General features: G+C 51.0%; 41 protein-coding genes, 1 tRNA gene and 1 riboswitch (1 of these 43 running past the window's edge). Of the genes, 12 read left to right on the forward strand and 30 right to left on the reverse strand.

Translation table 11 applies throughout. The annotated features are described in order from the left end of the window. Positions 1-420 precede the first annotated feature (420 nt). Positions 421-1,014: a lysozyme family protein gene (locus Q6A92_RS10065; RefSeq protein ID WP_332238032.1), complete on the forward strand. Its 594-nt coding sequence runs from the start codon at positions 421-423 to the stop codon at positions 1,012-1,014. A gap of 150 nt (positions 1,015-1,164) precedes the next feature. On the opposite strand, the gene Q6A92_RS10070 is transcribed toward Q6A92_RS10065, so the two are convergent. Together Q6A92_RS10070 and Q6A92_RS10075 are read right to left on the reverse strand one after the other, a co-directional pair. Beyond that, on the reverse strand, positions 1,165-2,586 hold the full coding sequence (locus Q6A92_RS10070) for an NAD-dependent succinate-semialdehyde dehydrogenase (protein ID WP_274397882.1): 1,422 nt from the start codon (positions 2,584-2,586) through the stop codon (positions 1,165-1,167). 230 nt (positions 2,587-2,816) lie between these two features. Further along, on the reverse strand, positions 2,817-3,662 hold the full coding sequence (locus tag Q6A92_RS10075; protein WP_274397659.1) for a YitT family protein: 846 nt from the start codon (positions 3,660-3,662) through the stop codon (positions 2,817-2,819). 278 nt (positions 3,663-3,940) lie between these two features. Between Q6A92_RS10075 and Q6A92_RS10080 the strand changes: the two genes are divergently transcribed. Further along, complete coding sequence (locus Q6A92_RS10080) at positions 3,941-4,501, forward strand: hypothetical protein (RefSeq protein ID WP_332238034.1); 561 nt, start codon at positions 3,941-3,943, stop codon at positions 4,499-4,501. Positions 4,502-4,620: 119 nt separating this feature from the next. Here the strand turns inward: Q6A92_RS10080 and Q6A92_RS10085 are convergent, their stop codons facing one another. The 4 genes from Q6A92_RS10085 to Q6A92_RS10100 all read right to left on the reverse strand — a co-directional run bounded on the left by Q6A92_RS10085 (position 4,621) and on the right by Q6A92_RS10100 (position 9,998). Continuing rightward, the gene (locus Q6A92_RS10085; protein ID WP_274397661.1) at positions 4,621-7,878 is read right to left on the reverse strand and encodes an efflux RND transporter permease subunit; all 3,258 of its coding nucleotides are present in this window, start codon (positions 7,876-7,878) and stop codon (positions 4,621-4,623) included. Between the two features lie 427 nt (positions 7,879-8,305). Beyond that, positions 8,306-9,043 (reverse strand): ABC transporter permease, encoded by a 738-nt coding sequence (locus Q6A92_RS10090; protein ID WP_332238035.1) that lies wholly within the window; start codon positions 9,041-9,043, stop codon positions 8,306-8,308. After that, positions 9,043-9,774, reverse strand: a complete 732-nt coding sequence (locus Q6A92_RS10095; RefSeq protein ID WP_443029717.1) for an ABC transporter ATP-binding protein — start codon at positions 9,772-9,774, stop codon at positions 9,043-9,045. Before Q6A92_RS10095 ends, Q6A92_RS10090 begins: the two co-directional genes overlap by 1 nt. Further along, positions 9,771-9,998, reverse strand: a complete 228-nt coding sequence (locus tag Q6A92_RS10100) for an AbrB/MazE/SpoVT family DNA-binding domain-containing protein (RefSeq protein WP_274397664.1) — start codon at positions 9,996-9,998, stop codon at positions 9,771-9,773. Before Q6A92_RS10100 ends, Q6A92_RS10095 begins: the two co-directional genes overlap by 4 nt. 401 nt (positions 9,999-10,399) lie before the next feature. Here Q6A92_RS10100 and Q6A92_RS10105 point away from each other — a divergent pair, with 401 nt between their 5' ends. Next, positions 10,400-11,284: a hypothetical protein gene (locus Q6A92_RS10105; RefSeq protein WP_332238037.1), complete on the forward strand. Its 885-nt coding sequence runs from the start codon at positions 10,400-10,402 to the stop codon at positions 11,282-11,284. 224 nt (positions 11,285-11,508) lie between these two features. Here Q6A92_RS10105 and Q6A92_RS10110 read toward each other — a convergent pair whose 3' ends face one another. The 9 genes from Q6A92_RS10110 to menB form a co-directional block, all read right to left on the reverse strand. After that, positions 11,509-14,910, reverse strand: a complete 3,402-nt coding sequence (locus tag Q6A92_RS10110) for an SMC family ATPase (RefSeq protein ID WP_332238038.1) — start codon at positions 14,908-14,910, stop codon at positions 11,509-11,511. Then, positions 14,897-16,102, reverse strand: a complete 1,206-nt coding sequence (locus Q6A92_RS10115) for an exonuclease SbcCD subunit D (protein ID WP_332238039.1) — start codon at positions 16,100-16,102, stop codon at positions 14,897-14,899. The genes Q6A92_RS10110 and Q6A92_RS10115 overlap by 14 nt, the downstream gene beginning before the upstream one ends. Continuing rightward, the gene (gene addA, locus Q6A92_RS10120; RefSeq protein WP_332238041.1) at positions 16,099-19,845 is read right to left on the reverse strand and encodes a helicase-exonuclease AddAB subunit AddA; all 3,747 of its coding nucleotides are present in this window, start codon (positions 19,843-19,845) and stop codon (positions 16,099-16,101) included. The genes Q6A92_RS10115 and addA overlap by 4 nt, the downstream gene beginning before the upstream one ends. Next, positions 19,829-23,335, reverse strand: a complete 3,507-nt coding sequence (addB, locus tag Q6A92_RS10125; RefSeq protein WP_332238042.1) for a helicase-exonuclease AddAB subunit AddB — start codon at positions 23,333-23,335, stop codon at positions 19,829-19,831. Before addB ends, addA begins: the two co-directional genes overlap by 17 nt. A 1,599-nt stretch (positions 23,336-24,934) precedes the next feature. After that, complete coding sequence (locus tag Q6A92_RS10130) at positions 24,935-25,225, reverse strand: thiamine-binding protein (RefSeq protein ID WP_274397672.1); 291 nt, start codon at positions 25,223-25,225, stop codon at positions 24,935-24,937. A 377-nt stretch (positions 25,226-25,602) separates the two neighbouring features. Continuing rightward, positions 25,603-26,253: a phosphatase PAP2 family protein gene (locus Q6A92_RS10135; protein ID WP_332238043.1), complete on the reverse strand. Its 651-nt coding sequence runs from the start codon at positions 26,251-26,253 to the stop codon at positions 25,603-25,605. A gap of 132 nt (positions 26,254-26,385) precedes the next feature. Next, positions 26,386-26,703: a hypothetical protein gene (locus Q6A92_RS10140; RefSeq protein ID WP_274397674.1), complete on the reverse strand. Its 318-nt coding sequence runs from the start codon at positions 26,701-26,703 to the stop codon at positions 26,386-26,388. Between the two features lie 70 nt (positions 26,704-26,773). Next, positions 26,774-28,276, reverse strand: a complete 1,503-nt coding sequence (locus Q6A92_RS10145; protein ID WP_332238044.1) for an o-succinylbenzoate--CoA ligase — start codon at positions 28,274-28,276, stop codon at positions 26,774-26,776. A gap of 273 nt (positions 28,277-28,549) precedes the next feature. Next, entirely contained in the window at positions 28,550-29,371 is an 822-nt protein-coding gene (gene menB, locus Q6A92_RS10150) for a 1,4-dihydroxy-2-naphthoyl-CoA synthase (RefSeq protein ID WP_274397676.1), read from the reverse strand. 574 nt (positions 29,372-29,945) lie between these two features. Here menB and fabL point away from each other — a divergent pair. Next, the gene (fabL, locus tag Q6A92_RS10155; RefSeq protein ID WP_274397677.1) at positions 29,946-30,701 is read left to right on the forward strand and encodes an enoyl-[acyl-carrier-protein] reductase FabL; all 756 of its coding nucleotides are present in this window, start codon (positions 29,946-29,948) and stop codon (positions 30,699-30,701) included. A 369-nt stretch (positions 30,702-31,070) separates the two neighbouring features. On the opposite strand, the gene Q6A92_RS10160 is transcribed toward fabL, so the two are convergent. Next, positions 31,071-31,625 carry a superoxide dismutase family protein gene (locus Q6A92_RS10160; RefSeq protein WP_274397678.1) on the reverse strand — a complete coding sequence of 185 codons (555 nt, stop codon included), beginning with the start codon at positions 31,623-31,625 and terminating at the stop codon, positions 31,071-31,073. Positions 31,626-32,251: 626 nt separating this feature from the next. On the opposite strand from Q6A92_RS10160, the gene Q6A92_RS10165 reads away from it, so the two are divergent. Beyond that, positions 32,252-32,500, forward strand: a complete 249-nt coding sequence (locus Q6A92_RS10165; RefSeq protein ID WP_332238045.1) for a hypothetical protein — start codon at positions 32,252-32,254, stop codon at positions 32,498-32,500. Positions 32,501-32,639: 139 nt separating this feature from the next. On the opposite strand, the gene Q6A92_RS10170 is transcribed toward Q6A92_RS10165, so the two are convergent. After that, the gene (locus Q6A92_RS10170) at positions 32,640-33,149 is read right to left on the reverse strand and encodes an NUDIX hydrolase (protein ID WP_332238046.1); all 510 of its coding nucleotides are present in this window, start codon (positions 33,147-33,149) and stop codon (positions 32,640-32,642) included. A 193-nt stretch (positions 33,150-33,342) separates the two neighbouring features. Here Q6A92_RS10170 and Q6A92_RS10175 point away from each other — a divergent pair, with 193 nt between their 5' ends. The 3 genes from Q6A92_RS10175 to Q6A92_RS10185 all read left to right on the forward strand — a co-directional run bounded on the left by Q6A92_RS10175 (position 33,343) and on the right by Q6A92_RS10185 (position 35,994). After that, positions 33,343-33,624, forward strand: coding sequence for a YdbC family protein (locus Q6A92_RS10175; protein ID WP_332238047.1), 282 nt, complete (start codon positions 33,343-33,345; stop codon positions 33,622-33,624). A 313-nt stretch (positions 33,625-33,937) separates the two neighbouring features. Further along, a complete protein-coding gene (locus Q6A92_RS10180) occupies positions 33,938-34,852 on the forward strand; it encodes a 1,4-dihydroxy-2-naphthoate polyprenyltransferase (protein WP_274397682.1) in 915 nt (304 codons plus the stop codon). A 138-nt stretch (positions 34,853-34,990) separates the two neighbouring features. After that, a riboswitch (FMN riboswitch) is annotated at positions 34,991-35,119 on the forward strand. A gap of 269 nt (positions 35,120-35,388) precedes the next feature. Beyond that, positions 35,389-35,994, forward strand: coding sequence for an ECF transporter S component (locus tag Q6A92_RS10185; RefSeq protein ID WP_443029718.1), 606 nt, complete (start codon positions 35,389-35,391; stop codon positions 35,992-35,994). A 285-nt stretch (positions 35,995-36,279) separates the two neighbouring features. Here the strand turns inward: Q6A92_RS10185 and Q6A92_RS10190 are convergent, their stop codons facing one another. Continuing rightward, on the reverse strand, positions 36,280-36,795 hold the full coding sequence (locus Q6A92_RS10190; protein WP_332238049.1) for an acyl-CoA thioesterase: 516 nt from the start codon (positions 36,793-36,795) through the stop codon (positions 36,280-36,282). A 371-nt stretch (positions 36,796-37,166) separates the two neighbouring features. Between Q6A92_RS10190 and Q6A92_RS10195 the strand changes: the two genes are divergently transcribed. Then, positions 37,167-38,081 carry a 3D domain-containing protein gene (locus Q6A92_RS10195; RefSeq protein WP_332238052.1) on the forward strand — a complete coding sequence of 305 codons (915 nt, stop codon included), beginning with the start codon at positions 37,167-37,169 and terminating at the stop codon, positions 38,079-38,081. 275 nt (positions 38,082-38,356) lie between these two features. Here the strand turns inward: Q6A92_RS10195 and Q6A92_RS10200 are convergent, their stop codons facing one another. From Q6A92_RS10200 to Q6A92_RS10210, 3 genes are all read right to left on the reverse strand, one after another. Further along, entirely contained in the window at positions 38,357-39,460 is a 1,104-nt protein-coding gene (locus Q6A92_RS10200) for a D-alanine--D-alanine ligase (RefSeq protein ID WP_274397686.1), read from the reverse strand. A 193-nt stretch (positions 39,461-39,653) separates the two neighbouring features. Beyond that, the gene (locus Q6A92_RS10205) at positions 39,654-40,916 is read right to left on the reverse strand and encodes a M48 family metallopeptidase (protein ID WP_332238055.1); all 1,263 of its coding nucleotides are present in this window, start codon (positions 40,914-40,916) and stop codon (positions 39,654-39,656) included. 198 nt (positions 40,917-41,114) lie between these two features. After that, the gene (locus Q6A92_RS10210; protein ID WP_274397688.1) at positions 41,115-42,104 is read right to left on the reverse strand and encodes a lipoate--protein ligase; all 990 of its coding nucleotides are present in this window, start codon (positions 42,102-42,104) and stop codon (positions 41,115-41,117) included. A gap of 276 nt (positions 42,105-42,380) precedes the next feature. On the opposite strand from Q6A92_RS10210, the gene Q6A92_RS10215 reads away from it, so the two are divergent. Continuing rightward, the gene (locus Q6A92_RS10215) at positions 42,381-43,031 is read left to right on the forward strand and encodes a histidine phosphatase family protein (protein ID WP_274397689.1); all 651 of its coding nucleotides are present in this window, start codon (positions 42,381-42,383) and stop codon (positions 43,029-43,031) included. Positions 43,032-43,131: 100 nt separating this feature from the next. Here the strand turns inward: Q6A92_RS10215 and Q6A92_RS10220 are convergent, their stop codons facing one another. From Q6A92_RS10220 to Q6A92_RS10245, 6 genes are all read right to left on the reverse strand, one after another. Further along, positions 43,132-46,182: a YhgE/Pip domain-containing protein gene (locus Q6A92_RS10220; protein ID WP_332238056.1), complete on the reverse strand. Its 3,051-nt coding sequence runs from the start codon at positions 46,180-46,182 to the stop codon at positions 43,132-43,134. A gap of 129 nt (positions 46,183-46,311) precedes the next feature. Continuing rightward, positions 46,312-46,884, reverse strand: coding sequence for a TetR/AcrR family transcriptional regulator (locus Q6A92_RS10225; protein ID WP_274397691.1), 573 nt, complete (start codon positions 46,882-46,884; stop codon positions 46,312-46,314). Positions 46,885-47,192: 308 nt separating this feature from the next. Continuing rightward, on the reverse strand, positions 47,193-48,125 hold the full coding sequence (hemH, locus tag Q6A92_RS10230; protein ID WP_332238058.1) for a ferrochelatase: 933 nt from the start codon (positions 48,123-48,125) through the stop codon (positions 47,193-47,195). After that, positions 48,115-49,176: a uroporphyrinogen decarboxylase gene (hemE, locus tag Q6A92_RS10235; protein WP_274397693.1), complete on the reverse strand. Its 1,062-nt coding sequence runs from the start codon at positions 49,174-49,176 to the stop codon at positions 48,115-48,117. Before hemE ends, hemH begins: the two co-directional genes overlap by 11 nt. 271 nt (positions 49,177-49,447) lie before the next feature. Next, complete coding sequence (locus tag Q6A92_RS10240; protein WP_274397694.1) at positions 49,448-51,634, reverse strand: transglycosylase domain-containing protein; 2,187 nt, start codon at positions 51,632-51,634, stop codon at positions 49,448-49,450. A 348-nt stretch (positions 51,635-51,982) separates the two neighbouring features. Then, positions 51,983-53,404 carry an amino acid permease gene (locus Q6A92_RS10245; RefSeq protein ID WP_274397695.1) on the reverse strand — a complete coding sequence of 474 codons (1,422 nt, stop codon included), beginning with the start codon at positions 53,402-53,404 and terminating at the stop codon, positions 51,983-51,985. Between the two features lie 381 nt (positions 53,405-53,785). On the opposite strand from Q6A92_RS10245, the gene Q6A92_RS10250 reads away from it, so the two are divergent. Beyond that, positions 53,786-53,858: transfer RNA gene (locus Q6A92_RS10250), tRNA-Ala, on the forward strand. 1,180 nt (positions 53,859-55,038) lie between these two features. Here the strand turns inward: Q6A92_RS10250 and Q6A92_RS10255 are convergent. Then, positions 55,039-55,332: a YggT family protein gene (locus Q6A92_RS10255; protein WP_274397696.1), complete on the reverse strand. Its 294-nt coding sequence runs from the start codon at positions 55,330-55,332 to the stop codon at positions 55,039-55,041. A gap of 201 nt (positions 55,333-55,533) precedes the next feature. Further along, a complete protein-coding gene (locus tag Q6A92_RS10260; RefSeq protein WP_332238061.1) occupies positions 55,534-56,889 on the reverse strand; it encodes a glucose-6-phosphate isomerase in 1,356 nt (451 codons plus the stop codon). Between the two features lie 249 nt (positions 56,890-57,138). On the opposite strand from Q6A92_RS10260, the gene Q6A92_RS10265 reads away from it, so the two are divergent. Then, positions 57,139-57,369 (forward strand): DUF378 domain-containing protein, encoded by a 231-nt coding sequence (locus tag Q6A92_RS10265; protein ID WP_274397698.1) that lies wholly within the window; start codon positions 57,139-57,141, stop codon positions 57,367-57,369. Positions 57,370-57,478: 109 nt separating this feature from the next. Here the strand turns inward: Q6A92_RS10265 and asnB are convergent, their stop codons facing one another. After that, positions 57,479-57,671: the final stretch of an asparagine synthase (glutamine-hydrolyzing) gene (asnB, locus tag Q6A92_RS10270; protein ID WP_332238062.1), read on the reverse strand. It continues 1,694 nt past the right edge of the window; the window shows 193 of its 1,887 coding nt (coding positions 1,695-1,887); its start codon lies off the right edge, out of view — the gene reads right to left on this strand; its stop codon occupies positions 57,479-57,481.

Here is a 57,671-nt window from a genome sequence, read left to right on the forward strand (position 1 = left end):
TATCCTTCCTTTTTTATGGTCTCAAAGAATCAGCTTATAAGCTGATTCTCCATTTACACAAACTATCATACACTCTCCATTTATCGGTCGTGGCTGAAGTTTATCATCATGGAAACGAAATGCTATCCGTTTTTCAAGAGACAGACAGCCTCGGGAAGCGGCGAATCATTCATTGGCGGCACAGTATGACAATGAGCCGAAGAGATGTTCTTTATTTTGTTAAACGAGCGGGGACTCTGCTGATGATGCCCGGAAAATCGGAAAAATCGGCCGATGGCAGAACGGCAGTCCGCCCGGGACCGGTCAGGAACTTTTTGTCAACAAAGTTTAATAGTCATAACGGACTGAAAAAGCGACCGGCCGATGAATGCTATAATGTAATAAGCAAGAATCTTCACTTTTGCGCAGAGGGATGTTGGCATGAAAAAATTTATAATCCTGCTGTTCTCCCTGCTTTCCGTGATCGGCGTTTCTTATTTGCTGCTTTTTATTATTTCCAGTATATACAGTCCCCAGGCCGATCACGTTCCTTTCTTGAATGATAACCGGGTTATCAGCCCCACGATTGAAAGCTACCGGCCGCTTTTTCAGAAATATGCTGAAGCAAACGGAATCGGACAGTACACAGACTTGTTGATGGCTTTGGCGATGCAGGAATCAAAAGGAAAATCGCCCGACATCATGCAGGCCTCGGAAAGCCTGGGCCTTCCGAGAAACACGATTAACAGTCCGGAGGCAAGCATCAAAGCGGGAACAAGCTATTTTAAAAAAGTGATGGAACGATCCGGAGGCAATGTCCGCCTGGCCCTGCAGAGTTACAACTTCGGGATCGGATTTACCGACTATGTCAGGCAGCACGGCGGCAGATTCACTGGTGCGCTTGCCGTGAAATTTTCCGAGCGGAAAGCAAAGGAGCTGGGCTGGGGAAGCTACGGGGACCCCTACTACGTCGACCATGTCATGCGCTATTACAACAATGAAAAATTAAAACAGGCGCTGACAAAGAAAAATTAACGGTGCGCCGAGATCAAAAACGGGAAACCGGCTGTGAAACTGCCGATTTCCCGTCTATTTGATCCGAATTTTTCAGCGAAAAGATTGTTTGCCGGGCGATCCCTCTCCGGTTTCCGGGCGGCTCTTCTGTCAATCCGGAACGGTTCCGCCTCAAATTCTCAGCGAAATATATTTATGCTCCAGATACTCTTCAATACCCTCGGATCCGCCCTCGCGGCCAAGCCCGCTTTGTTTGACGCCGCCGAACGGCGCCTCGGCTGTCGACGGCAGGCCGTCGTTCCAGCCGACGATGCCGTATTCCAGTTCCTCGGAAAGCCGGGTGCCCCGTCCAACATCTTTCGTAAAGAAATAGGCGGCAAGTCCGTAAGGCGTGTCATTGGCCAGTCTGATCGCCTCGTCGATCGTTTCGAACTTCTGGATCGGGGCAACCGGACCGAATGTTTCTGTATGCATGATCTCCATGTCCTGATTCGCATTTTTCAGAACGGTCGGCTGATAGAAATAGGCGCCGTGCTCCGCAGTTCCCCTGCCGCCGGTCAGCAGTTCGGCACCTTTTTCCAGTGCATCCTTTACCTGTCCCGTTACTTTTTCATAGGCCTTGCCGTCAATCAGCGGACCAAAATTGACGTCTTCATTCAAACCGTTGCCGACTTTCAGCGTCGACCGGACGGCAGCGACATATTTCTCTGCAAAGGCGTCATAAACTGCCGACTGGACAAAAATCCTGTTGGCACATACACATGTCTGGCCGCTGTTGCGAAACTTGCTCGCGATCGCCTGTGCAACGGCGACATCCAGATCGGCATCGTCACAGACAATCAGCGGTGCGTGCCCGCCCAGTTCCATGGAGACTTTCTTAATCTGCTCGGCCGATGCCTTCAACAGACGGCGCCCGACCTCCGTTGAACCGGTAAAGGTGATTTTGCGCACTTCATGGCGGGCCATGAACGCCTCGGTGATCGGGCCGGGCGCGCCGCAGATGACATTGAATACGCCCTTCGGGATGCCTGCCTGCTCGCAGTATTCCGCTATTTTCAGGGCTGTCAGCGGTGTCTGGCGCGGCGGCCTGACAATAAAAGTACAGCCCGCTGCCAGCGCAGGAGCCATCTTGCGCGTGATCATAGCCGCCGGAAAGTTCCAGGGAGTAATCGCCGCAACGACGCCGACCGGCTGCTTGATCACTTTAATCCGCTGATTCGCAGCCGCACCGGGAACAGTCCGGCCATAGACACGCCTTCCTTCTTCCGCGAACCACTTCAGAAATGATGCGGCATAGACAGCCTCTCCTCTTGATTCTCTGAGCGGCTTTCCGTTTTCAATCGTCATCAGCCGCGCCAGCTCTTCTTTGTGCTCAATGATGAGATTGTACACCTTCATCAGCAGATCGCCTCGGCTGCTTGCCGTCAGGTGCGACCATCCGGGAAAAGCCGCGCTTGCCGCATCGATGGCCCGCTCTGCTTCTTCCCTGCCGGCAGAAGGAACCGTGCCGATCACTTCGCCGGTCGCCGGATTCGTTACCTCAATTTTCGACAGATCCCTGCCGGCCCATTCACCGTCAATGTAGTTCAACATGTTAAAATCATTGTCTGACAATTTATAGTCCTCCCCTGAAAATAGCTTATAAAATCATGAATCCCCTTTCATTATCCGGCACACTGCATTCCGGAGCAATTAAATTGACTTCTTTTTCTGTTAAAGACAGTCATGTTTTCAATTCTTCCGGTGCGGTGAATCATAGCAATCCATCCCGGCGGTCTCCTAAGCGGCCCGCGCCTTCGCAGATTTTCTAAAAGCAGCCCCGTCTATTTATCTTTCCTGAACAGGCCGAATACCGCCGTCGTTTCAACGACATTGGTAAAAGCAAGCGGATCGGCAAAGCGGACGACACGCTTCAAATCATAAAGCTCATAACGCGTGATCACAATCATCAGGACTTCTTTATCCTGATTAGTGAAGCCCCCTTTCGCCGGAATGCGTGTGATGCCGCGCTCAAGCGCGGAATAAATCGCCTTCTGTACTTCTTTGCCTTTATTTGTCACAATCCATGCGGTCAGCTTGACATATCTCGTATGGATCGCGTCGACCACCCGGCTGCTCACATATAACTGGAGGAGGGTATAGAGTGCTCTGCGCCAGCCGAAAAAGAATCCCGCCGACAGAATAATCAACGCGTTGAGCGCAAACATATACACTCCGATCGGACGGTCCTTCGCACGCGACAGAATCATCGCGATGATATCCATTCCGCCGGTTGAAGCGCCGAATTTGAGTGTCAGGCCGACACCGGTTGCCTGAACCACGCCCCCGAAGACCGCATTCAGCAAAATATCGCCGGTCAGCGGATACAGCGGAATCAGAGCCATGAAAAAAGTCGTCAGCGCAACGCTGACTATACTGTACAGTGTAAAGCGATGCCCAACCTTAATCCACCCGACCCAGGCAACTGGAATATTCAGCAGCAGAAGCAAAAGCCCGGTACTGATATGGACCGCTGTCGGCTGAAGCAGCGCGGAAATCAACTGGGCAATACCCGTTACGCCTCCCGAGAGGACTTTAGCCGGAATCAAAAACAGGTTCAGCGAAGCGGCGTTGAGAAACGCACCGATCGTAACAATAGCGAGCACCTTGATTTCATGATAGACAGCCATGCCAACCTCCCTTCTCGATTACCTTTTCGAATTATTTTTGACGAAAATCAGATTGATCAGTCATCGTCCGTTTTCCACAATCGGTATTTAAAAACAATTAAATTTCCATTTTTATCACTTACAAAATTACCACATTGCCGGAAAATGCTCAAACGAAATTCCGGGCTGCTTCAATAAGGAATACTTCCCTTAAAGGGATATTTTATCGCGTTTCCGTCAAAGCTGTAAATAGAGTGATGCTGTTTCACAAATTCAGAATGCAAGCAGGAGGTCTTTGAATGAAACGTCTCTCTTTATTTTTCATTGCACCGTGCCTGGCCGCCTCCATTTTGATCCCTTCGGCAGCCCACGCGGCCGAATATCCGCCGCCGGTGCCGCACGGCAACGCTGCCCACCTTAAATCGGATCGGCAAAAATGGCTGAATCAGGTCATTGACGAGTACGCTTCCCCCGATCTGAAGACGAGGCTGAAGAAAGATCTGGCCGTCCACGAACAGCTATTAAATGAATGGAAAAAAACGCCCGCCTATCAGAAACAAAAAAATGAATGCCAAAAGAAGAGAAAAAGCTTCGATCAGGCAGATAAGCAGAAGATCGAGAGCATTCAGAAACGGTTTGAAGAAGGAAAAATTTCCAAAAAGCAGGCTCAAAAAGAACTGGCCGCGCTCCACGGAAAACAGGCCGGAAGGCACGGCGTTTTCAGAGAGCTGAAATCCGCCGTACAGAATAAGGACCGGACCGCCGTTCAGGCTGCCCTTGAAAAGCTGGATCAGAAGCTGAAAGGATCTAATCAGCGGCTGCAGCGCAAAATTTCCGATCAAAGCGGAGCGTCATCATAAAAACGGCAAGGAGCGTCTCAGAGTCGAAAGATCGACCGATGAGACGCTCCTTTTTAATTTTATAAAAATGGATCTTTCGGCAGACCGGGGCCTTTCAAACGGCTTCGGTTTATCCTCGACTATTCGGCGCTTTCCTCTCTTCTGCTTTTCCTCCCGCCGCGCAATTTCATCAAGGTTTCATAGACAATCGGGACGATGACCAGCGTCAGAATCGTCGAACTGGTTATCCCGCCGATGACCGTGACAGCCAGGTCTTTCGAAATCAGGCCGCCGCTGCCTTCCATGCCGAATGCCAGCGGGAGAAGTGCGCAGATCGTCGCGATCGCCGTCATCAGAATCGGCCGGATTCTCGTTCCGGCAGCCTCGAGAAGGGCCTCCCTCGTTCCAAGCCCTTCTTTTTCTTTATGGATGACCCGATGGATCAGCACGACCGCATTTGTGATGACGATGCCGATCAGCATCAGCGCGCCGATCATCGCCGACACATTGATCGTGTCACCGCTGATCAGCAGGGCAACCAGGCTGCCGATAATGGCAAACGGAAGTGAAAACAGGATGGCAAGCGGCGCCAGGCCGCCGCCAAAGGTCACGACAAGGACAAAATAAACGATGACGATCGCCGCGAGCATCGCCATACCGAGCTGGCTGAACGAATCACTCATTTGTTGTGTGACACCGGAGAATGAAACACTCGTCCCGCTCGGAAGCTTTATTTTATCAATCTTCTTTTTCAGATCCGCCGTTACCCCCGATACATTCTTCGCCGTGACGTTCGCCGTAACCTGGGCATAAAATTTGCCGTTGCGTTTTGTGATCGACTGCGGCGACGATCCTTTCTGAACCCCGGCAATATCGCTTATCTTCACTTGGCTGCCGGTGGCGGATGCAACTGTCTGACGGGTCAGATCGCCGATGTTGCCGATGCCGGAATCGCTGTCGGTTTTCAGATAAACATTCAGGTCGCTGCCGGACGGCCGTTTGATCGTTGTCAGCGACTGATTATTCGACATGCTGCTCGACTGCATCAGCGCCTGGGCAATCTGGCCCGCGGAAACGCCGTACTGTCCCAGTTTTCCCTGGTCCGCGGCAATCGTGTATTGATCATAGGATTTGGAAAGGCTCGATCCGGCCTGAGAAAAATTGCCGTCTCCGGCAACAAGATCGACCAGATGATTGACTACGGGGCGAAGATCGCTCATCGAGTTTCCGTACACATACAGGGTCAGTGTGTTCGAACTGGAACTGCCGGAACCGAAGTCCTGCAGCTGCCAGTCTCCCCGGTTCGAGACCTTTTTCAGGTTCTTGATTGTTTTGTCCTGAAGCTTTGTAAAATCAGGTGTGCTGTCTTTGTAAGAGACAAAGAAGAGGGCCTGATTAGCCGAAGACTGGAACATGGCAGTCGAACTGGAACCGCCGATCGAGTACTGCATTTTTGTCATGTTCTTGTCGGACTGCAAATATTTTTCGGCCTGACGGGCCACTTTTTCCGTATCGGCAGCGGTCTGGCCCGGATCGGGATTATAAGTGATGATCATCTGTTTCTGTGTATCGTTCGGCAGGAAGCTGGAACCGATATGCGGAATGAGAAACAGGCTGGCAACAAAAATGACAATCGCCGAACCAAAGACGATGATTTTATGATTGAGCGCACCGTTCAGGAGCCGGCGGTAAAAGGATGCCAGCCTGCCCGGATTGTCTTCGCTGTGCGTCTTCTTTTTCAGGCCTTTGTGAAACATACTGTCCGACAGCATCGGCACCACGGTGATCGCGACAAGCAGCGAAGCAAGCAGGGAAAAAACGATAGTCAGGGCAAAAGGCAGAAAGATCTGCCCGATCACCCCGCTGACCATGGCCATCGGCAGGAAAACGGCAATGGTCACGATTGTCGACGACATAATCGGGATGAACATTTCGTATGCCGCTTCTCTGATCAGTTCCCTGCCTCTCAGTTTTTCTGTCGACAGCGACATTCGTCGATAAATATTTTCAATCACGACAATGGAATCATCGACGACACGCCCGATGGCAATCGTCATCGCTCCGAGTGTCATGACATTAAGTGTCACGTTCAGCTGCTTGAGCACAAGCAGAGCGATGAGCAGCGAAAGGGGAATCGAGACAACGGAAATCAAGGTTGTCCTTATATTTCTCAGAAAGAGCAGAATGACAAGCATCGCAAAGATGGCACCGAAAATCGCTTTCTCAAGCATTGTGCTGACCGATTGCTGGATCGGCTGCCCCTGATCATACATAGAGACGGCCTGAACGCCGGAATTATTCTTTTCAAACTTGGCGATCTGCGCCTTGACGCCGTTGACGACATCCACCGTATTTGCATCCTGTCCTTTGACGACCGACAAACCGATTGACTGTTTTCCGTTCGTCCGCGAGATGGATTCCGCTTTCTGCTCGTAGGTGACATCGGCTACGTCCGAAAGGCGGACGGTCGGCAGCTGGCTCATTTGAACCGCCGCACCTTGTCCCGCGGCTGCAGCAAGTGAACGGCTGCCGCTCTGTGAGCCCGCTGCTCCCGACTGGGTCCCGGTTCCCTGCATCGCTGCAGATCCTGCAGCGGCTCCCGTACCGGTCTGCCCGGAACTTCCCGTCATCCCCTGAGAAGAGGCTGCACCCTGGGAAACGACCGGGATCCTAATATTTTTCAAATCATTCACCGACTGAATATTGCCGCTGACAACGACCGATTTCTGGCTTTTGCCGATCGTATACAGCCCGAGCGGTGTTGACAGGTTGTCCCCCTGAATCAGGCTGACGACCGTACTTTGATTGAGTCCGTATTTTTTCAACTGGGCCGCATTGAAAGAGATCTGAACGTCTTCAGTCTGCTGTCCGGAAAGTGTGACGGAGGAAACGCCGCTCACGCTCTCAACAGCGGGGAGCAGATCATTTTGCACTTTATCGGTCAGCTGGCCCAGCGACTGCCCTTTCCCGGTAATGCTCAGGCTGTATACCGGCATCGCGTTCATGCTGATTTTCATGACATCGGGTTTCTGTGCCTGAGCGGGCAGCGAGAGCTGATCGACAACTCCTTTAATATCATTGACGGCCTGATTCATATCCTGGTTGTAGTCATATTCGACAGTAATGGAGGACATGCCTGTCGCCGATGTGGAGCTGACATTCTGGACGCCCGGAAGCGTTTGAAGCTTCTGCTCAATCGGCTGGGTAATGCTGCTGTCGACTTCGTCAGGCGTCGCTCCCGAGTAGATCGTCGAGACGCTGACGACCGGAATATTGAAATTCGGCATCGTCTCCATTTTCATATTCATGCCGGCATAGATTCCGCCGATAATCACCATCAGTGTGAGCAGCCAGACGGCCAGTTTGTTGTGCATTGAAAAAGAAATTATTTTTTTCACTGAATCCACTCCACTAAATTTTTTGATTCAATCTGCATACATTTTTCAGGACCCTGTATTATGTAATCGATCCTTTCTTCCGTTACTCCCCCTTTCTGTTTCTATACTAGCCTCAGGCCGTATGGTTGCGGAACAATCTGCAGGTGTACCGGCCTGTAAGACTTTCGGCGTAGTTTATAAAGCGATCCGTTAAAATCACGGATATTTATAGGATAAAGATTCTCAGTAAAGCGACTGTAAATAAATTGTAAAAGATTGTAAATCCATACCGGGTTAACGTAACTCTTAAACGCTACCATAAGCAAATAGAAGATTGCGAATCAAACAGCTCAGATTTTTCAAAAAACATTCTGCAGGCGGATGCGTGAAAATCGCGTTATCGGCTGGCACAATACAGCCAAAAACGCGATCATTGAGCACATTTATTTTATTGCGTGTCGCTGTGCATCTTTTTATTAAAAACAACTATTGCGAGAGAAAGAAAAGCCGCTGCGTAAGCAATAACCCACCAGAGGTCGGGAAAAATCGACGCGTAGTTTCCGGCAACTGCCGACCGTGCAGCTTCTACCGCGTGGACAAACGGCAATAGATCCGCAACGGTTTTGAATGTGCCGCCGACCAGATTCAGGTCAAACCATGTTCCACTCAGCCACGCGACCAGATTGGTCAGCAATGCGCCGCAGACGCCGCCGACCTGTTTGTCCGTAAGCAGGCTTCCGGCCAGCAGTCCGACCGCGATAAAAAAGACGGCGGCAGGAATAAGTACAATGAGTGCAAGCAATAGATTAAGAGTTGCGGACAATCCAAGGAAAAGGGAAGCAATAAAACAGATGATGATTTGCACGATCGCCATGGGTAAAAGCGGTATGGTATAACCGAGTATAAAATCGGATGCGGAAAGCGGCGAAGCGAACAGCCTGATCAGAAATGAGGTGCTTCGATCCTTGGCGATCAACATTCCGGAAAAGAGTGAAATAAAGGAAAGCCCAAAAACGGCGATACCCGGAGCCAGCTTTTCAATTTTAAACAAATCGACCGGAACGTTAGCCTGGATGGCGGACAACAGAACGAGCAGGACCAGCGGAAAACCGATGCCGAAAGCCAGATTTAACGGGTCTCTGAGAATTTCTTTACGATTGCGCGAAGTAAAGGCCAGCATTTTCATCATGAAACCTCGTTTTCCGATGCCAGTGCAATAAACGCATCTTCAAAGTTTTCCTTTTTTGTCTTCGACATCAGCTCCTTTGCCCTTCCGACTGCTTTTAACCGGCCCTTTGCCATGATGGCGATTCTGTCGGAAAGTGCCTCCGCCTCTTCAAGATAATGGGTCGTCAGAATAACGGTAACCTTGCCTTTCATTTTTTCGATGATGCTCCAGAGACTGCGCCTGGCAAGAACATCCAGTCCGAGCGTCGGCTCGTCGAGGAAAAGAATCTGCGGATTTGAAATGAGTGCCATGGCAATACTGAGCCTCCTCTGCCAGCCGCCCGATAAAGTTTTTGCTTTGCTCTTCGCAATCTCGGAAAGTCCGAAATATTCAATCATTTTCTTCGCCGTTTCCGCCGCTCTCTTTCCGCCGCTTCCGTAAAGTCCCGCGATCGTCTCCAGATTTTCTTTCACGGTTAAATTCGGCGCGACCGCTGTTTCCTGCGGTGAAATATTTATTTTCTGCTTGATCGCAGCCGGATTCGTGAGGATGCTGTTGCCGAGCAGCACAGCGTCGCCGTCCGTCGGCCTGCAAAGGCAGGAAAGCATTTTGATCGTCGTTGTTTTCCCTGCGCCGTTCACGCCGAGCAGGGAAAACAGTTCGCCCTGCCCGATCGACAGATTGAGCCGATCAACCGCCTTTTTTCCTTTATATTTTTTAGTCAAATTGATCGTTTGGATAGCGATCATTTTCTATCATCCTCCCCTCGCTTCTGTGCATCAAATATCGCCCTTGCAAAATTCATGTAGTCGTCATTTTTTACAATCGCAATGCCTCGCGCCTCATCGCCCAATAAAAGCAGCGTATCTCCAGGTTTAATCTGGAAAATATCGCGAGCTTCTTTTGGAATCACAATCTGTCCTTTTTCTCCAACTTTTGCCGTCCAAATATACTTGCCCTTCGGATTTGCCATCTTTTACTCCTCTTTGTATGTTTAGTATAATTTGTATAACTAATCATACCATAAATATGTAAATAAAAGACAAACAAAGAGTAAAAATTTATAAAACTAAGTATCTCCCACCTCGTCTAGCCGAAACGAAGCATGAATGCGTTATCTGCTCCTCTGGAAGACGAATAACTGCGATGCGGGCCCCGACAGGCTTCTCTGAAAAATGAATCAACGCTGAATTTCGAAGCCGCGCCAATCGGGGACCTAGAGCGCACCGAAATGCCCGAAAGTCGATCCGAACAAGGAGAGCCGCACTCAATCATGAAAAAGTCGCGCCAAATCGTCAGAAAGTCGAGCCGAAGTTGAGCAGTCGAGCCGAAACACCGTGAAACCACGTCGAACCAGACCGAGGGCAAGCCGAAATGCAAAATGATCCTGTTCCAGGAGATTTATCGGTCGGGATGCACGGGGGATCGGTCGCAGCAGCCTTTTTTTCGGTCGGTGTGCACGGGGTATCGGTCGCGGCGGCTCTCTTTTTCGGTCGGCGTGCACCGGTTATCGGTCGCAGCGGCTCTCTTTTCGGTGGTGTGCACGGGGGATCGGTCGTGGCTCTCTTTTTCGGTCGACATGCACCAGTTATCGGTCGGAACGGCTCTCTTTTCGGTCGACGCACGGGGTATCGGTCGCAGCAGCCTTTTTTTCGGTCGGGATGCACGGGGGATCGGTCGCGGCGGCTCTCTTTTCGGTCGACATGCACCGGTTATCGGTCGGAACGGCTCTCTTTTCGGTCGACATGCACCGGTTATCGGTCGCGGTGGCTCTCTTTTCGGTCGACATGCACGAGTTATCGGTCGCGGCGGCTCTCTTTTCGGTCGACATGCACCAGTTATCGGTCGGAACGGCTCTTTTTTCGGTCGACGCACGGGGTATCGGTCGCAGCAGCCTTTTTTTCGGTCGACATGCACGGGGTATCGGTCGCGGCGGCTCTCTTTTCGGTCGACATGCACCGGTTATCGGTCGCGGCGGCTCTCTTTTCGGTCGACATGCACCGGTTATCGGTCGCGGCTTTCTTTTCGGTCGACATATCCTATTTAGGCGCAACGATCCTCGTTTCAGAGAGGAGGCTTGGCTCTGGAAATATACAGCGGCTATTGCTGAAAGCAAACAAAAAAGACGAAACTCCTCAGCGTATCGTCTTCTCCAGATTCTCCAGCAAAGATCGCTTCTTAACAATAACCGTTTCAAAACTCCGATATCGTCTGTCCGGTGCCGATCACTCTGAAAGAAACACGGATCGCCCGATGTGATCGAATGATCGCTCCTATGCTGTAAGCAAGAAGTTCCAGTCCGTCTTACGCGATTATGGCATCGCTTGATCATGATTGCTCCTATGCCGTAAGCAAGAGAGGGGCCTGCCTTTTTCAGATATTCATATCCGAGCTTAAAGAAAGAATTCTCACATAAAAAAATCCGGCAAAAGGGACCGCCGCATGGATTCATGCGGAAGAACCTGGATTTACCGGGCTTTCTGTCACAGAACCTCCATTCTGACACGGCTTCCGCGTCCCGAAGGCTGTGCCGGTTCGACAATCAGCCTTCTCGGCAGCCGTTCCCTCATTTCGGGTACGTGGCTGATTACGCCGATCGATAACCGCCGCATGTGCAGTTTTTCGAGCGCCGTTACGACTGTATCCAGAAGATCAGGGTCGAGCGTTCCGAAGCCTTCGTCGAGGAAGAAGAATTGCAGGGGCACATTGCCGCGCAGCTGAATCTGTTCCGACAGCGATAAGGCAAGAGCGAGCGATGTCAGAAACGTCTCGCCTCCCGAAAGCGAGGAGACCGGCCGCCGGATGCCGCCATTACCGTCATCCCGGATGCGGAATCCTCCCGATTCATCAACCTCAAGTGCATAGCGGCCGCGCGTCAGATCGGCCAGCCGTTTTGAAGCAGCCAGGCAGACCTGCTGCAGCTGCTCTTCTGCCACGAATTCGACGAATGCATTGCCGCGAAAGACACGCTGCAATTTTTCAAATTGATCGGCCTCTTTCTGCGTCCGTCTGCGTTCCGATTCAAGCTGTTTAAAGAGGCTGTGTCTTTTTTCCAGGTCTTCCAGCCCCCTGGCATCCGCTCCGTACTGTTCGCTCAGCGTCTCGACTTCCTTTGTCAGACGGCTGCAGCTCTCCTCCGCTTCAGCCAGTTTCCCTCTGTCCGCCGATCTGCCTTTCAGCTTTTCTGAAAGCGACTGCAGGTCTGAAACAAGTCTTGCTTTCTCTTTTTCAAATGCGGCAATCTCTCCGTTAAACGCGATCCGCGTCTCTTCGGGGAGATGGGCGGCCAGCACGTCTTCTCTTTTTTCAAAACTCGAATGCGCGATCCGTTCGTTCCACCTTTCTTCAGCAGACCGCTGGGACCTTCCCGCTCTTTCTTTTCTATCCGAAGCATTGTTAAACTGTTTATCCGCCTCAATGCGGACAGTGAGAGACTGCTGCCATTCCCGGTAGCTGTTCTCACGATTTTCTTTCATTTGTTCGAGCAGCCGGTTCAGTCGGGATAATTTATCTTCGATCGGGTCGTCCTCCGCCAGATTGAGGGCCTTTAAAGCAGCTGCATCGCGGGCAGAGGATTTTTCGGATCCATCCATTCTTCCCTTTATTTCATTCCACTTCGCTTCAAGCCGGTGAATTTTATCCTCATTCGCGGTCAGTTTCTGTTCAATCACGCCGCGCTCCTGCCTTGCCTGAGTCATCTCCGTCCGGATCTTTCCGACCTTACTGTCCGAATCCAGCATTTTTCTGTACACATCCTGAATTCGATCTATCGGCGGGAATTGATCAGGCCAGCGGTTTAGCCGCTCTTCCATTTCCTTTTTGCGCACCAGCGCCGCATCTTGTATCTTTTTCTTTTCTTTTTCATAAAAGTTAAGCTGTGCTTCCAGGGAAAGGCGCGCCGTCTCCGCCTGCCGTGCTTCATTGGACAAACGGTCAAGCGTTTCGCCGACGTCCAGCACATCTTGCTTCATTTCCCTGACCGCCAGCTCCGTTTCTTTCAGGACCGGTTTCAACCCGGTCTTTTCCCAGTCGATAAAATCGGCACCTGCCTCAGCCCCGTCAGAGGATCCTGTGTGCAAAGCTTCGGGAGACAGCGTTTTAAATGCCGCAGATTGCTGCTCCAGCCGATTAAGGCATATCCCGGTCTCCTGCTGCTGCAGGCCTAAAGATTCGTCGGCTTTCTGATAGAAACGAATCAACCGAGTGATGGATCCCTCATCCGGATACTTTCCGGCCGCCGCCGGATGCGGATGGTGCACCGCTCCGCAGACCGGGCACGGCTCTCCGTCCCTCAGCCCTGCAGCCAGATCCAGTGACAGCCGATGTCTGATCGCCGCCTCCCGTTCCTTTTCCGTCTCTTCTCTCTTTGTTTTCAGATAGGTGCGGGCCAGCCTGATCTGCCCTCCGATCACGGTAGCCCGATTATAGACGGTCTGATAGCGTTTAAACAGCTGTCCGCCCTTTTCATTGAGCAGCTTCCTGTTTCCGCCGAGCCGCTCGCGCTCGTTGCTGCATTCCAGCCAAACCTTCTGATTCTCCGCCCATTCTTTTCTTTTTTCCTTCAAATAGGAATCGATCTGCTCGATCGCGTTTTTTTCATCCAGGGCTTTATGAACGGCAGTTCGGCGCTCGCCTGATATTTCTAGCTTTTGAAGAGACTGCTCCAGCTGTTCCAGTTTATTTGAAAGTTCCTCTTTATGCTGCTGCTCTCTGCCGGTCGATTGCCGGCAGCCGTTTATGTCCTGTTCAAGCTTTGCCAGCGCAGCCGCATCGGCGCTTATTTCACTCCGGACCCGAGTCAGCCGCCGCTTGATCTCAAGTCCCTGGACAAGCTGCTGCTTTTGCCCGGAAAGAAGCGGACCGCGCTCTTCCTCATCTTTCTTTGCTTTTTCGTAGACCTTTCTCTTTGACTGCTCGTCCGATTCGGAAGCCGCAAAACATTTTTCTGCCTGAACGGATACTTCATCAGCTTCCTGATATTCTTTTTCCGCAGCTGTCAGCGCCTCAAGATAGGGCAGTATCTTTTCCGCGGCGTTGTTCCGTTCGAGCAGCCGTCTTTTTTTCTCAACGGCGGGCTGCTCATCAAGACGGAGCTGCAGGGCTGCTGCTTTTGCCTTTTTTTCTTCCTGATAATCCCATATTTGCTTCATTTCATCCCGCTCAAACCGCTGTTTTTCAAGTACGGCCTTTTTCCCGGCAAGCTCTCCGCTCACTTGGTGCAATCGCTCGCGCAGCTTTTCCACCGCTTCTTTCGAGGCATCGCCAAGCACGGTTTCTTTCTCCGAAATCAGAGTCAGCCGCTGTTTCGCCGCATCGGCATGTCTTTTCAGCCTTGCCGTCAGTTCGTCCCCGTACTTTTCCAGATGGAAAAGCCGCTGCAGCATCTGCCGTCTCTCGTTTCCTTTCAGTGACAGAAATTCCGAAAATTTGCCCTGAGGCAGTACCACGGCACGGGTAAAATCATCATGCGTCAGTCCGAGAATCTCCTGAACCTTCGCCGTGAGGTCGCGTTCTTTATCGGCCAGAACCTCCGTTCTCTCGCCCAGTCTCATCAGCCGGCAGCTGCCCGCCCTCATTCCGCCGTCTTTTTTCCGTTTATAGCTCCTCTCGGCACGGTAGCGTACTTTTTTCTGCCCGGCCAGTTCAAACGTGAAACCGACAGAAAGCTGATCTTCCAATTGGTTGAGTATGCCCTGCGTATTGTTGGCGGCGCGCTCCACAGTGCCGTACAACGCCAGGGTGACGGCGTCCAGAATCGTCGATTTTCCGCTCCCGGTCGGACCGAAAATGCCGAAGATGCCGTCCGCGCACAAAGATTCGAAATCGACGTGCTGAACGTCGCGGAAACTGTTTAACCCTTGAATCGTCAGTTCAACCGGTTTCATGATCATCGCTCCCCGCTGCGGCTTCCTTCTCCGCCTCATCTTCTTCAATCATCTTCAGAAAAAGCTGAACCAGCTCCGGACCCGGTTCGGCTCCGTCCGTATGATCTTTATAAAAACGAATGAACAGCTGATCGATCGGCAGATTCGACCGGCGGATGCCGCCGTCCTCCTCGGGAAGGCTGCCGTAAATCGGCCGGATGCCGACAAAATGGCCGTTTCTCCTGCGCAGTGCCTGAATCTGATGCATGTCCAATGCTTCATCCAGACGGATTTCAAGATCAATCCAGGCTCCTTCGTCACGCCCTTCCCCGAGCCAGCGCAGAACCTCGTCAAGCCCGTTTTCCGCACGCCAGCGGATGAGCGGCCGGCCGGATGTCAGCCGGACGGTTTCGACAGACACCGCCTTCCCCGGCTCCGCATCGAGCACGGTCACCGATTTGGGCTGATCCGATTCGGAGAAGCTGTAGGCGAGCGGCGACCCGGCGTAACGCGTCAATACGGGTGATTTTTCCATCGTCTGCGGCCGGTGCAGATGCCCCAGTGCTACATACTGGGCCGCACCGGGAAATGAGGCGGGGTCAACCGTATAAGCGCCGCCGACCTGTACCGGCCGTTCGGAATCGGATTCCCGTCCGCCCGCCGCAAAAACATGCGTCATCAGCACATTGACCGTATTCTTGGAAAAAGAACGCGCATGTTCATGAAACAGCACGGCCAGCCGATCGTTATAGGCCTGCTGAATGGCTTTTTCCTCGTTCATTTCGCTCAGGCATTCATTCAGCCTCGACTCGGAGGGATAGGGAATCGCTCCGACCACCAGCCGTTCGCCGGTCCGGGCAATCGGTATGGAAAGCGGGGCGGCAACGGGGCGGCCGATAATCTTAATCCCCCTCTTGCCGGCGAGCGGGCGTGAAGCTTCCAGCCGGTCGGGGCTGTCATGATTGCCGGCAATCACAATGAGCGGCCTTTCTCCGCCTTTTGCCAGCCGTTCCGCAGTTTCATAGAAAAGCGCTTCGGAAACGGCCGGCGGGTTCACCGTATCGAACACGTCTCCGGCCATCAGAACGGCATCAATCTGTTCCTCGTCCGCAATCCGGCAGATTTCATCCATGACTGCTTCCTGTTCGTCTTCACGCGAGCGGCCTTCAAGCATGCGGCCGAGATGCCAGTCAGCTGTGTGCAGCAGTCTCATACACTCTCCCCCCGTTCCCCCGATAGATCGACAAAATATCCGCCGTCAAAAGCATAAAGTCCCACCCGTGCAACCGGCCGCCTCCAGATTTTTTCGATCGCCCGGCGGTAAAGATCCAGTTGTACATGATAGCGCCTTTTCAGTTCTTCTCTCGCCAGTTTTTCTTCAGGAAAGCGAGGGGATAAACGGTCGGTTTTATAATCAAGAAGTGTCAATTCTCCCTCTTCTTCAATAATACAATCAATGACGCCCTGGACCAGCACCTGTTCTTCTCCTTTCTGGTCCGGCTCCCAGGACGGATAAACCTGATCCGCATCAAGGACCAGACTGAAAGGACATTCCCGTATCACCTGATCCGCATTTTTCATTTTGCTGCCGATCGGAGACAGAAAAAACCGTGCGACCGCGGCGGCGTCCAGACTATCCGCCTGCTCGGGGGTTAATATTTCTTTTTCAACAAGCTCAAGTTCCTGTATTCGGATTCCTTGCTCGTCGGCCGATCTCTTCAGATCGAAGTGCTGCATCAGGATATGCAGTGCCGTTCCGCGTTCTGCGGGCGACAGATCGCCTTTCTGCAAGAAATGCGGGCGCTCGCCTCCGATTTCCCGGAACCGATCGGCAAGCAGCCGGTCGTCCTGGCCTTCGCTGAAATACTCTTGCTGCGACCTGATCTCGGTGACCGTCTGTTTGGCCATATAAATCGTTGCCTGGCGCTGCGGATAGGTCCAGCCGAGCCGGCGGCCGATTCCCTCATCCTTATCCGAATGCGGCTCCACTTTCTGCCACTGTCTCAGGTGCTCCAGCCGGTCGCGGTCCTCCCTCCGTTCTGCCGCTTGATCGGCGGCCATGCGGACGCCTGCGATCATACTGACTGTCCATGAAGACCGGTCGCGGGAAACAGCCGTCCGGTCGGGGATTCCGCCCGCCAATTCATGGAGCGCCTCCGCCGATTGGTGGCGGATCACGCACGGGCCGATCCAATCAAGAAATGAGGAAACAGCGCCGCGGATGTATTCCGGAAGCAGCCAGTCGCGGCAGTGCAACGCTGCGGCCCACTGATGCACCTTTTTTTTCGCATCGGGGACAGAGCTGACAAGAATCAACTTTTCTCTGGCTCTTGTGACCGCGACGTAGAGGATCCGCATTTCTTCGGCGACGGCATCCGCTTTCATCCGTTCCCTGATCGCGAGGAAAAGCAGTGTCGGCACGCTTTGACGTTGATCGGGGTCGATCCAGAGCGATCCGAAGCCGAGCGTTTTATGCAGCAGCGCCGGAGCCGCCGTATCTTTTAAATTGAATTTTTTATTAAGCCCGGCCACGAAGACAATGGGAAATTCAAGGCCTTTGCTCTTATGGATGGTCATAATTCTGACCACATCTTCCTGCTCGCTCAGCGCACGCGCCTCACCTAAATCGCCGCCGTTCTCCCTCATGCGGGCAATGAACCTCAGAAAACGGAATAATCCGCGGAAAGACGTTTTTTCATATTGCTCCGCCCGGTCATAAAAGGCCTTGAGGTTTGCCTGACGCTGTGTTCCTCCCGTCAGGCCCCCGACATAATCGTAATAGCCGGTGTCCCGATAGATTTGCCAGATCAGCTCGGAAACCGGACGGCTGACCGATCTGCTTTTCCACGCCGACAGCTTTTTCAGAAAACCGGCCAGAGTATCTGCAAGTGAATCGCCGTTTTCTCTGATATAGCGTTTGACGGCTGTATAATAGGCGCCTGCCCGATCTGCCATGCGGATCCGGGCAAGCGCGTCGCCGTCCAGACCGACGATCGGGGAGCGGAGCACGGAGGCAAGCGGAATATCCTGATAAGGATTGTCGATGATCTGAAGAACGGAAAGCATCACGGACACTTCAACCGTGTCAAAATACCCCTTCGACAGCTCGGCATAAGACGGAACGCCGTATTGCCCGAGCACATCTTTCATGACAGCGGCCGATGTGTTCGCCGACCGCATCAGGATAGCGATATCGCGATAGCGTACGGCCCGCATTTGCCCAGCGGAACGGTCGTAGACCTGAAAAGCGGGTCCGGAACCGTCTCCGATCATTGCCCGGATCCGATCGGCGATTGCCGCCGCCTCCAACTCGGTCGCGTCAGGATCGTCCTGATCCGTTCCGTCGTTTTCTCCGCGGTCCGCACGGTCAATGAGTTCAAGATCGACGGGCCTCTCCCCGGAAGGATAATTTGCTCCGCAGCGCAGTTCGGCATTGGCGTCATAGTCCGTTCCGCCCGTCGCTTCATCCATCACCTGCCGGAACAGAAAGTTCGTTCCGTCAACCACTTCCGGACGGCTGCGAAAATTGCTGGACAGATCAATTTTTATGCCGTCTGCAGCAGGGTCTGAAAACTGCCTGTACTTTTCAGTAAAGAGTCCGGGTTCCGCCAGTCGGAAGCCGTAAATACTCTGCTTCACATCGCCGACCATGAACAGATTGCCTCCCTGCCCGCCGTCTTTTGTGATCAACTGGATAATCGACTCCTGAACCCGGTTCGTATCCTGATATTCGTCCACCAGAACTTCTTCAAAGCGGGCGCGATATTGTTCCGCAACAAGGGAAGGCTGCTCATTGTCGGGAGACGAGCCTTCCCGGCGCAGAACGGCCAGGCATTCATGCTCCAGATCCGAAAAGTCCAGCAGTCCTCTCCTTCGTTTTTCTTTTTTGAAAAACGCCGAAAAATCCTGGACGAGCGCCCTCAGAAGCGCGACGGACGGAGCCATGTCCCTCATGTCCTGAATGCTCTCCTGCGGCGATCGGGCAAACCATTGCTGCTGAAGATCGGCGATTCTTTTCTTCACTTTGTCGCGTATTTTTTTTACCTGGTCCCTAAGCCCGGCATCAACATCCCGGCCTTTGCAGGCAGGCATTTTCCCAAAAACGATATTCAGAAAGGAAAATCGGAGTGTTTCCCAGCTTGCGCCGGTTTGCGCGGCCAAAGCGCGAAGTGCGGCAATATCTTTGTCAAGTGCTCCCGCATAGACCGCCGGGCCGCCCGTTTCATCACAGAGATGTCTTGCTTCTTCCAGCGCCGCAATGCCGGATAAAACATATCGATTCAGCGCTTTCTTCAGATCCCCGATCCATTCAAAATCATCAATTGACACATCGCTGCCAAGCCGGTAGGCTTTCACCATCCGGTCCAGCCATTGATCCGGCCAGGGATTGCTGCGCGAAAAATCGTATAATCTGACAATCAGCCGGCGGAGGGCGTCGTCGCTTCGGTCGCCCGAATATTGATCCGCCAGTCTGTAAAACGCGGGATCATCCGAGGCATACCGTTTCTCAAGGACGTCGTCCAGCACTTCTTCTCTTAACAGGGCGGCTTCCGTCTCGTCAAGCAGCCGGAACCCGGGATCAAGATCGAGGAAATAATAATATTTTTTAACCACGGACATACAGAAAGCATGCAGCGTCATGATCGACGCCTTGCTGAGCAGCGTCCGCTGCCTGCGCAGGAACAGATCTTCAGGATGTTCGGCAAGCTCCTTCTCCAAGGCACGTCCGATTCTTTCCCTCATTTCCGCCGCCGCCGCTTTTGTAAACGTGACAACGAGCAGATCGTCAATATTCACCCGCCGCCTGCGGTCGGTGATCTTACGGATAATGCGCTCAACAAGCACCGCCGTTTTTCCCGATCCGGCCGCCGCCGCCACTAAAACATCGTGCCCGCATTCATTAATGGCCTGCCACTGCCGGTCTGTCCAGCGGCTGTTTTCAGGCTTCATGATCATTGGGATCACTCTTTTCTTTATTTAACATAAAAAGGACCTGGTCATCGGGCAGTCTCTGCAGCTGGCGGAACGCATTTCCGGGCTGCGACCGGTCGAATTGGCAGACAGGGCGGTACGGACAATAGGTGCAGGGGACACGCTCCCTCAATCTGTAAGGAGCGATCCGGACATCGCCGTCCGTAATCCTGTTTCCAACCTGCTTCATCATATTTTTGGCGTGATGTCTCAAAGCATCGAACTCTTCAGCTCCGGCGACAGAAGAGCCTTTATAGAATTCTCCGTTTTTCTTGATGCCGAACGGAGCGATTGCGGACTGGCCGCCCGCCGCCGCACGGTCGGTGAGGCGAAGCGCGGCCTCATCCTGCGGAAGCAGCCCCTTCATCCTGAAACTTTTGTAGATCTCCTCCTCCAGCGCGTCCGCCGCAAGCTTGTCCGTAAGACGCAGGAAGGGATTGTGTACATGAAAATAAAGGACGCCTGCGGGCTCGGCCTGAACGCCAAGCCATTGCTTCGAATAAGTAAGAACGACGTCAAGATAAGTCAGCATTTGCAGCGCCAGTCCGTAATAAACATCGGTCAGGCTTAAATCCGTGCTGCCCGACTTGTAATCGATGACCCGCAGCAGCAGGCGGTGATCCGCATCTTCCGCCTTATCGACCCGGTCAATCCTCCCGACGATCTCCATCCTGCATCCGTTTCGAAGAGAAAATTGCAGCGGCGGAAGCGGCCGGCCGGGGCCGAAGGGCAATTCAAGACTGAGCGGAGAAAAGCCGCTGGCCTGTGCATGGCGGCGCATAACCCGGGCAACCCGGGCGACAACCTGGGTCAGTTTGTGCTGCATATAGTGATTGCGGCTCGAACGGACCAGAATGCGGCGCTGCAGTTTCGGGGCCAGAAATGACACGGTTTCCGCGGCAAGCCGGTCGCAGTCTTCCGGCGACAGATCGCTCCATTGCCGGCGAGCCTGCTGAATCTGTTCGGTCATTCGTTTGATTGCCATATGAAAAAGCTGGCCGATATCCGGCGCTGCCAGCCGGAACACTTCCCTCTCGCGCAGTTTCAGCCCGTAAGAGGCAAACTGGGAAAACGGGCAGGAATTGAACTGTTCCATCCGCGACACACTCGCCTGAATTGTTTCTCCATAGAGCGCGCGCGCGGTTTCCTGGCCGAGCCGTTCGCCGTTTTGCGAAAAAAGGGCGGACAGAATGCGTCGCGCCGCGGCTCCCCATTTCTCCTGATCTATAAACCAGTCATAAACGTCCCACCAAAGACCGGCGATCCGGTATCCGTTCTGCCATTCACGGATCTGCGAGGACAGAAAGCCGATCGTTTTCCGGGGAGTATTGACAAAACCGAGCTGCTGCTCAGCGGAAAGCAGGCGCGGCTCCGCCGGCGACAGTCTGGCGGAAAGGCCGGGGAACAGCCGTTTCAGCCGGCCGATCAGCGGGGACGGTTTGAGCGATTCGCCGTCTTCCGAAGCAAGAGGAAAGGATAAAAACAGCCTTTCTTTCGGAAGAGACAGCGCACGGAAAATTAATTCATTTTCCGCAGCCATCCGGCCCGTTTCCCCGTCCGCGACATGCATTCCAGACGCTTCGAGGCTGTCCCGGTCCTCGTCGGAGAACAGCCCCTGTTCCGAAGGTTTTGCCGGAATCACGCCTTCATTAACGCCCAATAGAAAAACAGCTTTCAGTTCCGACGACCGCATCCTGTCCATACTTCCGACCAGTACTTGGTCGAGTGCCGGCGGAACAAGGGCAAATTCCAGCGCATCGAGGCCGGTATCGATAATTTTTGAAAAAAGTTCAAGAGAAATATTCTCCTCGCCTGCGCCTTCGACACACTGGTCCAGCATGTCTGCGACCGCCTTCCAGACCTGTCCGTGCTCTTTCGCATCCGACAGTCTTCCCGAACTTTCGGCCGCCCGCGCCATTCTTTCCAATTTGTCGGGTATCGCAAGCCCGATCATAAAATCATAGAGGACCGTACACTTTTCCCGTACGGTCGATGCGGATTTAAGTTTTTCTTCAAATGATGCGATCGGTCCCGCAACAAGAAAGCGCAGACGATTTATCCGTGCTTCGGCCTGCCGCTCTTTTTCGGTCTGCTCGTGCTGATCTTCTTCCAGCCCGCGATAAACTCTGTAACTCCACGGATCGGCGCCCGTCCATTTCTTTTCCCCGTAAATGCCGTAGGCCATGACATAGTTTTCCAGCTCGTCCATCGCCTCGCGCATTGCCGGAAGGCTGCTGCCGGGGGGAATCAGAAGATTGGTTTTAACGCAGCGGAAAACCGGTTCATAGCGCCAGTTCTGCTGAATCGCCTCGAGTGCGGAACGAATCAGCTCAATGAGCGGATGATGACGCATCGGCCTTTTCTGATCAATAAAAGCGGGGATACCGTAGTCGGCAAAAACCGTTGCAATCAGGTTGCGGTAGTCTTCCAGATTACGCACAAGCACGGTCATATCGCGAAACCGGAAGCCCCGGTCGCGGGCGAGTCCCAGAATATCCCGGGCCGTCTGTTCAACTTCTTCGCGACGGTTGACGGCCTCGGTCAGTACGAGCCCTTCCGTACTGCGCGATTCGCGAATGTGCGGCTGATCGAGGCAGCGTGTCAGATGCTGCAGTGCAGGCGTCTGCGCACGCAGCGGTTCAGTTTTGATCACTAAGGGTTCGAGTTCCAGATTTTGTTCTTCCGCATACTCCTTCAGCTGGAGAAAGAGGCGGGCGGGATGGCGGTAAACCGAGAATTCTTCCGGCGGACGATCGTACGCTCTGTCAATACCAAGTATGACCGTCATCCGTCTGGACGTTTCCATCAGTTCTCCGACAACCCGCTGTTCCTCGGGGGTCATCGTCTGGAAACCGTCGACCCAGATTTCGGCGTTCTTCAAAAAATCCGTCTCGGCAATTTTCTCAACCGCCAGCCTCAGATAATCATCGCTGTCAATATATTTGCCGGCAAGCGCCCTTTCGAAGGATTGATAAACAATCGATAAATCGTGAAGTTTATCTTTCAGGAGCAGATGTCCTGCGCTCTCCCCGCCAAGCGCCGCCGCTTGTCCGGCGATCTGTTCGGGTCTCAGACGATAGCGTTTGAATTCGGCCAGCGTATCGCCGAGCAGACGGTAGAAACCGCTCTGTTCCGCCGCCTTTTTAAAAAGATGAAGCTGATCTTTGTTTTGTTCAACAATTTTCCGCAGCAGCATGGCAATCCCCGTCTCATTTAAGTGATAGCGGGTGATGCCCCCGGATTGCTGGAGGACGCGGAACGCAAGGCGGGGAATGCTGAAAACATTCAATCGTGTCATACCCCCGAAGCCATCCGTTCTGGCGAAATCATATTCCGTATTGAAAGTCATGTGGTCGGGAACGAGATAAATCAGCGGAGAGCCCGACGGATTTTCCCGGATCAGCGTTCTGACTTCTTCCATACAGGACGCGGTTTTTCCGGTTCCCGGACGTCCCAGAATAAAGCGTACAGACATTTATCTTTCCTCCTCCCGCCGTCTCAGATCAAAAACTCTAAAGGAAAAAGCTGACTTCATTATATCACATCAAGAACATCTGTTCTATTCTCTTCGGCCAGTCTTTGCTGCTGTCGGAAGCGCTATCCCGTTTTATCAATCAAAAAAGCCGGCAAAGGCCGCCGGGCGCTGAAAAAAAAACAAATATGGGTGCTCATTCTCCTGTCGTGCTGTCAGATGATGATCGACTTCTCCTAAAACCGCAATCTCTTGAAAGACGGAGAACGTTTCCGCGATCAACAAACTTCCATAACAATTTGATAGATCAGGTGCCGTGATCGATAAACCGTGCATATCGACCGATAACTCACAGCGGCGACCGATAAATCCGGCGCCATGATCGATAAATTGAGTTGAACGGTCGATAAACCGGGTATACCTGCTGAAGACCGATTAAGCGCCGACAACGACCGATAGACTTCCGGAAACGATCGATAAACAGCGCCTAACGACCGATAAACTCCCGGGGACGACCGATAAACTGCTAAACTCCCTGCCACGGTTGGATTCGGTGCGACTTCGGCCTGGTTCGGTGCGACTCCCCGGCGATTCGGTGCGACTTCGGCCCGATTCGGTGCAACTGTTCTGCATTTCGGTGCGGCTGTAGCCTGATTCGGTGCGACCCCTCCTGTTCGGTGCGACTTCCCGGCGATTCGGTGCGACTTCGGCCCGATTCGGTGCGACTCCCCAGCGATTCGGTGCGGCTGTAGCCTGATTCGGTGCGACCCCTCCTGTTCGGTGCGACTTCCCGGCGATTCGGTGCGACTTCGGCCCGATTCGGTGCAACTGTTCTGCATTTCGGTGCGACTATTGCAGGATTCGGTGCGACCCCTCCTGTTCGGTGCGACTTCCCGGCGATTCGGTGCGACTTCGGCCTGGTTCGGTGCGACTCCCCGGCGATTCGGTGCGACTGTAGCCTGATTCGGTGCGACCGCCTGCTACTAACAGCCGATCAACCTTTTACCGCGGTTGATCGATCAATCAGGGTCGAGCTTGCTGTTCTGATTATTCGCACTTATTGATTCCAGTCTGTTGATTTTCTGGCTATTACTGTCGATTTTCCGAACGTTTCTGTCGATTTTCTTCCATTTACTGATGATATGAGCTTTTTATCGATGATAAATAATGTTTTACTGTTGATATCTAACGTTTGCGAATGCATTTCACCACAATTCACAGGAATTCGCGGCGGGCCGAAAAAAAAGATCGGACGTTTCCGCTATGCAACGCCTGTCCGCGCAGGATAACCCTTTTTTTCAGTGAAATAAAATCGTCATTCGCAGAAACATTCAAAAGAATAGACCGCCGCCCGTGCCAAGCGATCGCTTTCCGGAAGAATCGCCGGCATTTCCGCGCCGCAGCCCGACTGAATAGATGGGGCCATTAAAGCCTATATTCCGGGATCTGCGAAGATTTTTACTCTTGTGATAAAAAAACTATAATACAAAAAAAGAAGACAGACGAAGCGGGCCGCTGTATCTGTTCAGTACGGCGGCCCGCTCTTTTATACTTTTCAGCGGCCTGAGAGCTGCCGAAATTTTTCTTATTTCTCCGGTCCGTTTAGTTCCGGTACTTGCCGACTTTTTCTTCGATCGATGTCCCCTGGGGGCGGAAATGGATCTTTACCTCGGCGCCCACTTCATCGGCTCCTGCGGCGATCGTCGCATAGATGGTCTTCTTGACGACCTCCAGCAGATCGTCGAGCTCCCCTTCCATGACGGTCTCCAGGGCGTCAACTTCATAGCGGACACCTGATTGCTGAATGGCTTCGATCGCCTTATCCACCAATGCATACGTGTCCTTTTCCTTTGAAAAAGGCAGAATTTGCAGTCCGACATTTGTCTGCGGCATGATTGCACTTCCTTTGGATGGAAATTTTTTTTGCAAGCGGCGATAAAACTGACGGGCAACAATATCATCGTTCGGCGGACAGCAGCATTTTTCCGAAACGGCGACGCTTTCTCTGGTTCTGAAATCACTGATCAGCGCGGAAATAAATTCAGGCCCCCGCGGCGGCCGAAAATCGACTGCCTGCTTTTTTGCCGGAACTGAACCCGCATTTCCGTGTTTTTATAACGCCATGAGAAATCCTGATGTTAAGCTATTTCCGGATCATTATAACTAGTATAATTTTATACCAATGAGGAAGAGGTGTTAAGTCAGAAATCTTTTACTGCTGCGGATTTTTGGCCACTAGAGATCCGAGGCTGAAACCGGCGGCGGATGATTCATCCCCCGTCTCGCCTTGCCGGAGCATGAATCGTAAGCTGGATCAGCGCGCAGGCGGCAACCACGGCACCCCCCGCACAATAACCGGCAAAAACATCGCTGAAATAATGAACGCGCAGCAAGGGCCTGCTGAAACCGATCAGAAGGATCATGATCAGACAAAGCGCAGTCCAGACAATCTTCAGCCGGACGGACCGGATCAGCGGAACCAGCAGCAGAATCAGGAGACCGTATACGGTAAGCGCATTCATCGCATGGCCGCTCGGAAAACTGTATCCGGATTCAGCAACCAGATGCGGCAGAGGCGGCCGGCTTCTCATGATCCAGTTTTTGAGAAGAGTATTCAGGACCCGTTCCGCAAGATAAGCAGCCGGCAAGATCACAGCGGACGAGTAGCGTCTCTTATACAGCAGAAAGGCTGTACCGATTGCCACGATAAAAAACAACAGCCGGCCGGCTCCGAACCGGGTCAGTTCCGCAAAAAAAGCAACCATCGGAGCCGATCGAAGCGGATTGAGAGACTGGAGCAGTGCATTGTCTGCCTGACGAATGGCGGAGGTACGGACCGCCGGAACGAGCAACAGAAACAAGGTCACGGACAGCGCCAGCACAAAAAGCCATCCGGACACGGATTGCCGCCTGCTTTTCAAGAGTTTTCCGCCTCCCTCAGCAATTTTTAATTTTTTAACGCCGTCGCGATAGTGTCGCGAGGCAGTTCAGGACTGAGAATCGGAGCCTCTGTCCGCGCCCGCAAAAGCGTCGGCCAATGTTGGCCGCTTGATTCACGCTTTTTCGTTTTTTACCGCCATTTTTATTTTATAATAATTTTCCTGTGTCAGCGTCACGGACTTTTTTATATTGTCCGCTGCCTCCCGTGCCCTTTCCCGTTTTTTAAAAAAGTCGAGTTGAACGGCAGAGAGGTTCTGAGTCAGCTGATGCTTTTCCTCAGCGATTTTCTCCGACTGCTCACGTATCTTTTCGGCCGTTTTTGCAATCTTTCCCATCGAACCGTTCATCAGTTTCGCTGTTTTAGCCAATGATATAATGAACAGCACAATCGTTATGATAAAAAGCGCCAGACTAAAATAAACCATCATCATCCTCTTCGCCTCTTTCATCTTTTCTTCCGGGCACAGGAAACCGTTCTGGCTTATCATACCCCAATATCGCTCAAAAATCATTGCCAGGAATGAAAGTTTTCGGGAGAAAATCGATAAGCTTTCTCCTCATAAGTTTCCGGGATGCGTTCCTCGGCAGCCGGTCCAGAGGCTGAATCCGGACAGGAAGCTTATATCTGGCCAGCTTTGTGCCGCAGTAATCGAGAATCTCTTTCTCTGAAAATATAAATCCTTTTTTGATCACGACAAAGGCATAGGGAACCGCTCCCCATTTCTTATCGGTAATGCCGACGACTCCGGCCTCCTCAACGGCCGGATGGCCGAGCAGCACCGATTCGATTTCAGCCGGGTAGACATTCTCGCCGCCCGAAATAATTAAATCCCGGCGCCTGTCGAGAACATACAAAAAGCCGTCCTGATCCAGATAACCGATATCCCCCGTATACAGCCATCCGTCTCTGATCGCCTGTTCCGTCGCATCGGGAAGGCACCAGTAACCGGGTGTCACATTCGGACCCCGCGCGACAATTTCGCCCGGCTGATTCGGATCTCTGTCCTTTCCGTCGGCAACGATCCGGATTTCCGACGGAAACAGCGGTTTACCGGCGGAACCGATTTTCGTAAACATGTATTCCGGCGGCAGGGTAACGATCTGCGAAGCCGTTTCCGTTAATCCGTATGTCTGAAAAACCGGAATCTGTTTTTCTTTGCAGCGGTCCAGAAGCGGAAGCGGGGCCGGGCCGCCGCCGAGCAGCATGCAGCGAAATGTTTCCGGATAGCGGGCCTCCCCCGCATCGTCCAGCATGCGCCGCAGCATATTGGCTACAACCGACATCATGGTCACGCCGTTTGAACAGATCTGCCGATTGGCTTCATGAGCATTAAATTTGGCGGACAGCACCACCGTCATGCCGTAAATCACATTTTTCATTAAGATGGAGAGCCCGCTTACATGAAAAAGCGGAACGCAGCAGAGCCATTTATCATTTTCGTTGAGTCCGAGATTGAGCAGCGAACCGGCCGCGCTCCACCAGTGATTTCCGTAAGTCAGCACCACGCCTTTCGGATGGCCTGTCGTTCCGGAAGTGTAAACGATCGTACAGGGCCTGTCCAGATCAAATGTCCCGTTTATCTCGCACGACATTTTCGGCCGGCTTTGCACGTCCGCCATCGTCAGCAGCGTACAGGGCGCTTTGTCCGCAATCTTTTCCGCGAGAGAAAGAAAAGCCCGGTCCGAAATCAGCCACTTTGCTCCGCAGTCGCGCAGCTGCCAGGCTGCCTCTTCCGGATTCAGCCGGTTATTCAGCGGGACACTGACCGCCCCGGCGGCACTGATCGCATGGTAGAAGCCGACCAGTTCCACGCTGCTTTCACTTAACAAAGCAACTTTGTCATTTTGCCCAATGCCGGCCGTCCGCAGCTGCCGGGCAATATCCGCCGTTAATTGAAAAAGCGTACGGAAACTGACCGTCTCCCGGTCCGTTTCAAGCGCCGTGCGGTCCGGAGTCAGTTCGGCACGGCGCCTCAGCCAGTTCGGCATGATCGTTTTCGTCATCGATATCTCCTCCTTTCCGTGTGCTTCAAAACTCCGCAAAAACCGTCCGTCTCTTTCAGCCGGACGGAAAAGCGGCTCCCTTTTCAGGTGAAGGTACCGAAAAATTCGGGCCGAAAAGGGAAAGAAGCGGGGCGCCCGGATACAGGCGGCCCGCTTTACCTTTTTATCCACATTATATTGATGGAAACCTCTATGATCTTTAGAACGTTCTACTTCTTCAGCGGCTGCCTTTCAGCGGAAGCGAATTCATTTAAAGATCGGAAATCGGCAGATTTACGGAAACTTCGGGAATTTGCTGAAGTCGGGATCGCGTTTCTCTTTGAAGGCGTCCCGCCCTTCCTTCGCTTCATCCGTCGTATAATAAAGCAGCGTCGCGTCGCCGCCCAGCTGCTGCAGGCCGGCAAGCCCGTCCGTATCGGCATTGAAAGAGGCTTTGAGGAAACGGAGTGCCGTTGCACTCTTTGAAAGCATTTCTTTCGCCCACTGGACTGTTTCCTCCTCCAGATTTTCAAGCGGGACAACCGTATTGACGAGTCCCATCTCAAGAGCCTGCTGTGCATTGTACTGCCGGCAGAGATACCAGATTTCACGGGCCTTCTTATGGCCGACAATCCGTGCCAGATAGCCGGCACCGTATCCGGCATCGAAACTTCCGACTTTCGGTCCGGTTTGTCCGAAAACAGCATTGTCGGCAGCAATGGTCAGATCGCAGACAACCTGCAGGACATTGCCGCCGCCGATCGCATAACCCGCTACCATCGCGATAACCGGCTTGGGCATCACACGGATCAAATGCTGCAGATCAAGCACATTCAGGCGCGGAATATGATCGCTTCCGACATAACCGCCGTTCCCGCGGACTTTCTGGTCGCCGCCCGAACAGAATGCCTTTGTCCCGGCTCCCGTCAGAATGATAACGCCGATACTGGCATCGTCGCGCGCTCTCGAAAACGCGTCAATCATTTCTATGACTGTTTTCGGTGTAAATGCATTGCGGACCTGAGGCCGGTTGATTGTTATTTTAGCAATCCCTTCATAGGCTTCAAAAATGATTTCGTCATAAGGCTTAATGGTCTTCCACTCAAAAGACGACATCGATAAACGCTTCCTCTCAATGATCTGATCTAGGATTACCACTCATACGCCAAACATTTGATTGAACAGCCGAAATGTCAGTGTGCCGCCCGATTCATTTATTAACTGCACCTTAACTGACTGACCGGGGGCACATGCTTTATTTTATCATACACGAACGATTTCCGACGGTATTTTTGCTCTCCGGCCCGAATTTTCCGTTTCTCTTCCGAAATCATTAACGGCCTCCGCAAGGTGAAACGCTTAAAATGTTTTCCTGTGAATGAATCCGGCCGGGCGGCGCTGGTACGGCCCGGTCTTTCCCCCTCGGCCGGGCGAAAGAAAGAAGGCTTCTTATTCCAAATGCAGGCTGCCTCAAATGAATGCATGAAGAACAGCGGCCTTATGCTTCACTCCTACTATAAAATAAAAGTGGTGCAGAGAGTACCGTCGTACTTCTCTACACCATTAAGGTTAGTATGTTTTAATGGATGATATAGACGATTGAATCGGAATTTGACAGGGGGGTTCTTGCTGCACTTTTGCAGACTCTGTTATACTAAAGTGAGCTGAAAAGGGTACAGGGGGCCAGGAAATGAATCATAAAGTTGTTTTGGTTACCGGCGGAACACGCGGCATCGGGAAAGCCGTTGCGGAAAAATTTGCGCAGAACGGATACGACCTCATTCTGAATTACGCGCGCAAAAGTTCGAACGCCGAAGAGACAAAACGCGCAATTGAAGGGCGCTATGGCGTCACCGTCAAGATTGTAAAAGCCAATATCGGCGAACTGGAGCAGATCAATCATCTGTTCGACAGCGCCGAAGCGGCGTTCGGAAGGCTGGATGCTTTTATAAACAATGCGGCATCCGGCGTACAGCGCCCGGTCATGGAGATTGAAGAGAAACACTGGGACTGGACACAGGACATTAATGCAAAAGCCTATTTATTCGCGGCACAAAGAGCAGCCAGGCTAATGAACAAGACGGGCGGGGGGCATATCGTCGCGCTCTCAAGCCTCGGAGCGGTCCGGGCCCTTCCTAATTACGCCGTGGTCGGCGTATCTAAAGCGGCTGTCGAAGCAATCACACGCTATCTTGCCGTTGAACTGGCGCCCATGAACATCACGGTGAATACGGTTTCGGGAGGTGCCGTCGATACCGACGCCCTGAAACATTTCCCGAACCGCACGGAATTGCTTGAACAGGCCGCAAGACGCAATCCTGCCGGACGAATCGTCGAACCGGAAGATCTGGCAGAGGCCGTTTATTTTCTCTGCACGCCTCAGGCATTCATGATCCGCGGGCAAACGATTACAGTCGACGGCGGCCTCTCGCTGCTTGCGCAGTAAACCGCACCATTCTGTAAAAGGAACGGACGCTCTTTTATTTTTTTGATTTGAAGCCGTTTGAAACGGACTTTTTCAAAAGATAGCCGCAAATGAAGGGCGAGAGGGAGGAGCATTTCCCCTCTCGTCTTTTCATTTCCTATCCTGAAAAAAAATGCAGAAAAAATCGCCGATTTCATTTAAGAGGGTTGGAAAAAGTCGCGGTTGAACCCGGCTCGCCGGCGCTGGCTGACAACTTTCTGAAGAAAGTCCGAAAGAGGCCCACGCCAGGAGGAAAGGAAAGCCGGGCAACATCATAAAAAGAACCGGGCGGAATTTTTGTGCGAATTCCACTCGGTTCTTTGTTTTTAGGAGGCTTTTGAGACAGCCCCATCATTTTATGACGCCGCAAAGAACGCGGCTCCCGGCATTGCCCGACGGATCCGTCTGCTGATCGTCGCCGGCTTCATGGATGATCAAAGCAGAACCGTCCGCGTCTCTCAGAGAATTTTCTTTACCCTCTTCAAGCGTCACACGCGGATTGAAAATGACCGTCTTCACTTTTCCGTGACTGTCGGCAAAAATGTTCGGCATATCGCCGGCATGCGGGCCGAGAGGATTTTTCAATCCGTGCTGTTTGTGCTCCGGATTGAAATGGCCGCCCGCCGACATAAAGTCGGGCGGCGTACAGCTCCCGACCTCGTGAAAATGGATCGCATGAAGCCCCGGCCTGAGCCCTTCGGCCTGAAGTGCAACGCTGACTCCTTTTTCTGTTTCGGTAAGGACGGCTTCGCCCAGTTCTTCGCCCTTTCCGTCAATAAGCGGCACAATCAGCTTCTGACTCTGACTGCTCTTCGCATTGACCTCGTGTCCCCAGTGATTTTCATAGACGACAACGGCAAGGGCAAGCAGCGCACAAAACAAATAGAAAATCTTGCCGATATTCACCTTGATCAACCTCCTGCGCTTATCATGCGCAGTTTCGGCCTTTTTACTCGGCGGATGCGAAGGCTTCATCGGCCGGAGCCTATTTCTTCACCCCGGCGGCCCGTGACAGTTTACGGCTGTCAAAGTTTAAGGTACAGTCTCTATTTAATAACTGAACCGATGAGTATAATAAAATTAGTATATGAATTTTGCAAGTTTATTTTAGGATTCGAGTATCCTTTGGCTCATCCGGATCTGATTATTCGCACTTATTGATTCCAGTCCGTTTACTGTCGATTTTTGGCCGTTACTGTCGATCTGCCGCGCTTATTTTGCACTCTACTAATGATAAGCGGCGCCCTATTGTCGCTAGCCGGCATTTTCCCGGCGATTTTTGCCATGATTCGTAGAAATACGGCGGGCCGGAGAAAAAGATCGGCCGTTTCCGCCGTTTACTGCCGCCCGTGCATGACTTCCCCTTTTTCGAAAGAATAAACCGCCGCCCGCATGAACATTGAGAGGAATATATTGCCACATGCAGAGCGACCGCTCTTCAGAAGAATCGATGGTCTTCGCGCCGCGGCCCGGCGGGATACATGAGTTGAGGCGGTACTCAGTTTTTAGAATCCGGGAAGGGAATGAATGGTATGAGAGCCATCTTGGAATTAATCCGTATTATAGCAATACTTTCCATCCTCGGCAGCTTAATGGGAACTTCTGTGAAATTAATATACGCGGGTTTTGGAATAAACGTAGATCATACCGGCGGTGCCTGGTTAGCAGGGTTATCAATTCTTACTTTGCTTTTTGTATTGTATAGAAATAAACTGCAATTTTCCGGATTTTACAAAGGAGCCGGCAAAGAAAAATTACCGAAAAAATTAGTCATTCTCTGATTTTTTGTTCAATAGCCATGTTAATTTTAGCGCCCTTTTTTCATTAAACGGATCAACAGGAATGGAGAAAAACCCGGCAGTTCCGGGATCCCCCCTAAACAAAAGTTTAACCGGGCCCTTATAAAAACGATCAAGGCAATTATGAAGGCCTCCCGGAATGTACAGCAGGCCCGGGAAGAGGCCGGATTTCAGAATGGACCACTGTGTCGCCGTGAAACGTACAATGATAGTCCGCCGGGCCCCGGCGCGCAATGTCAAGGACATCCTTCATAAAATAGCGCAGGGTCGGAACGGTTCCGAAGTTTGCTGCCGAGAGCAGCCATTTTTCTTTTTTCCATTCAAGAATTCCTTCTCTTGTCCTTTCCGGAGTCTCTAGTTCATCTTTATCGCCGATATCGGCCACAAAGACATACATTCCCTGTGCCTCTTCTTCATCAGGGTTCCAGGTCACTGTTCCCCGATAGACGGGGCGGCCGATTTTTAAACCGGTCTCTTCCCGGACTTCCCGGATCACGCATTCAGAGGGCGTCTCCCCCGGCTCCAGCTTGCCGCCGACTCCGTTCCACGCTCCCTGCCAGGGCGATTTTTCCCGATTAATCATTAAGATTTCATCCCGATATCTGATAAAGGCCAGTGTATAACGAAGCATGTTTCTCCCCCACCTCTCTGCCCGGGCTTTCTCATGCCGGACGGCCGGTACGCTTTTAGTGCCATTATAGCAAAATTATGACATGAAAGGTCTTTTCCGTCCTATTTCTGTGTATCCGCATTGACAGAACATCTGTTTGTGTTTAAACTGATATCAGAACATTTGTTCAAAAAAATTGATAGAGGTGATTGTTATGGCAGAAAAAAATTCAGAACTCCATTTCAGCATTATCCGGCATTTCGGCGTACTGGCTACGGAATCCGGAGGCTGGACAAAGGAACTGAACCTGGTCACCTGGAACGACCGGGATGCAAAATACGACATCAGAAGCTGGGCTCCCGGCAAGAAAAAGATGGGGCGGGGCATTACCCTGACCGGAGTCGAATGCAATGAGCTCCGGACCTTGCTGAACACGCGCTTTCCTCAGCCTTCCCGCACCTCCGAAGCAAGCATCCCTCCCTCCGTCAATCCGTAAAAGCGCTTCTTCATCCTTTCCATTCGTTAAACACGGAATCTGTACCCTGCCTTAAATACTCCCGGTAATTTCTCTCTTAACATCTACAATTTTTCCCAGACGGCTTTTATGAGACTTTTCCGCTGCTTTTTCTGCAAGTTCGCCCGGCAGCCGCCGTTTTGAATATTGACACATCGGGCCGATTTCCATAAACTGAAAAGAGGAATCTTGTCGATTTTGTCGAAAATCGGATTTTTGCGGCAGGTGGTTTTCCATAAACCGCTTGATCTATGCCGTCGGCCTGCCGGATAACTTTTACTGGGAGAGATTGCACATGGGCGAACAAATTCCGGAAAAAAACACAGGTTTCAGAAGATGGTGGAGCATGATGCGTCCGCACACACTTACGGCTTCATTTGTTCCCGTTACACTCGGAACCGCTCTGGCACTGCCTTCAGGGAAACTGAATATCCCGCTCTTTATTGCCATGCTTATTGCATCGATGCTGATACAGATTGCGACCAATCTGTTTAATGAGTATTTCGACTTTAAAAGGGGGCTGGATACGGCAGAATCCGTGGGAATCGGGGGAAGCATCGTCCGGGACGGGTTCCGCCCGAAAATGATTCTGGATCTGGCTCTCAGCCTCTGCTTTGCCGCCATGCTGATCGGTGTGTATATCTGCATTGAAAGCAGCTGGTGGATCGCTGCCGTCGGATCGGTCTGCATCCTGACCGGGTATCTGTATTCGGGCGGCCCCTATCCGATCGCTTATACCCCGTTTGGGGAACTGGTTTCCGGTCTGTTCATGGGTGTCTTTATTATCTGGATTTCATTCTTTATTCAGACGGAAACGCTGACGCTGAGCTGTATTCTTATTTCGATTCCAATCGGCATTCTGGTCGGCGGGATTAATATGGCGAACAATATCCGCGACCTGACCGGCGATAAGAAAAAAGGGCGGCGGACACTGCCCGTCCTGCTCGGGCGCCCGAAAGCGATTCATCTGCTGGCTTCCCTCTTTGCTTTTTCTTACCTCTGGATGATCGGTCTCATGGCCTTCCGCGTGGAATCCGCTTGGATTCTGATCGTGTTTGCGAGCCTTCCCAAGGCCATTCAGGCAACGAGGCTTTTTCACGGCAAAACGAAGTCCATCCAGCTGATGCCGGCAATGAAAGCAACCGCACAAATGCAGACTTTGTTCGGGTTCCTTCTCTCTCTTGGATTAGTGCTTGATCATTTTATCTGAGTAGCGGTGCGTCTCTGAACGGAGACGCTTTTTTTTATTTTCACCGGCCTTTATTCAACCGATCCTGCCGGTTTTTCTGAATGAAAGTATTGCCGGACTTTACAAAAAAAAGTATAATGAAGCTGTTAGCTGAATATGAGATTCCTTCAGGGCAGGGTGAAATTCCCGACCGGCGGTAATGGAATGTGTTCCAGAGTCCGCGAGCCGAAAGGTTGATCCGGTGAAAATCCGGAACCGACAGTACAGTCTGGATGGGAGAAGGATGATGTGCCGACGCATTTTTGCGTTTTAACGTGCATTTTCTTGAGAAAGGCTGCTTTTCCGCAGTGGAGCGGCGGCCCTTCGTTTTAAAAAAGCCCAAAGGAAAAATCCTTTGGGCTTTTTTGTCTCAACCGGGACCCTGCAGCCGGACCAGCCGCAGAAAAACGGCATCCGGTTTCTTAAAACCGGCAATGGGAAATGTCCGTGAATCAGGATCAAGAACGGAGTGCGCTTCACATCGTCCCCCAATTATAAAAAAATATGGGGTGATTATCTTGAAACAAGCATCATTAAAAAAATTGGTATTGGTTGCACTGCTGGCTACCATCGGTTTCCTGATCATGTTAATTGCTTTTCCGATTCCGATGATGCCGGGGTTTCTGACGCTGGACTTCAGCGATCTTCCGGCACTGATCGGTACACTTCTGCTTGGTCCGGGGGCCGGAGTCGCTATTGAGGCCATTAAAAACATTCTTCATGTTCTGCTCACAGGTTCGCTGACCGTCGTTCCGGTCGGGGAATTCGCCAACTTTTCGGCAGGATCGATACTGATCCTCGTTTCCTGGTATTTTTACCATAAAAGACCGTCGATTGCTTCGCTCGCAATCGGAATGGTTCTCGGAACTGTGATCATGACGGCGATCATGTCGGTTGCCAATTATTTTGTCATTTTCCCGGGATACGCCCTTTTCCTCGGATTCAGTGTGAATATGGCCGTATCCCAGGCCCAGGCCGTCAATCACGGCATTGACAGCCTGCTGACGCTGATCGTCTACAGTGTTATGCCGTTCAATATCATTAAGGGTGCCGCCTTGACCGTTCTGATGATTCCGGTCTACACGCGCCTCAGGAACTTTCTGCAGAAACGCAGTATCGTCTGACCGGAAGCTCGTCCGATCGGCATTATTATATAAAACCTGCATTCCCGTGTTTTTATACCAAGGTCATGAATAAGCCTGATATTAAGTGTTTTTGGAGCTATATCAACTTGTATGATTATACTGATTAAACAGAAGCATTTATCTGACAATCCTTTATCGGTGCTGCTTACAGATACCTTGTTATAATTTCCCGGGAATCCAGGTTAAAAGAGAGGGCATCTCTTCAGTCGGCTTTTCGACTTTGAGATGCCTTTTTTCGTTTCATAAATACCGATCAATCGGGACTCAACGATCCCACGGTTTTTTCAATGTCAGTCTCGACACAAAATTTCTTGTCTCGCTTCTCCTGTTCTGGCGATGAAGATAGCGTTTCTCCGCACTTTTGTACAGCATCTTCTCTTCGTCGCTTTCAGGAACCACTCCGGGAACCGGGATGGCCTTTCCATTTTCATCGACCGCAACAAAGGTCAGAAAACAAGTCGTACACAATGTGCGTTTCGCTGTCTTCAGTTCCTCTGTAATAATCTTTACGAAGACTTCCATGGACGTATGGTGTGTCCAAGTGACAATAGCCTCCAGGCAAACTGAAGATCCTGCTCTGATTGGGCACAGAAAATCTACTGAATCGATCGAAGCCGTAACAACCATTTGGCGGGCATGGCGCATCGCTGCGACTGCCCCGATGTTATCTACGTACATCATCAGCTTGCCGCCGAAAAACGTCCCATGGTTATTCGTGTCGCTTGGCATAACGTGCACAGACGTAACCGAACGCGACTCATTGACCTTTTTTTCCTCCATTTCCTTTCTCCCCCTGATCGCCGGTCTAATCCTGTGCCGGCTGTCAACAAATTTCATGATAAATAATAAAACAAGTCGATGTTAACCCAAAGTCGAAAAATATTCAACAGATTTCAAAAAATAATCCGTTTTGCTAGGCCCCAAAAAAGCAGCTTGCATGAGACACGCCGGCACATCTTTGGAAATCTTTACATAAAAAAAAGACGAAAAAAAAGTCAAAACAATCTTGACAAATTCACAAAACCGTATTCCATTGTTACAAAACTGTAATCTCGCTAAAACACGGATGAGATATTCAACGCTTACAATTACCAATGGATGTAAATCATTGCCTTTCAGGCGTGGTTTGCACAATAAGGAGGGTTACATTTATGAATATCATTGAAAGGCTGACGGCGGTGACCGGTCTCGCGGTGTGTATCGGTGTCCTGACACCGACAACCATCGCATTGGCCAAGACGAGCAGTACAAATGATAGTCACACGATGAAAACCGAAAGTACTGAATCAGCAGCTGTAGGATTTGCCGTAAAGGTTCCTCAGAAACAATCAGGCGGAAAGGACATTAATAATACCTTGAACACGCTCCGTAAAGGAGACAAAAGTCCATCCATTGCCAAACTTCAGGAGGAATTGAAACAACTCGGTTATTATCACGGCGAAATAAACGGAGTATTCGGAGATCTGACGCTTAAAGCGATAGACAGCTTTCAGGCAGATCAGAAACTATCCGGCAGCGGCGAAGCGAATACCGAAACGACGGCTTTGCTCTATAATATTTATTACCATCAGTCCCAGCTGAAAGCCGCTCAGGCTAAAGCCGCAGAAATAACACAGCAGGAAAAAGCGGCGGCCGAAGCCAAGGCTCGGCAGGCGGCGGCTCAGCAGCAGGCTCAGTCGAAGCAGGCGGCGGCTCCTGTTGCACAGGCAGCTCCCCAGCCTCAAAAGGCAGCCGTCCAAAGTGTGTCATACACACCCGGAGCTGCAGCACGGCAGGCTCCGAAACCGGCAGGCAATACTTTGACTGTTCTCGCTACGGGCTATGCGCTCAAAGGTCTGACGGCAACCGGAACGAATGTGGGCGGCAATTCAGGTGCGAAAGTCATTGCCGTTGATCCTTCCGTTATCCCTCTCGGTTCGAGAGTTGTCATACCGGGCTACGGCACATATATCGCGGCAGATACTGGCGGAAGCATCAGAGGCAACCGGATCGACGTCCATTTCCCGACGAAAGCTGCCGCACTGGCTTTTGGGCAAAGGACACTGACAATTACCGTTATTCATTAATTCACCGCCGGGCCATCGATGAACAGCATCTGTTCATCGATGGTTTTTGCATTCAGGCTTCATTGAGCAGCATTCAAAGTGCATTTTAAAAAGGGTGTCTTGATATCGGAAAATCGAGACACCCTTTTCTGTTTCATGAACACGCGTCAGGAACAGGCCCTGTATGATCCCCGCGCTTTTAACATATGCGCGTCAGCTTCATTTGCAGAAGCTTTCCCGGATTTCTCCGGCTCTCAAAAACAAGCCGCTCCTGTCTTTTTCCTCCACCCTCATGTTTACTCATCAATCCGATAGTGGATTTTCTGTTTCTCCCTGAATTTCTCAATGCCGAGATCGATCAGTTTTTCAATCAGATCCCGGTAAGATATCCCCGTATGCTGCCACAGCAGCGGAAACATGCTGAATTGAGTGAAACCCGGCATCGTGTTCACCTCGTTCAGGATGACACGATGATCCCCTTCCCGTATAAAAACATCGACTCTGGCCAAACCGGACAGATTCAAAGCGACAAAAGCCCTTTTTGCGACGTCTTCCAGCTCCGCCCTGACCTTGCCCGGCAGATCGGCCGGAATGATCAGCGTGCTCTTTCCTTCCTGATACTTCGACTGATAGTCATAGAAATCCGCCTCTCCGGTTTTTATTTCTCCCGGAACGGAGACAGAAAGGCTGTGATTGCCGATCACGCCGATTTCCACTTCGCGCCCGTCAATTTTTTCTTCGATGATCACCTTTGTGTCGAATCGGAAAGCTTCTTCCACCGCGGCAGAAAGGTCGGTTTCGCTGAGACATTGGCTGATCCCGACACTCGATCCGCAATTGGCGGGTTTCACAAAACACGGGTAGCCAATCGAATTTTTAACTTCAAGAATGACAGACGGGGCATCGCTTTCCCAGTCAAAACGAGGAACGGACAAATATTTGGGGCCCTGGATCCCATGTGCTGAAAAGACGTCCTTCATCAGCACTTTATCCATCCCGACACTTGATCCCGAAACTCCGGAACCGACATAAGCGATATTCAGCAGCTCAAACAGTCCCTGCACGGTTCCATCTTCGCCGTTAGGTCCGTGCAGCAGCGGGAAGACAACATCGGGCCGCTTATTAATGGCCGCAGCTGATGCAGATGGGGCGAGCCAGTGCTCCGCATTTGTTTCAAGCGTCTGATCTTCTTTAAGAAGCAGCTGATCCTTATATTCCAGTTTCTTTTTTATCTCGGATCCCGCAATCCACCGCCCGTCCTGCTGAATATAGACAGGAAGCACTCTGTATTTTTCCAGATCCATGGCGTTTATGACCGAATAAGCGGTTAAGAGTGAAATCTCATATTCCGTCGATCTGCCGCCGTAAAGCACAGCAACCGTTTTTTTTTCACTTGTCATCCTGATTTCCTCAATTCTCTTTCTATTTTTCTTTTCGTTTGAATAACTTCGGGCAAAGAGTCCGGCCGTGACCGTGTTTAAATTCCGGCCCGTATCCGTCGTCTTTTTTAGTTTAGCACAAACAGACGGAGTGGGAAGACTTCCCGAAGAAGAAAAAACAGGCAAAAATTTTTAATTGCAAATGCCGCTCCACTCACTTTTTTAAGTTTGCATGTTCCAGATAATTTATCCGGTCAAGCATGGTCGGGTGATCGTACTGCATGAATTTTACCAATGCCGGGGGATTCATTTCGCCGAGGCTGGCTGCCGAGAGCTTTTGAAATGAAGAAATGGCCGCCTGCCGATTCTGTGTCATCTGAATGGCATAAACGTCGGCCGCATGCTCAAACTGACGCGAAACAGCGTTCTGAACAGGCTCTCCGGCAAAAGAAAGAAGTGAAAACAGCAGCAGGACAAGGGGCAGAGCCGCCAGATCGCCGGGATGCGCCAGATTCAATCGCGGACCCCAGCGCTGAACCGTCCAAAGCAGCCCTTTGGCGGCAAGAAAAAGTCCGATGAACAGCCCAGCCAGCGTGGCAGCCGTACCCCAGAGAATATGGTGCATCACGTAATGCCCCATTTCATGAGCCATGATAAACAGGACTTCGGGACGGCTGAGCTTCTGAACGGTCGTATCCCAGAGAACAATGCGCAGATGCGAGCCGATTCCATTCACATAGGCGTTCATAGCATTCGTCTGATTCGACATATCGACTTCATAGACATTGTTCGCCGGAATGCCCGCATGGGACGCCAGATTAAGAATCTCGCTTTTCAGTTCACCGTTCGGCAGGCTTTGAAAGTGATTATAAAGCGGATCGATCACAACCGGCTGCAGATAGAGGATAAACACAATAAACGGTACGGACAGCAGCCAGACCGGCAGCCACCAGTTCCGCGGATTTCTGCGGATAAAAAAGAAAATAACGGTGAGTGTAATCAACGAAATCAGGCCGTCGACCGCGAAAGAAATGCCCTGATCCCGGATCCAGTCCGAAAAATGCTGAACGGATATTCCGTAGTGGACGGACAGTTGATATTGGGCAAAATTAACCGGGAAAAAAACGGCAGCGGAAATCAGCGACAGTACCGCAAAACAAATAAAGATCCGGACAAGGAAAAGGGAGGACAGTCCTTCGGCGCGCCGTCTCAGCCATTGCGAGAAACCCGAAATCAGCACAAACAGATAGACGGCCCATTCAAGCGGAATAGACGCAAAGGACAAAAAGTGGCGCCAGGCATTATAGGTTGTACTTTCGGCAAGCTGACGCCCGTTCATAAACTGTGACGGATCGGCCGGGGTTCCTTTGATGCCGGGCGGAAGGCCGGATTTCGACCAGACGAAAAAATAACCGGCCATCAGCATTATATAAATGAAATAAAAAACAATAAAGCCTGTAAAGGCAGCTTTTCTCAAAAAGATCCTCCCCTTCAGCTTAGCAAAGACTGAGCCGCTCCTCAGGGCGCTGACAGACCGGCCATTCTTAGCTTAGTTTTCCGCCCCGGATTTTAGAACAAGCCTGCCTTTCTGAGGCTGCTTAAAATCGACGGTGTCCGTCTCTTTTCCGCTGTCCTCTAAGACGCTGCACGGCTTTAAAGATGCCGCCCCTGACTGTCAGAACATGAGAGAAATGATGTCATCAAAACCGATCTGACCGAAATACTGATGGACATCGAGTGTCTTCAGGCGATCGGCAACGGTGTCCTTTTTATACTGAATGCCGGTCAGGAGGCGTTCGACCTCGCTTACATCTTCCGTGCCGAAGAAATCCCCGAAAATCGAAAGATGTTCAATATAGCCTTTTTTTACAGCGAGACGGACGTCCACCCGCCCTCCGGAAAAACGTCTGCTCTTTTTGACATTGAATTCCGGCGACTTCCCGAATACCCACTCCCAGTTGCGGTAGCGCTTTTTCGCAAGCGAGACAATATGGATCCAGTCCTCGTCGGTGATCGCGTATTCCGGTATTTTATTTTCGCCTTCAAAAAGATAGTGCAGAAGCGTTTCCCTGAATTGGCGGATATCCATATCTTCGCTCAGATGCTCGCGAATATTGGTTACCCGGCTGCGTACTGATTTGATCCCTTTGGATTCATACTTCTCGGCATCCGGATTCAGCGCAAGCGAAACATTTTCGAGATTCACGTCAAAGAGCAGAGTCCCATGGCTGAAAATGCGCCCTTTCGTCACAAATTGTGCATTTCCGGATATTTTTTTCCCGTCCACGGTCAGGTCGTTGCGCCCCTCGAGCCGTGCATCGACTCCGAGATGTTTCAGCGCCCGGATGACCGGTTCGGTGAACCTGCGGTAGTTATTGAAACTGTCGCCGTCGTCGCGGGTGATGAAGCTGAAACTGAGATTGCCGGGATCATTATAAACGGCTCCGCCGCCGGACAGGCGCCGGGTCACAGTGATGTCGTGAGAACGAATGTAATCCATGTTGACTTCTTCTATCGTATTTTGGTTGCGCCCGACGATCACGGTCGGCGTCATCCGGTAGAACATCAGATAAGTCTCGTCTCTGTCCAAATGTGTCAGTGCGAATTCTTCCAGTGCAAAATTCAGCGTCTGATCAAGAATATCGCGGTTATTGATGTATTTCATCATTCGTCCCCTTTTCGCCGGTTAAATACCGATCTCTTTTTCATATCTTAAAACGGTTCCATGCATTCGTCCAGAACAAAGCCCGGCCAGCGGCACCAAACGAAGCGAAGTTTCTTTTCCGCCCGGCGCCGGGCCTCCTGCAGGTGAAATGAGGATCGGCCTCTTTACAAGAAAACCCCTTTTACGCTAAGCTTAACACGTCCATTGTTTTTTAAAATCGTTTTATCTCAGAGAGAAGAAAAATGTTACCCACGATTATTGTCTGGAGGATGTGGAATGAAAACAATTTATCTCGTCAGGCATGGACAAACGCTTTTTAACAAACTGAATAAGGTGCAGGGATGCTCCGACTCGCCGCTGACTGAAACCGGGGCGCGCCGGGCCGCCGAATTAGGCGCACGCTTTAAGAAAGAGGGCATCGTGTTTGATGCCGCCTTCACGAGCGATCTCGGGAGAGCCAGGCAGACTGCAAAGCTTATTCTGTCACATTCGGCAAGCCCCGATGTGCCCCTCGTTGAAACCGCCGATCTGCGCGAGGTCGGCTTCGGCATGTTCGAAGGAGGCCCGAACAACCTGATGTGGCAGCGGGTAAGCGAAGAAACGGGCGATCTTGTGATCAGCGGAGATTCGCCGGATGAATTAAAAGTCCGCGGGCTGGATATATTGAAGAAGCTGGACAGCGCCGGACTTGCGGAGAGTTATGGCGACGTCAGAAAACGGGTTGCCGAGGTCCTGAATCTGCTTGCCGCTTCCAAACAGTCCGCCGTTCTCGCCGTCAGCCACGGACTGTTCATCAACTGTCTGCTCTTTTCTCTCCTGGACCGGGACAAGCGGGTTTCGTCGATTCCGAATACGAGCGTGACCAAACTTGTGTATGATAACGGCACTTTTACCGTCCATTATATCGGACGGATTGAAAATCTTTAATGAATCAGGCTGAATAGAATCATCAGACAAGGAAAAAACCGCCGAACGGGCCGATCACAGCCCGACGGCGGTTTTTTCCCCAGCCGTTGTTTTTCATTTTTTAGGATTCGGCCGTCGTCTCCCGATACGAAGCGCTCGTTCTCGGCGGTCTGTTATTCAGATGGAATTTCACCGTAAAGCCGATCATGCTCAGCACGAGTGCAGAGACGAGAAATCCGGCCAGAATAAGCGCATTCTGGGCAAGCATCGCCTGCTGACGGCCGTCGATAATATTTCTGAATCCGGCGACGCTGTATGTCATCGGGAGGATGCGGGCGACAGGCTGAATCAGGCTCGGAATCAGCTGAACAGCATAGGCTCCGCTGCTGGTAACGAGCTGCAGAATCAAGATAACCAGAGCGATGAATTGACCGACATTACCGAACGTCCCGGCAAGAAAGAGGATAATCGCCATGAAGGTCGCACTGGTCAGCACGCTGAAGCCGACAAACGTCCACGGATGCGACACATTGAGCCCGAGTCCTTTAAGAACCGTGAAATCGATCAGAAACGAGCTGCCGATGCTCATCAGTATCGTGACCAAAAACTTGCTCAATGCTATGGCTGCGCCATTTTGAGAAAGGCCCGCCGGACGCCCGAGATTATAGATGATTGTCAGTATCAATGCCCCGATAAAAAACGCGAGCGAGATAAAATAAGGAGCAAAGCCCGATCCGAATGTGTCGACCGACTGATGCGTCCCGTCGATCGCCGTCACCGGCTGCGAAAATTTAGCAGCATGGGCATTGTCTGTCGGCGTAGCGGCAAGCTGGCTGTGCGCACCGGATAGATTGCTGCCCAGTGTCTTGTTGCCGTTATAAATTTTCTGCGCACCGGAAGCCAGTTGGTTTGTTCCGCCGGCAAGCTGGTCCTGACCATTTGAAAGGCTGGAGACGCCGCTGTTTAAAGTATTCATATTCGTCGCTAGTTGATTACTCCCGGAAACAAGCTGATTCGTTCCGGTCTGCAGCGACTTCATGCCGCCAACCAGCTGAGGCCAGGTTTGATTCAGTTCGCTGTTGCCTGCCGCAAGCTGGCCGGCACCTTTTTCCAGTGCCTGAGTCGCACCCGGAACTTTGGACAGATTGGTCTGTAGGATGTTCATTCCGGCAATCAGCCGATGCGTTCCATCGCTTAATTTAGCAAAATTAGATTGCAACGATTGAGAACCGCTGCTAAGCTGTGTCACTCCGCTGTCGAGCTGGGTTACGGCGGAAGAGAGCTCATTTAACTGATCGGTCATTTGTTCTATCGAGCGGCTTGAATTGACTTGATCAGCCAATGTATTCGTACCCTTTTGCAGTGTCTGCATGCCAAGAGACAGGCTCGGGCTCCCGTTGTTCATTCCATTTTGTCCGGGTACGCCGACAACATTGTTTCTCAAATCCGTTATCCCTGCGGCCAGTTGGTTTACCCCGGACTGAAGTGTCACGCTGGTCCCGTTTGCTACTATTCCTGCGGTCAATTGTTTCTGCCCATTGACTAATTCGGTGACGCCGGCGGTCAATCCCGGTTGGCCGCTAACACCGTTTAAGCCTGCTGAAATGCTGTTCAGACCGCTATTTAAATTTTTCGTCTGCGTGGACAGGCTGCTGCTTATAGCCGTTAAATTGCTGCCTATCTCTTTAACCAGAGATACTGTTGCCTGCTGTTCCGTTGTCTGTATCTTGCCAATCTGAGCGGATAAATTGTCTTTTTGAGTTTGAGTTAAGCTGGCATCGGAGTTGATCGTACTGATCATTTCCCCATTGCTGCTCGCTTCGTTTTGAACGATTTTCGTCAGATCATCACTGATTTTTTGCTGCAGCTGCCCAAGCGCAGCAGCGGTCGTCGGATCATTCACCTGACTTTGCATATTTTTAATGCCCGCTGTCAAATTCTTAAGCCCGCTGACTAATTGATCAAGATTTTCAGGCTTCGTACCGCTCAGCTGATCGGCCAGGCCATTTACTTCCTCCTGCAAACGAATCATTCCGGAATAAAGCTGCGGAACCCCTGTTTTCTGATCAGCGAGCTGGCTTACCCCATTGGCCAATTGATTGGTGCCGCTGTTGACCTGATTAATTCCGCCGCTCAGCTGATTCATTTGGCTGGTAAGACTGTCAATCTGCGGTTTTGAAGCGGCGAGCCGGCTGTTCAGCCGGTCCAGTCCGTCTTTTTCCTGCTGCATCCCTTGCTGGAATTGATTCAGCCCGGCAAGATACTGATCCACTCCGCTTGTCAGGGACTTTGATCCGCCAGCCAGCTGTCCGGAGCCATTGGCAAGCTGCACCGCACCTTTGTTCAGCCGGTTAAGATTATTCGCAAGCGAATTGGCGCCGTCCGCCAGCTTTGCTATATTGTCACTATTTGAACGGGTCTGACTGTAGAGCTGGTTCGTACCGTTCGCGGCTGTTTTTAATCCCGTATTCAGCTTCGCCGTGCCGCCGGCGAGCTGCCCGGAGCCATCGGCGAGCTGATTCGTGCCGTTCATCAGACTTTTAAAACCGCTTTTCAATTGATTCAGGCCGGCAACTTCCTGGCCGCCGCCTTTCGCAAGATCCTTCGATCCCTGAGCAGCAGTGTTCAGGCCGCGCGAAAGTTTATCCAGCTGGGCATACATCGACTGAGCGTATAATTTTGTAACTTGAGACGATACGTCCGCTTTCAGTGTATTCAGCCCGGTTCCTGCCATTTTAGCGGCAACGAAATTATAATCGGAGTTGATCTGGTAGTACAGATTGGCCGGTCTGACTGTTTTATCGACTAAAGTTGTAGCATTTTTCGAAAAGCTTGCCGGTATCCGGACAACCATAAAGTAACGATTATTTTTAAACCCGTCATTCGCCTTCTGATTGCTGACAAACTGCCAGTCGAAATGGTTATCTTTTTTAAGTTTCGAAACCAGATCGCTGCCTGCATTCAGATGCTTTCCGTCAAGCATTGTGCCCTGATCCTGATTGACGACGGCAACCGGCAGATGTCCGCTCATTCCATAGGCATTCCAGAAGGCGTAGAGAAACATACCCGCATAAAGGAGCGGGATGCACATCACGGCAAGCATAAAAATAATATTTTTCGGTTTGCCGACAATGGCCTTCACTTCTTCCCCGAATAATTGAAAAACATTCATGAAGCAAAACACCCTTTTCCTTGCACCTTAAAATTTTTTAACCGGCACATTCATTTTATATATCTGCGGCAATCATTATGACCATACCGGTCATTTGGTCATTTTGTACGATAAAAAAGCATCGGATCATTATTTCTTTAATCCCCTTACCAGATACAGATCAAATAGATTGGCAATCTCTTCGCTGCTCAGGGGAGCGTGCCGTTCTTCCCAGTCAAAAACAAGGGCGATATACAGCTTCAGAATAACAAACGACGTGATCCTGGTGTCACACGGCTGAATTTCTCCCTTAGCGATCGCATCCTTCACGTAACCCTCAAGGAAGAGAAGAATCGCGTCTTCTATATTGGCCAGCGCCTGTTTTGCCTGTATCGTGCCGATTTCTTTGATTTCCTGCGTCAGTTTGATCGTCAGCTGATGCTCCTTGCGCAGTTCCAGCACATTGTACAGCGCCCGGTGCAGATTGACGAAAAAGCTGTCCTCCGGATGGATCGCATTCAGCGCCACTTTTTTAAGCTTTTGGATAAACTGATTCATAATCGCATAGAACAATTCCTCCTTATTCTTATAAAAAGTATAAATTGTCCCTTTGCCGACATTGGCCACGCGTGCCACAAGATCCATTGTCGTAGCCTTGTAGCCGAAAGATGCAAAAGTTCTTTCAGCCGCTTTGGCAATGCTCTCTTTACGATCGACAACCATTTTTATCACCGATTTCTGACCGAATAAGCAAAACGGTCATTTAGTATTGCAAAAGCATCTCATCATCTAAAACATGCGCTTATAAGCGTGCGAATGCGTCGGTCCCGATCGCGTTTTTTTTCAGAAACCGCTGCATCTTCCCGGACAGGTTCGGCAGGAACGCAAACAAAGAAAAAAACTCCTGCTGCCGCTTGAAAAAAAACAGACCGCTCAAGTAAGCCGATCCAAAAGGGAAACGATTCATCCTGTGAGGCGGACTGCCGCCCCATCCGGTTTGCTGTCCGCTTCAGAAAGAGGGGGCGCACCCTCTACTGATCCAGCACCTTGAGCACCGCTGAGGAGAGGGCGTCGATAAAAAGCGGATCGGTATCAGGCATCTGCGGACGGTGATAGATGCCGCCGAGCGATTCGACGAGCCGCCGGCACTGCTGATCATTATCATAAAGCACCTCCAGATGCTCGGACACGAAACCGATCGGGCAGAATATAAAATGTCGATAGCCCTCTGTTTCTCTCAATGTCCGGACGATATCAAGCACATCCGGCCCGAGCCACGAGTCGCGCGTTTTTCCTGCACTCTGCCATGCCCGGACATAGTGGCTGATTCCCGCTTCCCCGGCAATCGCTTCCGCCGTTTCCGCAACCTGGTCGGGATACGGATCACCGTTTTTCAGAATTTTCTCCGGCAGGCTGTGGGCCGAGAAAATAACGACACTCCGATCCTGTTCAGATTTCGGAATCGATGCCAGGGTCTGCCGAATCTGTCCCGCCCAGAAACGAATGAAATTTGTCTCCCTGTACCAGCTCTCAATGGGCACAATCTGCGGACCGTCTGATTTTTCTGCAGCCGCACGCGCCCTGTCGGTATAGGACTGAACACTGAATCGCGAATAGTGGGGCGCCAGCACAAGTGCAACGGCACGGCTGATGCCGTCCTCATGAATCCGCCTGACCGCGTCTTCAATAAACGGGTGGATATATTTAAGTCCGAGATACGCTTTAAAAGTCAGAGCCTGCCGGCGCTCGTTCAGCCTGCTCTCCAGAGCCAGAGCCTGCCGGCGCGTCAGTTCCGCGAGCGGAGATACCCCGCCGATCCGCTCATAGCGGCGGGTCAGATCGGCAATCTGCTCATCGCTCGGCCGCCTGCCGTGACGGATCGCCGTATAATAAGGCACGATATCCTCCTTTTGATAGGGCGTGCCGTAGGCCATGACAAGCAGGCCGACTGTCTCATTTTCCATTTGTTTGCACCAGCTTTTTCATATTTTTGGAATAATCATGAACAAAATCCGTCAATGTTTTCAATGCCTGTTCTTTGACTTCCGGAAAAACGCCATGGCCCAGATTAAAAATGAACCCTGTTTTCCCGCCTGATGCATCAAGGATTTCTCCGGCGCGTTCTTTTAACAGTTCCGGGGGAGCAAGCAGCAGCGAGGGATCGAGATTGCCCTGAAGAGCCTTGCCGCCCGCCTGTCTGCGCGCCTCGGCAAGCGATGTGCGCCAGTCGACGGAAAGCACATCGGCCGGAAGTTTGGCCCATTCCTTCAGCAGATGGCCCGCTCCCGCCCCGAAATAGATACTTACCGCTCCGGTCTGCTTAAGTTCTGTAAAAATTTTTTCCATGGACGGAGCTATATAGGTCCGATAATCTTCCTCTCCCAGGGCGCCGACCCACGAATCAAACACTTGAACTGCCTGAGCGCCCGCCTCAATCTGCGCCTGCAGATAAGCAATGGTCAGCTCGGAAAGATAATCCATCAGCACCTTCCAGTCGCCGGGCTGTGTATACATAAACGCCTTTGTCCGATGATAATCTTTTGACGGGCCGCCTTCCACCAGATAGCTTGCCAGTGTAAAAGGAGCACCCGCAAAACCGATCAGCGGGACCTGAAGCCGGCGGCGGAGTATTTTGATCGTCTCAAGTACGTAAGGTACGTCAGCGCGGGGATCCAGCCCGCCGAGGCGGGTCAGATCTTTCCCCGATTTTACCGGATGCTCAATGACCGGCCCGACCCCTTCAACGATTTTCACATCGAGTCCCCGTGCTTTCAGAGGCGTCATGATGTCTGCAAACAGGATGGCCGCGTCCACCCCCAGCTTTTCGACCGGGGAACAGGTAACCTGCGCACAGATTTCCGGATTGCGGCTGATGTCGAAAAACGAATAGTTCCTGCGAATCTCCCGGTACTCCTTCTGGTAGCGTCCCACCTGACGCATATACCAGACCGGTATGTAGGGGACCTCTTCATGTCTGCATGCTCTCAGAAATATATCATTCAGCAATTTATCCAATCCCTTTCAAAGGATGCCGAGGCTGTCTCATCAATTGATTTTTCGATTTTGAGGCAGTCTCTCCAATTTTTTAAAACATCACAGACTCATTTTCCGAACCTCAATCTCATCGCCGCTCCCCCTTTGCGGACAGCCTTTCTTAGGGCAGCAGCAAAATAAGACAAACGGCATTCTCCGTCTGACAATTTATAAGCCCTGTTCTTCGCATGCCGCCGGGCCCCGCAGCGTTTCTTCGGACATAATTCTATTTTACGAGATAAAACGACAAATTTCACCCTGAATTTCCCAAAGCCGTCCCCTGCAGGCGGGAGAACCAGTTCACGTCGACTTTAGGTGAAGACGTTCCCTGCTGATTGGTCTGCGGATTATAAGGCACCACGAAATAGGTAGCCGTGGTCATCGGATTGATAAAATTGATCTGATACTGGCTTTCTCCGGTGACTTCCCCTTTAAGCGTGCTGACTCCGTTCTGTTCCTCGAAAATCCGGTAAACAATCCGTTTGTCGGACGAAGCGTCCCAGGTCAGTTTCAATGCCGGCATGGCGAATTTTCCAAGTGTTCCCTCTATATTTAAATGAGTCACCTGCGCCAGCCGGATCGGCTGATCAAGGTCGGACACGTTTGCCGGTTTAACAAATGCAAGGCGCGACTCGCCCGGAACATTATTAAGCACCGATTTAAACAAACGAACGGCGTCGTCGCTGGATCCCGAAAGGAACTGATTCGCGCTTGTCTGATCGTATCCGATCCAGACGGACCCGACAACATCCGGCGTATAGCCGACAAACCAGGCGTCTCTCAGTCCGTATTTCGTATAGGCTGTCGAACCGGTCTTCCCGGCAAGTGCCGCATCGGTATAGCCGGCCTGCGCCGTTCCGTTTTTCACGACGGACTGGAGCATCCGCGTCATGTACCAGGCGGTCTGAGCTGAAAAAACTTTCGTTTTCTTCGTCTGCGCCCCGCCGATCCGGCGGCCATTGGAATCGTAAATAGACTGAATGAAGTACGGCGTCGTTTTCACTCCCTGATTGTCGAATGCCGTATAGGCCGTTGCCATTTGCAGCGGAGAAACGCCCTGCTGCAAACCGCCGAGAGCGATGGCCAGACCGTTATCCGGCAGATTGAACCCCAGTTTAGACAGATACGTCTTGCTGCGGCTGATCCCGATCTGATCGAGCAGCCAGACCGCCGGAGCATTCTGCGAGACCGTGACGGCGTCATACATCGACATTTGTCCGTTATAAACGCCATTATAATTTTTAGGCGCATAGTTGCCGTAATTTTTATAGACGACCTGTTTATCCTGAAGCATGGAAAAAGGCTGATAATTTCCCGAATCAAGCGCCGGGCCGTACACGGCGAGCGGTTTAAACGACGATCCCGGCTGCCGTAAAACATTCACCCGGTTATAACCGCCGCTCACGTAATCCCTTCCGCCCTGAACGGCGAGAACCGCACCGTCCTTGCTCATCAGCACAAACGCGCCCTGGGGCGAAACATTCGGATTCGTGCCGCGAAAATAACTGCTGTTATTAAACGCCGTGTAGGCCGCCTTCTGTGCCTGAATGTTGATCGGAACGACAATTTTATAGCCGCCGCGCATCAGTTCATCATTCCCGATATGGTAGCGCTGCTGAGCTTCATCCTTGATCATGTCGATATACGTATCATACTCCGGATGGCTCTGGATCTTCGTTACATTAAGCCCCAATGTCTTGCCCTTCAGCCGGACGCACTGCTCCGCCGAAAGATAGCCGTTTTTCTGCATGAGGTCCAGAACGAGATTGCGCCTTTGAAGCGCAAGGGTCGGATGGGAGATCGGCGAATAGCCGTTCGGGCCCTTTGGGAGCGCGGCAAGCAGCGCGCCCTCATCTTCGGTCAGCTGGCTGACATCCTTGTTGAAGAAAAATTTTGAAGCCATCTCAATCCCGTAAATGCCATTGCCGAAATAGAGCTGATTCAGATACATCTCGAGAATCTGATTCTTGCTGTATTTTCGTTCCAGGCTGATGGCGATCGCCGCTTCTTTCAGTTTCCGAAGCCACGTCTTGTCGTTCGAAAGATAGGCATTTCTGGCAAGCTGCTGCGTAATCGTGCTGCCGCCTTCCGCCTTCTGGCCCGACAGAATATCCGTCACGGCGGCGCGCAGCGTTCCGCGAAGATCAATTCCGGAATTTTGATAAAAGCGCGAATCCTCCGTCGCAATAAAGGCGTTCTGGACATACTTCGGCACCTTTTTTAAAGAAACGGGGTCCCGGTTCTCTTCATAGAGTTTTGAAATCTCATGTCCCTGCTGATCAACGATGACCGACGTCCGGCTCATCACCAGGCTTTGATCATCGGTCAGATAGTTGCCAATAAGAAGAAGTATAAAAAAGACAAGCAGCCCGACAATCACCGCACCCAAGATAAAGTAGGCGACCATAAACAAACGTTTATATAACCCGGCCTTATCCATTCGAATCATTTCTCCTTCGCAATGTCTTGTGTGCATCATGCCAATTATATTATTCGCCTTTACGTGCTGAACTATCTCTTTTACCTTACCAAAAAAATAAAGAGCTCAAGCGGATTACAAAAATTTTTGACAGGATGGAACGGAATAAAGAGAAACCCGGCAGCGTTCCCGGACGCAGCCGAGATTCATTCTTCTTAACTTTCTTTTCGCATAAAAAAAGGTACCACCAGTTCAGCCTTGTGACACCTTCAAATTCTATACTTATCTTATTAAAAAAACAGCATTTTTCACATTGCTGCGAAAAATGCCGCCGAAAATTATCTATATTTCAGTACAAATCTGCCTCCGTCAGGACACGGAAGAAGAAGATTTTTCCGATTCGAGCGCCTGGCTGAGCAGGCTGTGATTCCTGCTGTATGCAAAGTAGACGACCATACCGATTGCAAACCAGACGACAAAGCGAAGCAGGGTCGCCGGTTGAAGATGAATGACCAGATAGCCGCAGGACAGGACAGCCAGCGGAACGACAACGGGTACCCAAGGTGTCCTGAACGCTCTTTTCAGATCCGGTCTCCTTACACGAAGGACCCAGACCCCGATCGAAACGATGATAAATGCAAACAGTGTTCCGATATTCGCCAGTTCGGCAACGATGCCGATCGGAAGGAAGCCTGCGGTAACCATGGTTACAATAGCAACAAGCACGGTCGACATCACCGGTGTCTGGTGCTCTTCGCTGACTTTGCCGAATACCTGGGGAATGAGGCCGTCCCGGGCCATCGCGAAGAAAATACGCGTCTGGCCGTAAGTGATGACGAGCAGCACCGAAGTAATCCCGCAGATTGCGCCGACGGAAACAAGCGCGGAACCCCAGTTAATGCCGATCTGCTGAAGGGCATAAGCAACGGGAGCGGATGTGTGGGCAAATGCGGTATATTTGACAACACCGGTAAGAATGGCTGAAACGACAATATACAACGCTGTGCAGATCAGGAGCGAATAAAGAATGCCGCGGGGAAGGTCTCTCTGCGGATTCTTTGTTTCCTCAGCCGCCGTCGACACGGCATCAAAGCCGATATAGGCAAAGAAGATGACGGCCGCGCCGGAAACGACGCCATTAAAACCGAAAGGCATGAACGGAACCCAGTTGGACGGCTTGACATGCCAAACAGCCAGAACAATGAACAGAGCGATCACAACTAATTTGATAATCACGATTGCACTGTTCAAATTTGATGTCTGCCGGACGCCGGTAATCAGAAGCCAGGCAATAAGAGCAATAATGAGCATGGCCGGAAGATTGACGATGCCTCCGTCAAGCGGCGCCAGCGTGAAGGCTTTCGGCAGCGTCAGTCCGATGCTCTGCAGCAAAGAGACGGCGTAGCCCGACCAGCCGATGGCAACCGCGCTGATTGCCACGGCATATTCAAGAATCAGATCCCAGCCGATGATCCACGCCCAGATTTCGCCGAGAGCAGCGTAGCTGTAAGTATAAGCGCTGCCCGCAACCGGAACTGTCGAAGAAAATTCGGCATAGCACAAAGCGGCGAAGAAGCAGGCCAATCCGGATAAAATAAATGAAATGACAAGTGCGGGGCCTGAATAATTGGCCGCCGCAACCCCGGTTAAAACAAAAATACCGGTTCCGATTACGGCTCCGATGCCGAGCAAGGTCAGGTCAAATGCGCTCAACGCCTTTTTCAGGCCCTGCTTGCCCTTTGTTTCGGCAATCAGGCTTGCGATCGGCTTCGTTTTAAAAATATTGCTCATACAAAATTCCTCCTACTTTTTAAATAATGTAAATTGTGAGAAAAATAGATGTAATAAAAAATTACAATTAATAATTTTCATTATACTCATTATTCATAAATATTCAATACACTCCGACTAATTTGTTCATTCACTCATCTCAATAATTTCTGTCAGGCTGCGAATGATGGCGTATTCAAAAATAAATAAATCTTGTTTATTTTTAAACGAAAAAATGTTTCATCTTATAACATAATAATGTCAGATAAAGAGACAAAATTGAACGGACAACATCTTTATTAAAGCTCCCGAGCATTTATCATAAATATTCGGTCTCACTTATTGACGGTCACACAATATTTTGTTAAACTATTTGAGTTGACGTAAATAAAGCAATGATCTGGGGCATTAGCTCAGCTGGGAGAGCGTTGCCTTCGCATGGCAGAGGTCAGGGGTTCGATCCCCCTATGCTCCATCTATTTATCGAAAGAAGCCGATTGCAGCAGCAATCGGCTTCTTTATTTTACTATAATAAAAACAAACCGGACTCATTCCGGATGATGCACTGTGAAACTCTTATCGTCATAACAATCTGAAAGCAGAAAATTTGGTAATCGGCAGATAATCATTTCGCCGTCACGAAAAAGTCATCATGATTTATCTATGTTGCCTCACCGTGTTGCGCGTATCATTCAAATGACTCCGGAAGCCAGTAAGTTCTCCGAAAAGTAATGGATAACTTCTCCACGTGCAAAGAAAAAGAATCACAACCTGCGGCCCGGCTGTATGGATTGGATTTCAGTTCCTTATCGACCATTAGTAGCCGTTTATCGGTCGTCGACGGTGTTTAATCGGTCTTCAGCAAGTCCAGCCGATTCATCAACCGGGACAGAGATTTATCGGCCATCGCAGAAGTTTATTGATCTTGGAACCGCTCGTCGCCTTTCGAGAAACGGTTTCAGGAAGAGTCGATCATGAATTGACGGCAAGCATAGCCGGACAATGAGCGAACGGGATACTTAAAGTCGGTACCGTAATTCTGAACAAATTGACTGCTTTGGATTTTACTTTGTACGGTGGAGCATTTTTTGCGAATTTGGCTTCTTTAATGTTAATCATAGGCGCAGGGATTGCCTCTAAAGCCTTGAAGGAAAAATATATATTAAGAGAATTAAATGGTGCAGAACGGATTAAAGGTTAGAAGGGATTTGCTGTACAAAATCCATATTTCATTCAATTAATTTACATTTTCCATAATGAGGTCAACGATGCCATTTTTCAGTCCGGCTTTTTAAACGATCCCACGGAAAAATTGGAACGAACACGGCCGGCCGGCTTGTCCCGATTTTTTCTGCTGAACAATTTCTGGTTTCTCAAATATTCATTCCACGGAATCCTTAATGACACAGCATCCGGAAATACAGAAAAAAATACGAGGGGCTGAACATTTCTGCGGTTTTGCCCTCGTATTTCCAAATCTGTCTCCGCATTTGCCGCGGTCAGGAAATAAATATTCAGAATCAATTATTCAGGACCCTATAAATCAGTTTGTCTGAAGTCATTGCTGTCAATCCGGATCGCCAAGTGAAAAGTCCTCCGCTGCGAAAAAAAGGCCGATCCTCATTGTTTCAAATTCCAGCGCCGATTCCCCGGCCTTACTTCATTTTTAAAATACCGAGCAGCTTCTGAATGCCGAATCCGACGACGCTGTAGACAATCAGGGCGAATACCGCGGAGAGGTCCAGCGTGTGCCCGCTGAGAATGACCGGGTGGAAAATTCCCTGAAAAGGCTGAAGAATCGGCTGGCTCAGGCCGTTCAGCAATTTGACAAACGGCGTTTCATTAGCTTCGAAAAAATGAAGCAGTATTTCCAAAGCGATGATGACTTGAATAAAAGTCAGAAGAATGCTGATCAGTTTCGGCAGCATTCCCGCATTTTTCCCTTTCACCCTTTAATTCTTCCCTTCCGTTTGAACGCATGTCTCAATGATCCGCTGATATTCATGTTAAGGGATTAGCGTCCGTCCGTCAAACGGAAAAAGGCCCTGCCGCCGCCGGCAGGGCCTCTTCTGACATCTTTGTCACTTTATCTTAATTTATAAAACCGGCTGTCTTCCCGCGGGCGATCGTCACGCCGTTAGACCCGTTTTTCAATGATTCAGCCGTTTTTCGAGCACTTCTTTTTCTTTTTCAAAACCCGGTTTGCCGAGCAGTGCGAACATATTTTTCTTATAGGTCTCAACACCCGGCTGGTTGAACGGATTGACGCCGAGCAGATAGCCGCTGACTGCAACGGCTTTCTCGAAGAAATAAATCAGATAGCCGAAATGATAAGCCGTCAGCTCCGGAATCGTGACGACAAGCTGCGGTACTTGTCCGTCCGTATGGGCAAGGCGCACACCTTCGGCGGCCTTTTTATTGACGAAATCCATCGTTTTGTCCGCCAGGTAATTCAGATTGTCGAGATTGCTTTCCTCCGCCTTAATCGTCATGTTTCTGCGCGGCTCGCCGACAAGCACGGCCGTTTCAAACATCACCCGGCGGCCTTCTTGGACGAACTGTCCGAGTGAATGAAGATCCGTGCTGAAATCGGCTGACGACGGATACAATCCCTTGAAATCCTTGCCTTCGCTTTCGCCGAACAGCTGCTTCCACCATTCGGCAAAATAATGAAGATGCGGTTCAAAATTAACAAGCATTTCGACCGTTTTGCCCTTGCTGTAAAGAATATTGCGGACCGCCGCATATTGGTAAGCCTGATTTTTGGCAAGATCCGGCTCGCTGAAGTCGTTCTGCGCATCGCGGGCCCCCGCCATCAGCTGCTCGATATCGACGCCCGAAACCGCGATCGGTAAAAGGCCGACAGCCGTCAGAACCGAGAAACGGCCGCCTACGTCGTCCGGAATCACAAAGGATTCATATCCTTCCTTGTCGGCCAGCGTCTTCAGCGCGCCTTTGGCTTTATCCGTCGTTGCGAAAATCCGCCCTTTGGCCGCCTCTTTGCCATACTTCTTCTCAAGAAATTCACGGAAAATCCGGAATGCGATGGCCGGTTCGGTCGTTGTCCCCGATTTAGAGATCACATCAACCGACACATCTTTATCTTTCAGCAAATCAAAAAGTTCACTTAGATAAGTCGGGCTGATACTGTTGCCCGCAAAGAAAATCTGCGGCGTTTTGCGATCGCCTGCAGGAAGTTCGTTGTAAAATGAATGATTCAATGTCTGGATGGCTGCGCGCGCGCCGAGGTAAGACCCGCCGATGCCGATCACAACCAGTACATCTGAATCGTTCTTTATCTTTTCGGCAGCCTTTTGAATGCGGGCAAATTCTTCTTTGTCATATGCAGTCGGAAGATCCAGCCAGCCGATAAAATCGTTGCCTGCCCCTGCCTTTTCATGAATCTTCTTGTGAGCTGCCGATACGGCCGCCGATAAATAATCCAGTTCATGTTCCGAAAAGAACGGAAGCGCGCTGCTGTAGTCAAAAGCAACTTTCTTAGCCATATGCTCTTTGCCTCCAATGTAAAATGAAAGTTATTTTCTCTATTCACTGTACAAGACCCACTCCATAAATTCAAGTCAGGGAAACAGGCAAACGGCCGATTCACATGAATGTCACTTTTTTACTTCGTTTTTCTTCCGCCCCGGTCAAAAATTATGAATCATTTTGAACCCGTCTTCGATTATTTTCATGAATATTTTTTCAAAATCATGACAGGCTAACTTTGCATGGACAAAAAAGGAGGAAAAATCATGAGCGGTTTGCAGAGAACATGCCTCACGATTCTGATTATCGGAGGCATCAACTGGGGACTGATCGGCTTTTTTCGATTCGATCTGATTTCGGTGATTTTCGGCGGCGCATATACCGCGCTTTCCCGTATTATTTTTGGTATTGTCGGTCTATGTGCGTTGTACTGCCTGACCATCTTATTCAAGCCGAGCGAAGAGCTGGAACACGGCCGGGAACCGGAGACTCACTGAAAAGCAACGGATACCGGCCAAAGAGATCCTTCCTCAAAGAGATCTTTCAGCTGAAAAAGCCGCGGAAAATCAATAATTGATTTTCCGCGGCTTTTTGTTTTCAGCTCTCTTACGCCTGATAAACCGGCTGTTTGTTAATAGTGATTGTTTTTTCAATATAGATCTGATGCCAGAGCATGAACATCAAAATCGTCCATATTTTTCTGCTGTTATCCCGTTTTCCGCTGCAGTGGTCGTCAAGCAGCTTCAGAGCGTAGGATTTATTGATGTAGCGGTCCGTACCGCTGTCATGAATGATCTTT

The sequence above is a fragment of the Sporolactobacillus sp. KGMB 08714 genome (assembly GCF_036598985.1).
Classification (GTDB): Bacteria; Bacillota; Bacilli; order Bacillales; family Sporolactobacillaceae; genus Sporolactobacillus.

Excerpts from the sequence above, each read along its gene's own strand:
- Q6A92_RS10065 (WP_332238032.1), top strand. The coding sequence starts at position 421 with ATGAAAAAATTTATAATCCTGCTGTTCTCCCTGCTTTCCGTGATCGGC.
- Q6A92_RS10070 (WP_274397882.1), bottom strand. The coding sequence starts at position 2,586 with ATGTTGAACTACATTGACGGTGAATGGGCCGGCAGGGATCTGTCGAAA.
- Q6A92_RS10075 (WP_274397659.1), bottom strand. The coding sequence starts at position 3,662 with ATGGCTGTCTATCATGAAATCAAGGTGCTCGCTATTGTTACGATCGGT.
- Q6A92_RS10080 (WP_332238034.1), top strand. The coding sequence starts at position 3,941 with ATGAAACGTCTCTCTTTATTTTTCATTGCACCGTGCCTGGCCGCCTCC.
- Q6A92_RS10090 (WP_332238035.1), bottom strand. The coding sequence starts at position 9,043 with ATGAAAATGCTGGCCTTTACTTCGCGCAATCGTAAAGAAATTCTCAGA.
- Q6A92_RS10095 (WP_443029717.1), bottom strand. The coding sequence starts at position 9,774 with ATGATCGCTATCCAAACGATCAATTTGACTAAAAAATATAAAGGAAAA.
- Q6A92_RS10100 (WP_274397664.1), bottom strand. The coding sequence starts at position 9,998 with ATGGCAAATCCGAAGGGCAAGTATATTTGGACGGCAAAAGTTGGAGAA.
- Q6A92_RS10105 (WP_332238037.1), top strand. The coding sequence starts at position 10,400 with ATGCAAAATGATCCTGTTCCAGGAGATTTATCGGTCGGGATGCACGGG.
- Q6A92_RS10110 (WP_332238038.1), bottom strand. The coding sequence starts at position 14,910 with ATGAAACCGGTTGAACTGACGATTCAAGGGTTAAACAGTTTCCGCGAC.
- Q6A92_RS10115 (WP_332238039.1), bottom strand. The coding sequence starts at position 16,102 with ATGAGACTGCTGCACACAGCTGACTGGCATCTCGGCCGCATGCTTGAA.
- addA (WP_332238041.1), bottom strand. The coding sequence starts at position 19,845 with ATGATCATGAAGCCTGAAAACAGCCGCTGGACAGACCGGCAGTGGCAG.
- addB (WP_332238042.1), bottom strand. The coding sequence starts at position 23,335 with ATGTCTGTACGCTTTATTCTGGGACGTCCGGGAACCGGAAAAACCGCG.
- Q6A92_RS10130 (WP_274397672.1), bottom strand. The coding sequence starts at position 25,225 with ATGCCGCAGACAAATGTCGGACTGCAAATTCTGCCTTTTTCAAAGGAA.
- Q6A92_RS10140 (WP_274397674.1), bottom strand. The coding sequence starts at position 26,703 with ATGATGATGGTTTATTTTAGTCTGGCGCTTTTTATCATAACGATTGTG.
- Q6A92_RS10145 (WP_332238044.1), bottom strand. The coding sequence starts at position 28,276 with ATGACGAAAACGATCATGCCGAACTGGCTGAGGCGCCGTGCCGAACTG.
- menB (WP_274397676.1), bottom strand. The coding sequence starts at position 29,371 with ATGTCGTCTTTTGAGTGGAAGACCATTAAGCCTTATGACGAAATCATT.
- fabL (WP_274397677.1), top strand. The coding sequence starts at position 29,946 with ATGAATCATAAAGTTGTTTTGGTTACCGGCGGAACACGCGGCATCGGG.
- Q6A92_RS10165 (WP_332238045.1), top strand. The coding sequence starts at position 32,252 with ATGAGAGCCATCTTGGAATTAATCCGTATTATAGCAATACTTTCCATC.
- Q6A92_RS10170 (WP_332238046.1), bottom strand. The coding sequence starts at position 33,149 with ATGCTTCGTTATACACTGGCCTTTATCAGATATCGGGATGAAATCTTA.
- Q6A92_RS10175 (WP_332238047.1), top strand. The coding sequence starts at position 33,343 with ATGGCAGAAAAAAATTCAGAACTCCATTTCAGCATTATCCGGCATTTC.
- Q6A92_RS10180 (WP_274397682.1), top strand. The coding sequence starts at position 33,938 with ATGGGCGAACAAATTCCGGAAAAAAACACAGGTTTCAGAAGATGGTGG.
- Q6A92_RS10190 (WP_332238049.1), bottom strand. The coding sequence starts at position 36,795 with ATGGAGGAAAAAAAGGTCAATGAGTCGCGTTCGGTTACGTCTGTGCAC.
- Q6A92_RS10195 (WP_332238052.1), top strand. The coding sequence starts at position 37,167 with ATGAATATCATTGAAAGGCTGACGGCGGTGACCGGTCTCGCGGTGTGT.
- Q6A92_RS10200 (WP_274397686.1), bottom strand. The coding sequence starts at position 39,460 with ATGACAAGTGAAAAAAAAACGGTTGCTGTGCTTTACGGCGGCAGATCG.
- Q6A92_RS10210 (WP_274397688.1), bottom strand. The coding sequence starts at position 42,104 with ATGAAATACATCAATAACCGCGATATTCTTGATCAGACGCTGAATTTT.
- Q6A92_RS10215 (WP_274397689.1), top strand. The coding sequence starts at position 42,381 with ATGAAAACAATTTATCTCGTCAGGCATGGACAAACGCTTTTTAACAAA.
- Q6A92_RS10220 (WP_332238056.1), bottom strand. The coding sequence starts at position 46,182 with ATGAATGTTTTTCAATTATTCGGGGAAGAAGTGAAGGCCATTGTCGGC.
- Q6A92_RS10225 (WP_274397691.1), bottom strand. The coding sequence starts at position 46,884 with ATGGTTGTCGATCGTAAAGAGAGCATTGCCAAAGCGGCTGAAAGAACT.
- hemH (WP_332238058.1), bottom strand. The coding sequence starts at position 48,125 with ATGGAAAATGAGACAGTCGGCCTGCTTGTCATGGCCTACGGCACGCCC.
- Q6A92_RS10240 (WP_274397694.1), bottom strand. The coding sequence starts at position 51,634 with ATGGATAAGGCCGGGTTATATAAACGTTTGTTTATGGTCGCCTACTTT.
- Q6A92_RS10245 (WP_274397695.1), bottom strand. The coding sequence starts at position 53,404 with ATGAGCAATATTTTTAAAACGAAGCCGATCGCAAGCCTGATTGCCGAA.
- Q6A92_RS10260 (WP_332238061.1), bottom strand. The coding sequence starts at position 56,889 with ATGGCTAAGAAAGTTGCTTTTGACTACAGCAGCGCGCTTCCGTTCTTT.
- Q6A92_RS10265 (WP_274397698.1), top strand. The coding sequence starts at position 57,139 with ATGAGCGGTTTGCAGAGAACATGCCTCACGATTCTGATTATCGGAGGC.